At 63.0% G+C, this 55,560-nt stretch carries 52 protein-coding genes, 1 rRNA gene, 3 pseudogenes and 1 riboswitch (2 of these 57 only partly in view); of the genes and pseudogenes, 34 read left to right on the forward strand and 22 right to left on the reverse strand.

What is annotated here, in order from left to right:
* The 5 genes in view from hemA to murI are tightly spaced (each overlapping or abutting the next) and all read left to right on the forward strand, a layout consistent with a single transcriptional unit that may run on beyond the window.
* On the forward strand, positions 1–297 hold the 3' end of the coding sequence (gene hemA, locus R6G97_RS16585; protein WP_043215333.1) for a glutamyl-tRNA reductase. The gene continues 981 nt to the left of window position 1, outside the view; the window shows 297 of its 1,278 coding nt (coding positions 982–1,278); the start codon falls outside the window, past its left edge; its stop codon occupies positions 295–297.
* On the forward strand, positions 294–1,376 hold the full coding sequence (gene prfA, locus R6G97_RS16590) for a peptide chain release factor 1 (RefSeq protein WP_043215331.1): 1,083 nt from the start codon (positions 294–296) through the stop codon (positions 1,374–1,376). The genes hemA and prfA overlap by 4 nt, the downstream gene beginning before the upstream one ends.
* A complete protein-coding gene (gene prmC / locus R6G97_RS16595; protein WP_317847243.1) occupies positions 1,377–2,207 on the forward strand; it encodes a peptide chain release factor N(5)-glutamine methyltransferase in 831 nt (276 codons plus the stop codon). It begins immediately after the preceding gene.
* A complete protein-coding gene (locus R6G97_RS16600) occupies positions 2,201–2,956 on the forward strand; it encodes a molybdopterin-synthase adenylyltransferase MoeB (protein ID WP_043215329.1) in 756 nt (251 codons plus the stop codon). The genes prmC and R6G97_RS16600 overlap by 7 nt, the downstream gene beginning before the upstream one ends.
* Positions 2,949–3,746: a glutamate racemase gene (gene murI / locus R6G97_RS16605; protein WP_317847244.1), complete on the forward strand. Its 798-nt coding sequence runs from the start codon at positions 2,949–2,951 to the stop codon at positions 3,744–3,746. The genes R6G97_RS16600 and murI overlap by 8 nt, the downstream gene beginning before the upstream one ends.
* Positions 3,747–3,821: 75 nt before the next feature.
* On the opposite strand, the gene phrB is transcribed toward murI, so the two are convergent.
* The 4 genes from phrB to R6G97_RS16625 form a co-directional block, all read right to left on the reverse strand.
* Positions 3,822–5,237, reverse strand: coding sequence for a deoxyribodipyrimidine photo-lyase (gene phrB / locus R6G97_RS16610; protein WP_043215324.1), 1,416 nt, complete (start codon positions 5,235–5,237; stop codon positions 3,822–3,824).
* Between the two features lie 10 nt (positions 5,238–5,247).
* The gene (locus R6G97_RS16615; RefSeq protein WP_043215322.1) at positions 5,248–6,111 is read right to left on the reverse strand and encodes a MerR family transcriptional regulator; all 864 of its coding nucleotides are present in this window, start codon (positions 6,109–6,111) and stop codon (positions 5,248–5,250) included.
* Complete coding sequence (locus tag R6G97_RS16620) at positions 6,101–7,069, reverse strand: YbgA family protein (protein WP_317847245.1); 969 nt, start codon at positions 7,067–7,069, stop codon at positions 6,101–6,103. The genes R6G97_RS16615 and R6G97_RS16620 overlap by 11 nt, the downstream gene beginning before the upstream one ends.
* A gap of 109 nt (positions 7,070–7,178) precedes the next feature.
* On the reverse strand, positions 7,179–8,165 hold the full coding sequence (locus tag R6G97_RS16625) for an NAD(P)/FAD-dependent oxidoreductase (protein ID WP_043215317.1): 987 nt from the start codon (positions 8,163–8,165) through the stop codon (positions 7,179–7,181).
* Between the two features lie 188 nt (positions 8,166–8,353).
* Here R6G97_RS16625 and R6G97_RS16630 point away from each other — a divergent pair, with 188 nt between their 5' ends.
* Positions 8,354–9,259 (forward strand): TIGR01777 family oxidoreductase, encoded by a 906-nt coding sequence (locus R6G97_RS16630; RefSeq protein WP_043215315.1) that lies wholly within the window; start codon positions 8,354–8,356, stop codon positions 9,257–9,259.
* Positions 9,260–9,272: 13 nt separating this feature from the next.
* Positions 9,273–10,286 carry a ferrochelatase gene (gene hemH, locus R6G97_RS16635; RefSeq protein WP_182941770.1) on the forward strand — a complete coding sequence of 338 codons (1,014 nt, stop codon included), beginning with the start codon at positions 9,273–9,275 and terminating at the stop codon, positions 10,284–10,286.
* Positions 10,287–10,357: 71 nt separating this feature from the next.
* Here hemH and R6G97_RS16640 read toward each other — a convergent pair whose 3' ends face one another.
* Both R6G97_RS16640 and upp read right to left on the reverse strand, forming a co-directional pair.
* The gene (locus R6G97_RS16640) at positions 10,358–11,632 is read right to left on the reverse strand and encodes a uracil-xanthine permease family protein (RefSeq protein ID WP_317847246.1); all 1,275 of its coding nucleotides are present in this window, start codon (positions 11,630–11,632) and stop codon (positions 10,358–10,360) included.
* Between the two features lie 2 nt (positions 11,633–11,634).
* Positions 11,635–12,273 carry a uracil phosphoribosyltransferase gene (upp, locus tag R6G97_RS16645; RefSeq protein WP_028691132.1) on the reverse strand — a complete coding sequence of 213 codons (639 nt, stop codon included), beginning with the start codon at positions 12,271–12,273 and terminating at the stop codon, positions 11,635–11,637.
* Positions 12,274–12,438: 165 nt separating this feature from the next.
* Between upp and R6G97_RS16650 the strand changes: the two genes are divergently transcribed.
* From R6G97_RS16650 to R6G97_RS16665, 4 genes are all read left to right on the forward strand, one after another.
* Positions 12,439–12,996 (forward strand): hypoxanthine-guanine phosphoribosyltransferase, encoded by a 558-nt coding sequence (locus R6G97_RS16650; RefSeq protein WP_043215311.1) that lies wholly within the window; start codon positions 12,439–12,441, stop codon positions 12,994–12,996.
* 2 nt (positions 12,997–12,998) lie between these two features.
* Positions 12,999–13,472, forward strand: coding sequence for a WbuC family cupin fold metalloprotein (locus R6G97_RS16655; RefSeq protein ID WP_043215309.1), 474 nt, complete (start codon positions 12,999–13,001; stop codon positions 13,470–13,472).
* 207 nt (positions 13,473–13,679) lie between these two features.
* Positions 13,680–14,150 (forward strand): hypothetical protein, encoded by a 471-nt coding sequence (locus tag R6G97_RS16660; RefSeq protein ID WP_043215307.1) that lies wholly within the window; start codon positions 13,680–13,682, stop codon positions 14,148–14,150.
* A 67-nt stretch (positions 14,151–14,217) separates the two neighbouring features.
* Complete coding sequence (locus R6G97_RS16665) at positions 14,218–14,508, forward strand: PA4642 family protein (protein ID WP_043215305.1); 291 nt, start codon at positions 14,218–14,220, stop codon at positions 14,506–14,508.
* A gap of 144 nt (positions 14,509–14,652) precedes the next feature.
* Here R6G97_RS16665 and mqo read toward each other — a convergent pair whose 3' ends face one another.
* Both mqo and R6G97_RS16675 read right to left on the reverse strand, forming a co-directional pair.
* The gene (gene mqo / locus R6G97_RS16670) at positions 14,653–16,164 is read right to left on the reverse strand and encodes a malate dehydrogenase (quinone) (RefSeq protein ID WP_070576955.1); all 1,512 of its coding nucleotides are present in this window, start codon (positions 16,162–16,164) and stop codon (positions 14,653–14,655) included.
* A 595-nt stretch (positions 16,165–16,759) separates the two neighbouring features.
* The gene (locus R6G97_RS16675; RefSeq protein ID WP_043213802.1) at positions 16,760–16,993 is read right to left on the reverse strand and encodes a hypothetical protein; all 234 of its coding nucleotides are present in this window, start codon (positions 16,991–16,993) and stop codon (positions 16,760–16,762) included.
* A 178-nt stretch (positions 16,994–17,171) separates the two neighbouring features.
* Here R6G97_RS16675 and R6G97_RS16680 point away from each other — a divergent pair, with 178 nt between their 5' ends.
* The gene (locus R6G97_RS16680; protein WP_043213803.1) at positions 17,172–17,756 is read left to right on the forward strand and encodes a YajG family lipoprotein; all 585 of its coding nucleotides are present in this window, start codon (positions 17,172–17,174) and stop codon (positions 17,754–17,756) included.
* Between the two features lie 92 nt (positions 17,757–17,848).
* Here R6G97_RS16680 and R6G97_RS16685 read toward each other — a convergent pair whose 3' ends face one another.
* Positions 17,849–18,055 carry a hypothetical protein gene (locus R6G97_RS16685; RefSeq protein ID WP_043213804.1) on the reverse strand — a complete coding sequence of 69 codons (207 nt, stop codon included), beginning with the start codon at positions 18,053–18,055 and terminating at the stop codon, positions 17,849–17,851.
* 159 nt (positions 18,056–18,214) lie between these two features.
* On the opposite strand from R6G97_RS16685, the gene R6G97_RS16690 reads away from it, so the two are divergent.
* Complete coding sequence (locus tag R6G97_RS16690; RefSeq protein ID WP_043213805.1) at positions 18,215–18,475, forward strand: hypothetical protein; 261 nt, start codon at positions 18,215–18,217, stop codon at positions 18,473–18,475.
* A gap of 50 nt (positions 18,476–18,525) precedes the next feature.
* On the opposite strand, the gene R6G97_RS16695 is transcribed toward R6G97_RS16690, so the two are convergent.
* Entirely contained in the window at positions 18,526–19,695 is a 1,170-nt protein-coding gene (locus R6G97_RS16695; protein ID WP_080642133.1) for a 1-acyl-sn-glycerol-3-phosphate acyltransferase, read from the reverse strand.
* A 123-nt stretch (positions 19,696–19,818) separates the two neighbouring features.
* On the opposite strand from R6G97_RS16695, the gene R6G97_RS16700 reads away from it, so the two are divergent.
* Genes R6G97_RS16700 through R6G97_RS16710 form a run of 3 tightly spaced genes read left to right on the forward strand, consistent with a single transcriptional unit; the run spans position 19,819 to position 20,897 of the window.
* Positions 19,819–20,004 (forward strand): CPXCG motif-containing cysteine-rich protein, encoded by a 186-nt coding sequence (locus R6G97_RS16700; RefSeq protein WP_043213807.1) that lies wholly within the window; start codon positions 19,819–19,821, stop codon positions 20,002–20,004.
* Entirely contained in the window at positions 20,004–20,264 is a 261-nt protein-coding gene (locus R6G97_RS16705; protein WP_090345222.1) for a putative signal transducing protein, read from the forward strand. Before R6G97_RS16700 ends, R6G97_RS16705 begins: the two co-directional genes overlap by 1 nt.
* Before the next feature lie 12 nt (positions 20,265–20,276).
* Positions 20,277–20,897, forward strand: coding sequence for an SOS response-associated peptidase (locus R6G97_RS16710; RefSeq protein ID WP_090345224.1), 621 nt, complete (start codon positions 20,277–20,279; stop codon positions 20,895–20,897).
* A 33-nt stretch (positions 20,898–20,930) separates the two neighbouring features.
* Here R6G97_RS16710 and R6G97_RS25005 read toward each other — a convergent pair whose 3' ends face one another.
* A complete protein-coding gene (locus R6G97_RS25005; RefSeq protein ID WP_371906719.1) occupies positions 20,931–21,773 on the reverse strand; it encodes a methyl-accepting chemotaxis protein in 843 nt (280 codons plus the stop codon).
* 12 nt (positions 21,774–21,785) lie between these two features.
* Positions 21,786–23,132 (reverse strand): annotated as a pseudogene (locus R6G97_RS25010) (HAMP domain-containing protein); the annotation flags it as partial.
* Positions 23,133–23,220: 88 nt separating this feature from the next.
* On the opposite strand from R6G97_RS25010, the gene R6G97_RS16720 reads away from it, so the two are divergent.
* Entirely contained in the window at positions 23,221–24,036 is an 816-nt protein-coding gene (locus tag R6G97_RS16720; RefSeq protein ID WP_043213812.1) for a M48 family metallopeptidase, read from the forward strand.
* Between the two features lie 99 nt (positions 24,037–24,135).
* On the opposite strand, the gene R6G97_RS16725 is transcribed toward R6G97_RS16720, so the two are convergent.
* The 3 genes from R6G97_RS16725 to R6G97_RS16735 all read right to left on the reverse strand — a co-directional run bounded on the left by R6G97_RS16725 (position 24,136) and on the right by R6G97_RS16735 (position 26,985).
* Positions 24,136–24,720 (reverse strand): TMEM165/GDT1 family protein, encoded by a 585-nt coding sequence (locus R6G97_RS16725; RefSeq protein WP_317848161.1) that lies wholly within the window; start codon positions 24,718–24,720, stop codon positions 24,136–24,138.
* Between the two features lie 90 nt (positions 24,721–24,810).
* Positions 24,811–24,931: riboswitch (yybP-ykoY riboswitch) on the reverse strand.
* A gap of 39 nt (positions 24,932–24,970) precedes the next feature.
* A complete protein-coding gene (locus R6G97_RS16730; protein ID WP_043213815.1) occupies positions 24,971–25,969 on the reverse strand; it encodes a class I SAM-dependent methyltransferase in 999 nt (332 codons plus the stop codon).
* A 50-nt stretch (positions 25,970–26,019) separates the two neighbouring features.
* Positions 26,020–26,985 carry a 2-hydroxyacid dehydrogenase gene (locus R6G97_RS16735; RefSeq protein ID WP_090345226.1) on the reverse strand — a complete coding sequence of 322 codons (966 nt, stop codon included), beginning with the start codon at positions 26,983–26,985 and terminating at the stop codon, positions 26,020–26,022.
* Positions 26,986–27,211: 226 nt separating this feature from the next.
* Between R6G97_RS16735 and R6G97_RS16740 the strand changes: the two genes are divergently transcribed.
* The 8 genes from R6G97_RS16740 to R6G97_RS16775 all read left to right on the forward strand — a co-directional run bounded on the left by R6G97_RS16740 (position 27,212) and on the right by R6G97_RS16775 (position 39,515).
* Positions 27,212–28,894, forward strand: coding sequence for a fatty acid--CoA ligase (locus R6G97_RS16740; protein WP_317847247.1), 1,683 nt, complete (start codon positions 27,212–27,214; stop codon positions 28,892–28,894).
* A 311-nt stretch (positions 28,895–29,205) separates the two neighbouring features.
* Positions 29,206–31,068 carry a DUF1302 domain-containing protein gene (locus R6G97_RS16745; protein WP_317847248.1) on the forward strand — a complete coding sequence of 621 codons (1,863 nt, stop codon included), beginning with the start codon at positions 29,206–29,208 and terminating at the stop codon, positions 31,066–31,068.
* A gap of 24 nt (positions 31,069–31,092) precedes the next feature.
* The gene (locus tag R6G97_RS16750; RefSeq protein ID WP_043213821.1) at positions 31,093–32,457 is read left to right on the forward strand and encodes a DUF1329 domain-containing protein; all 1,365 of its coding nucleotides are present in this window, start codon (positions 31,093–31,095) and stop codon (positions 32,455–32,457) included.
* Positions 32,458–32,689: 232 nt separating this feature from the next.
* A complete protein-coding gene (locus R6G97_RS16755) occupies positions 32,690–35,404 on the forward strand; it encodes a LuxR C-terminal-related transcriptional regulator (RefSeq protein ID WP_317847249.1) in 2,715 nt (904 codons plus the stop codon).
* A 149-nt stretch (positions 35,405–35,553) separates the two neighbouring features.
* Positions 35,554–37,161, forward strand: coding sequence for a tetratricopeptide repeat-containing response regulator (locus R6G97_RS16760; protein WP_043213825.1), 1,608 nt, complete (start codon positions 35,554–35,556; stop codon positions 37,159–37,161).
* On the forward strand, positions 37,158–37,850 hold the full coding sequence (locus tag R6G97_RS16765; RefSeq protein WP_043213827.1) for a sensor histidine kinase: 693 nt from the start codon (positions 37,158–37,160) through the stop codon (positions 37,848–37,850). Before R6G97_RS16760 ends, R6G97_RS16765 begins: the two co-directional genes overlap by 4 nt.
* Positions 37,851–38,055: 205 nt before the next feature.
* Positions 38,056–38,700 carry an MBL fold metallo-hydrolase gene (locus tag R6G97_RS16770; RefSeq protein WP_043213829.1) on the forward strand — a complete coding sequence of 215 codons (645 nt, stop codon included), beginning with the start codon at positions 38,056–38,058 and terminating at the stop codon, positions 38,698–38,700.
* A gap of 95 nt (positions 38,701–38,795) precedes the next feature.
* Positions 38,796–39,515: an OmpA family protein gene (locus tag R6G97_RS16775; protein WP_043213831.1), complete on the forward strand. Its 720-nt coding sequence runs from the start codon at positions 38,796–38,798 to the stop codon at positions 39,513–39,515.
* A gap of 46 nt (positions 39,516–39,561) precedes the next feature.
* On the opposite strand, the gene pta is transcribed toward R6G97_RS16775, so the two are convergent.
* Entirely contained in the window at positions 39,562–41,652 is a 2,091-nt protein-coding gene (gene pta, locus R6G97_RS16780) for a phosphate acetyltransferase (RefSeq protein ID WP_317847250.1), read from the reverse strand.
* Between the two features lie 31 nt (positions 41,653–41,683).
* On the reverse strand, positions 41,684–41,986 hold the full coding sequence (locus tag R6G97_RS16785; protein ID WP_043213835.1) for a DUF3565 domain-containing protein: 303 nt from the start codon (positions 41,984–41,986) through the stop codon (positions 41,684–41,686).
* Between R6G97_RS16785 and R6G97_RS16790 the strand changes: the two genes are divergently transcribed.
* Positions 41,985–42,470, forward strand: coding sequence for an FKBP-type peptidyl-prolyl cis-trans isomerase (locus tag R6G97_RS16790; protein WP_070576981.1), 486 nt, complete (start codon positions 41,985–41,987; stop codon positions 42,468–42,470). The genes R6G97_RS16785 and R6G97_RS16790 overlap by 2 nt on opposite strands.
* Before the next feature lie 147 nt (positions 42,471–42,617).
* Positions 42,618–43,100: a glutathione peroxidase gene (locus tag R6G97_RS16795; RefSeq protein ID WP_043213841.1), complete on the forward strand. Its 483-nt coding sequence runs from the start codon at positions 42,618–42,620 to the stop codon at positions 43,098–43,100.
* 177 nt (positions 43,101–43,277) lie between these two features.
* Here R6G97_RS16795 and R6G97_RS16800 read toward each other — a convergent pair whose 3' ends face one another.
* Complete coding sequence (locus R6G97_RS16800) at positions 43,278–44,495, reverse strand: glycosyltransferase family 4 protein (protein WP_090345231.1); 1,218 nt, start codon at positions 44,493–44,495, stop codon at positions 43,278–43,280.
* A gap of 179 nt (positions 44,496–44,674) precedes the next feature.
* Here R6G97_RS16800 and R6G97_RS16805 point away from each other — a divergent pair.
* Positions 44,675–45,646: pseudogene (locus R6G97_RS16805) on the forward strand (methyl-accepting chemotaxis protein); the annotation flags it as partial.
* Between the two features lie 19 nt (positions 45,647–45,665).
* On the opposite strand, the pseudogene R6G97_RS16810 reads toward R6G97_RS16805, so the two are convergent.
* A pseudogene (locus R6G97_RS16810) lies at positions 45,666–45,773 on the reverse strand (IS3 family transposase); the annotation flags it as partial.
* On the opposite strand from R6G97_RS16810, the gene rrf reads away from it, so the two are divergent.
* From rrf to R6G97_RS16840, 6 genes are all read left to right on the forward strand, one after another.
* Positions 45,762–45,875 (forward strand): 5S ribosomal RNA (gene rrf / locus R6G97_RS16815). The pseudogene R6G97_RS16810 and the gene rrf sit on opposite strands and share 12 nt — an antisense overlap.
* A 330-nt stretch (positions 45,876–46,205) precedes the next feature.
* The gene (locus R6G97_RS16820; protein WP_090343556.1) at positions 46,206–47,849 is read left to right on the forward strand and encodes an acetolactate synthase large subunit; all 1,644 of its coding nucleotides are present in this window, start codon (positions 46,206–46,208) and stop codon (positions 47,847–47,849) included.
* A 157-nt stretch (positions 47,850–48,006) separates the two neighbouring features.
* Positions 48,007–48,561, forward strand: coding sequence for a UPF0149 family protein (locus tag R6G97_RS16825; RefSeq protein WP_182943279.1), 555 nt, complete (start codon positions 48,007–48,009; stop codon positions 48,559–48,561).
* A gap of 157 nt (positions 48,562–48,718) precedes the next feature.
* A complete protein-coding gene (locus R6G97_RS16830) occupies positions 48,719–49,348 on the forward strand; it encodes a glutathione S-transferase family protein (protein ID WP_043214578.1) in 630 nt (209 codons plus the stop codon).
* A gap of 18 nt (positions 49,349–49,366) precedes the next feature.
* Complete coding sequence (locus tag R6G97_RS16835; protein ID WP_197853300.1) at positions 49,367–51,382, forward strand: pyridoxamine 5'-phosphate oxidase family protein; 2,016 nt, start codon at positions 49,367–49,369, stop codon at positions 51,380–51,382.
* Positions 51,383–51,428: 46 nt separating this feature from the next.
* Positions 51,429–52,328 carry a LysR family transcriptional regulator gene (locus tag R6G97_RS16840; protein ID WP_197853301.1) on the forward strand — a complete coding sequence of 300 codons (900 nt, stop codon included), beginning with the start codon at positions 51,429–51,431 and terminating at the stop codon, positions 52,326–52,328.
* Between the two features lie 84 nt (positions 52,329–52,412).
* On the opposite strand, the gene R6G97_RS16845 is transcribed toward R6G97_RS16840, so the two are convergent.
* The 3 genes from R6G97_RS16845 to R6G97_RS16855 form a co-directional block, all read right to left on the reverse strand.
* Positions 52,413–53,663: a ribonucleotide-diphosphate reductase subunit beta gene (locus R6G97_RS16845; protein ID WP_043214574.1), complete on the reverse strand. Its 1,251-nt coding sequence runs from the start codon at positions 53,661–53,663 to the stop codon at positions 52,413–52,415.
* Positions 53,664–54,177: 514 nt separating this feature from the next.
* Positions 54,178–54,309, reverse strand: coding sequence for a hypothetical protein (locus R6G97_RS16850; protein ID WP_256544354.1), 132 nt, complete (start codon positions 54,307–54,309; stop codon positions 54,178–54,180).
* A gap of 171 nt (positions 54,310–54,480) precedes the next feature.
* A protein-coding gene (locus R6G97_RS16855) for a ribonucleoside-diphosphate reductase subunit alpha (RefSeq protein ID WP_043214572.1) crosses the window boundary here: on the reverse strand, positions 54,481–55,560 show its 3' portion. The gene runs 1,800 nt beyond the window's last position; 1,080 of the gene's 2,880 nt are visible here — the last part of the coding sequence; the start codon falls outside the window, past its right edge; its stop codon occupies positions 54,481–54,483.

Raw genomic sequence — 55,560 nt, forward strand, 5'->3', positions numbered from 1 at the left:
GAGGATTTCATGGCGCGCCTGCGCGAGCTGGCCGCGGTGGATGTGCTCAAGGCCTATCGCCAGCAAAGCGAGCGCCTGCGCGACGAAGAACTGCAAAAGGCCCAGCGCCTGCTGGCCAATGGCGGCAATCCCGAAGAGGTACTGGCCCAGCTGGCCCGGGGGCTGACCAACAAATTGCTGCATGCGCCCAGCGTGCAATTGAAAAAGCTCTCCGCCGAAGGCCGCCTCGATGCGCTGGCCATGGCCCAGGAACTCTTTGCCCTCAACGAGGGCTCGACGGACAAAACCCCGCAATGAAAGCGTCGCTGCTCAATAAACTGGACACGCTCCAGGACCGCTTCGAAGAACTCACCGCTCTGTTGGGCGATGCCGAGGTCATTTCCGACCAGACCCGTTTCCGCGCTTATTCGCGTGAATACGCCGAAGTCGAGCCGGTCATCGACGCCTATAAAGAGTGGCGAAAGGTCCAGGACGATCTGGCCGGCGCTCAGGCGCTGCTCAAGGACAGCGACCCGGACTTGCGCGAAATGGCTGTCGAGGAAGTGCGTGAGGCCAAGGAGCAACTGGTCGGCCTGGAGGCCCGGTTGCAGCGCATGTTGCTGCCCAAGGACCCCAACGACGGGCGCAACGTGTTCCTCGAGATCCGCGCCGGTACCGGTGGCGACGAGGCGGCGATCTTCTCGGGCGACTTGTTCCGCATGTATTCGCGTTACGCCGAAAAGCGCGGCTGGCGTCTGGAGATTCTCTCCGAGAACGAAGGCGAGCACGGCGGCTACAAGGAGATCATCGCCCGGGTCGAAGGCGACAGTGTCTACGGCAAGCTCAAATTCGAATCTGGCGCACATCGCGTGCAACGAGTGCCGGAGACCGAATCGCAAGGGCGTATCCACACCTCCGCCTGCACCGTGGCGGTCTTGCCGGAGCCGGATGAACAGGTCGCCATCGAGATCAACCCGGCCGACCTTCGTATCGATACCTACCGCGCCTCGGGCGCCGGTGGTCAGCACGTCAACAAGACCGACTCGGCGATTCGCATCACCCACCTGCCTACCGGCATCGTGGTCGAATGCCAGGAGGAGCGGTCGCAGCACAAGAACCGTGCCCGGGCCATGTCCTGGCTGTCGGCCAAGCTCAATGACATGCAGACCAGCGCCGCGCAAAACGCCATTGCCACCGAGCGCAAGCTGCTGGTGGGCTCGGGCGATCGCTCCGAGCGTATCCGCACCTACAATTATCCACAGGGCCGGGTGACCGATCATCGCATCAACCTGACCCTGTACTCCCTGGATGACATTCTGGCCGGGGGCGTCGATGCGGTCATCGAACCCCTGCTCGCTGAATACCAGGCCGATCAGTTGGCCGCCCTGGGGGATTGAATGACCATCATCGCCAGCCTGCTGCGCGACGCGCAGTTGCCAGATTCCCCGACCGAGCGCCTGGACGTCGAGCTATTGCTCGCCGCAGCCCTGGGTAAGTCGCGCAGTTATCTGCACACCTGGCCAGAGCGAATCGTCAGCAGCGAGGCCGCCGAGACGTTCGCCGGCTACCTGGCGCGTCGCCGAGCCGGTGAGCCGGTGGCCTACATCCTGGGCCAGCAGGGTTTTTGGAAGCTCGATCTTGAAGTCGCGCCGCACACCCTGATCCCACGTCCGGAAACCGAGCTGCTGGTAGAAGCGGCGTTGGAGCTGCTGCCCGTGCGACCTGCGCGGGTGCTTGACCTGGGCACTGGCACCGGCGCCATTGCCCTGGCCCTGGCCAGCGAGTGCCCGGCCTGGCAGGTAACGGCACTGGACCGCGTGCCCGAAGCCGTGGCCCTGGCCGAGCGCAACCGCGATCGCCTTGGCCTGGCCAATGCCCAGGTACGCCTGAGCCACTGGTATGACGCCGTGGCTGGCGAGCGCTTCGACCTGATCCTGAGCAACCCTCCCTATATCGCTGCCGACGACCCGCATCTGGTCGCAGGCGATGTGCGCTTCGAGCCCAGCAGTGCCCTGGTGGCGGGGCAGGATGGCCTGGATGACCTGCGAGTGATCATCGCCCAGGCGCCGTATCACCTGTCGGCCGGTGGCTGGCTGCTGCTCGAACACGGGTACGACCAGGCCTCGGCCGTGCGTGAGCTGCTCACCCGCCACGGCTTTATCGACGTGGCCAGCCGCCTGGACCTGGCCGGTCACGAACGCATTTCCATGGGACGACTGCCATGCTGAGTGATCAGGAACTGTTGCGCTACAGCCGGCAGATCCTGCTGGCCCAGGTGGATATCGACGGTCAGTTGCGGCTCAAGCGCAGCAAGGCGTTGGTCGTCGGGCTCGGGGGGCTAGGGTCGCCGGTTGCTCTGTACCTGGCCGCGGCCGGTGTCGGCGAGCTGCACTTGGCCGACTTCGACACCGTCGACCTGACCAACCTGCAACGCCAGGTCATCCATGACAGCGACAGCGTGGGCATGAGCAAGGTCGACTCGGCGTGCAAGCGTCTTGAGGCGATCAACCCCGAGGTCAAGCTGGTTGCGCACCGCGAGGCGCTGGACGAAGACTCCCTTGCCGCGGCCGTCGGCGCGGTCGACGTGGTGCTGGACTGCTCGGACAACTTCTCCACCCGCGAAGCGGTCAACGCCGCCTGTGTCGCAGCAGGCAAGCCGCTGGTCAGTGGTGCGGCGATCCGCCTGGAAGGGCAGCTGTCGGTGTTCGACCCCCGTCGTGACTACAGCCCCTGCTACCACTGCCTTTATGGCCATGGCAGCGAGGCTGAGCTGACGTGCAGCGAGGCGGGTGTGCTCGGTCCGTTGGTGGGCTTGGTGGGCAGCCTGCAAGCACTCGAGGCGATGAAACTGCTGGCCGGCTTCGGCGATCCTCTGGTGGGGCGCTTGCTGTTGATCGATGCCTTGGGCACACGCATGCGCGAGCTGCGGGTCAAGCGCGATCCGGCGTGTGCTGTCTGTGGCAGCCGGCATGGCTGAGCGTGCGGCGCCGGTCGGCGTGATGGATTCTGGGGTCGGCGGTCTGTCGGTGCTCGCCGAGATCCAGCGCCTGTTGCCCAACGAATCGCTCCTGTATGTCGCCGACAGCGGCCATGTGCCGTACGGCGAAAAGTCACCGGACTATATCCGCCAGCGCTTGCGCCACATTGCCGGGTTCTTCCACGCGCAAGGTGCCAAGGCGATGGTCCTGGCCTGCAACACTGCGACCGTGGCGGCAGTGGCCGACCTGCGCGAGCTGTACCCGAATTGGCCTCTGGTGGGCATGGAGCCTGCGGTCAAGCCGGCCGCTGCAGCGACGCGCTCTGGCGTGGTCGGGGTGCTGGCCACCACCGGCACTTTGCAGAGCGCCAAGTTCGCTGCCTTGCTCGATCGTTTCGCCAACGATGTCCAGGTCATCACCCAGCCGTGTCCTGGCCTGGTGGAGCGCATCGAGGCGGGGGATCTCGACAGTCCACAGCTGCGCCAGTTGTTGCACGGCTATGTGCGGCCTTTGCTGGACGCAGGTTGCGACACGCTCATCCTTGGCTGCACCCATTACCCCTTCCTGCGTCCGCTGTTGGCCAGCATGGTGCCGGCGGATGTGGCCATCATCGATACCGGTGCCGCTGTGGCGCGGCAACTGCAGCGCTTGCTGGCGGCGCGGGACCTGCTGGCCGAGGGGCCAGCGCGTGACACCGCGTTCTGGACCAGCGCCGAACCACAGTTGCTGAACGACGTGCTGCCGCTGCTCTGGGGGCGTGCCGATCGGGTTCTGTCTTTTCCGCTGTAACCGAAGTGTGCTGCCCAAGGGGGCGCCTGCAGACGCTGGCTTAGCCTGCGATGGGGCGCACCGCGCGCCGCAGGCTCAATCCTTAAGACCTTGAAACGCCGCCAAGACCCGCTCACGACTGCTGCCCAGGTCCACGATCGGCTGCACGTATGACGCAGAAAATAAATCCCCGCCGGCACCCGGTTCATGGATGGTTTTGTCATCGAGCCCCTGCAATTCCGGCAGCCAATGACGGATGAACTGCCCTTGCGGGTCGAAGCGGCGTGACTGGCTGACCGGGTTGAACAGACGGAAATAGGGCACTGCATCGGTCCCTGTGGAGGCACTCCATTGCCATCCACCATTGTTGGCGGCCAGATCGCCGTCGATCAGGTGTCGCATGAAATGCCGTTCGCCCAGGCGCCAGTCGATCAGCAGGTTTTTGCTCAGGAACATCGCCACGACCATGCGCAGACGATTGTGCATCCAGCCGGTGTGCAGCAATTGGCGCATGGCGGCATCGACGATCGGAAAACCGGTACGACCGGTTTTCCAGGCTTCCAAGTCTTCGGGGGCATCCCGCCAGGGCAGCGCTTCGGTGGGGGCGCGGAAGGCCCGGTGTCGAGAGACCTGTGGATAACCCACCAGGATGTGTTTGTAGAACTCCCGCCACAGCAGCTCGTTGATCCAGGTTTGTACACCTACGCTGCCGCTGTCCAATTCGCCCTGGTTCCCGCTCAAGGCAGCGTGCAGGCACTGGCGCGGCGAAATCACGCCGGCAGCCAAGTATGGCGAGAGTTGGCTGGTGCCGGTCCGGGCGGGTAGGTCCCGTAGTTGAAGATAGTCCTCGACCGTCTCGTCGATGAAGCGGGTCAGGCGCCGATGGGCTTCGTTTTCTCCGGCTGGCCAGTGCTCGCGCACACTTCGCGGTGGGGACGGAAAACCGGTGAAGCCCTGGGGGAGGGGATCGCTGGCAATGCGCAGCGGTGCCTGACGTTTCACGGGAGGCGCCAGGCTTGGCAGGCTCAGATGCAGATGCTCAAGGCATGCCCGACGGAACTGGCCGAACACCTGGAAGTAGTGCCCGCTTCGGGTCAGCACCGAGCCTGGGCGAAGCAGCAGCTGATCCAGGTGGCCATGGGTGAGGATGCCCGCCTGCTCGAGCAGATCCTGGGTAGCGGCGTCACGCTGCTGCTCGTTCACGCCGTACTCTTCATTCCAATGCACCGCCTCGATCCGATGTTCTCGGCAGACCTCCAGCACCGCCTGGGGCGCCTGTCGCCAGGTGTCGACGTGGCGGATCAGCAAGGGGATATTCAGGCGCTCCAAGGACTGGCGCAGGGTCTGCAGGTTGCGCAGCCAGAAATCGACCTTGCAGGGAGCATCGTCATGGGCGAGCCACTGGCCGGGGCTGGCCAGCCACAGGGCGAGGGTCGGCCCAAGGGCACAGGCCGCGCTCAGGGCGGTGTTGTCTTCGACGCGCAGGTCGCTGCGCAGCCAGATCAGTTGCAAAAGCGTTTCCTCAAAGTGATTGCAGCAGGCGCAGGGCTGCCAGGGGCGTGTCGAACAACTGCAAGCCCTCGACGTCGGATTCGACCAGGCGCGGGCCGTGCGCGAAGACAGTGCCACCACCGGCCAGCAGTGGGATGTCGATGCCGGTCAACGCTGCCTTGAACGAGCGGATGTCGACACGGGTGCCGAGGTAGAAGATCACCGCCCGTGGCCGCAGGGCTTGCACCGCGCGGTGCAGGCAGGGGCCGGTGAGCGGTTGTTCGAGCACCTCCACGGCGATCGCACTGTTGCCGAGCAACCAGGCGCACAGCCAAAGGTGCGGATCGAACGCGCCATCGCCGCAGGTTGTGATGAGCACGGCGGGGCCTGGCAGCGACAGGCTGTCGTGCTGAACGCGCGCGCCCAGCTTGCTACGCAGCCAGGTGTAGAAGAATGCTTGCTCGAGCCGGGCGTTGAAGTAGCTGCGCCAGCGTTGTTCCAGGCTGTCCAGCAGGGGCAGCAGCAATTGCTCGCACAAAGTGAAGGCCGGATACAGTGCCATCGCCTGATTGAATTGCTGGTCGAGAGCATGATGTGAAAGCGAGGCGATGGCCTCGATCATCGCCTGTTCGCGTAATTGCCAGTCGCCCACTGGGGCAACGCTCGGCGGGCGTTCGAGCAGCTCGCGCACCTGGCCCACCGACGCGCCGCGTTCCAGCCAGCTCAGGATGGCGTGCACCCGCTCGACCTGTTCTGGCGGATAAAGGCGATGGCCTTTGGCGGTGCGCTGGGGTTTGAGCAAGCCATAACGCCGCTCCCAGGCCCGCAGCGTGATCGGGTTGACGCCTGTGCGCCGGGCCAGTTCGCCTATCGGCAGCAGGATTTCAGAGAGCATTGCGCAGGCCCAGGGGCGCGGGGTGTGGTTGCAGGTAAGCCTGTTGCAGCAGGTAAGGGTCGGGGTGGTTGCGCAGGTGATGCTTGAGCAAGGTCAGGGGCACCACCAACGGCACGATGCCTTGCTGGTACTGGCCGATGAGCTGCTGCAGTTCGTTGCGGTCGCCTTGTCCCAGAACATCTCTCAAGTAACCACTCAGGTGCTGCAAGACGTTGCCATGGGTGCCACGGCTGGCGCGACGGCGTAGCGCCTGCATCAGCGCGCTGAAATAACGGGGGCCGATGTCGAGCGGGTCGTCGTCACGGCGCATGCTGCCGAGCATTCGGCCCAGTTCGCGATAGGCCTGAGGATTGTTGGCCATGAGCAGGTATTTGTAGCGCGAGTGAAAGCGCACCAGGGCTCCGCGGTTCAGGCCCTGCGTCAGCAGATGCTGCCAGTCGGCATAGGCATAGACGCGGCTGATGAAGTTTTCCCGCAGTACCGGGTCGTGCAGGCGGCCTTCTTCTTCCACCGGAAGATCCGGGCGGCGCGCGCAAAATGCACTGGCGTATGCACCTTGCCCCGGCAGGCGGGAGAGCTGACCGTCGTGCTGATAGACCTTCACCCGCTCCAGGCCACAGGACGGCGACTTCTGCATGAAGATGTAACCGCACAGGTCATCGAGCGACTCGGCCATCTGCTCGCCATAGGCGCGCAGCGGGCCCGACAGGTCAGTGCCAGGGCTTTGGGGGGCTATCACTTCAGGGCATTCAGGATCGCCGACCAGGCGGATAGCGGCGCGGGGAACGCCTAGACCAATGGCCACCTCAGGGCATACCGGAGCCCATTCGAAGTGATCTGCGAGCAACTCAAGGCACAGGGGAGAGGCCTTGTGACCGGCGTTGAAGCGCACGGATTGGCCGAGCAGACAGGCACTGATACCAATCCGCGGCTTGTCGGTGGGCGAAGCGATGTCCATGGCGGGTCTCCGGAAAACCTGTACGTTGATGTGCGTCTTGTACAGGTTCATTCCAGCACACCGAAAAACTTATGCAAGAGAAATTTTTTGTACAGCTCTGCGGATCGCGTTAATCGAGGTGCTCCAGCAGCCGCCGGGCAGCCTCCTGACCGCTGAGCCAGGCGCCTTCCACGCGGCCGGACAGGCACCAGTCCCCGCAGGCATACAACCCAAGGTCGGCATCGGCCAGGGCCCCCCACTCATGGTTGCCGGCCGGACGGGCATACAACCAGCGGTGCGCCAGGGCGAAGGTCGGTGGCGGCACGATGCAGCCAATCAACTCAGCGAATTCGCCCCACAGCTGCTCGATCACGTCCTCTTTGGGCAGGTCGATATGCTGCTTGCTCCAGTTCGAAGTGGCGTGCAGTACCCAGGTGTCGAGTTGTTCGTCGCGCCCAGGCTTGCTGCGGTTGCGGGCCAGCCAGTCGAGCGGGTTGTCCTGTACGAAGCAGCCCTGCATGGGCGTATCGAGGGCGGTCTGGAAAGCCAGGGCGACGGCCCAGGTAGGCTCCATCTGCACGCCAGCGGCCACGGCGGCGAGCTTGGGCGTCGCGGCCAGCAGCGGTGTCGCCTGGGGCGCGGGCACCGCGATCACCACACGGCTGAAGGGGCCGTGGCTGCACCCTTCGGTGTCCTGCAGGTGCCAGTATTGTTTGCCACGGAAGACTTCGGCGATGCGGCAGCCGAAGTTCACCGTCACGTCCTTGAGCAGGCCGCGGGTGATGGCGCTCATGCGCGGCACACCGACCCAGCGCGTCTGTTCGTCGGGTGAGGGGGTCAGTTCGCCGTCTCGGTAGTTGTACAGCTGAGGCTTCCACTGCTGCACCCAGCCGGCCTCGACCCATTGATGGACCTGCTCGACGAAACGCCGGTCACGGGCGGTGAAGTACTGCGCACCCAAGTCCAGTGCGCCCGCTTCGCTGCGTTTGCTGGCCATGCGGCCGCCGCTGCCGTGGCCCTTGTCGAACAAGTGGACCGTCTGCCCGGCTTTCTGCAGAGCCTGGGCGGCGGAAAGGCCGGCGATACCGGCACCGATGATGGCAATAGGTACTGTCATGATGGCCTCTTCGAACCTTGCTGTAAGCAGACTACGCTGTTAGGCAAACCTGTACAATGCACAAAATTTGTATAAGGTTATACCGCTCGATAGGGCAGGTTGGCCTATGTTTAATCCGAGAGCATCCGGTCTAAAAAGTGCCTTGTTCTTAAAAATAGACCACGGCCGCAACTTGCGAGGACACAGCCATGCATATATTGCTGACCGGCGGTACTGGCTTGATCGGCCGGCACCTGTGCCAGTACTGGCTCGGCCAGGGCCATCGCCTGACCGTATGGAGCCGTCGCCCCGAGCAGGTCGCTAAAATCTGCGGCACCGGCGTGCGCGGCATCGCCCGACTGGAAGACCTGGCAGCGGACGAGGAGGTCGACGCGGTGATCAACCTGGCCGGTGCACCGATCGCCGACCGTCCTTGGACTGCCTCGCGACGGACCCTGCTGTGGGCCAGCCGCATCACCCTCACCGAGCAGCTGCTGGCATGGCTGGAGAGCCGTGAGCAGCGCCCCGAGGTGCTGATATCGGGGTCCGCGGTGGGCTGGTACGGCGACGGTGGCGAGCGGGAACTGACCGAGGCCTCGCCTCCGGTGAAGGAAGATTTCGCCAGCCAGCTGTGCATCGCCTGGGAGGAAACCGCCCAGCGTGCGCAACGGCTGGGCATTCGCGTGGTGCTGGTGCGAACCGGGCTGGTGCTGGCCAGCGACGGCGGCTTTTTGTCGCGCCTGCGCCTGCCGTTCAAGCTGGGGCTGGGCGGGCGTTTGGGAGATGGTCGGCAATGGATGCCCTGGGTCCATATAGAAGACCAGGTCGGCTTGATTGATTTTCTCTTGCAGCACAAGGACACCACCGGTCCCTATAATGCCTGCGCGCCAGAGCCGGTGCGCAACCGCGAATTCGCCAAGCGTCTGGGGCGTGCCCTGCATCGGCCTGCCTTCATGCCGACACCGGCGCTACTGCTCAGGGCGGGCCTGGGCGAGCTTTCGACGCTGCTGCTTGGCGGACAACGGGCGCGCCCGGTCCGCTTGCTGGCGGCAGGATTCACATTCCGTTTCAACGATCTGCAATCGGCCCTGGACGACCTGTCCAGCCGCCTCTGACATAGGATGCTGCATGACCGATCACGCCTTGCTACTGGTCAACCTGGGTTCGCCGGCCTCCACCTCGGTTGCCGACGTGCGCCGTTACCTCAACCAGTTCCTCATGGACCCCTACGTGATCGACCTGCCGTGGCCTGTGCGTCGTCTGCTGGTGTCGCTGATCCTGATCAAGCGACCGGAGCAGTCGGCCCACGCCTACGCCTCGATCTGGTGGGACGAGGGCTCGCCCCTCGTGGTCCTGACCCGGCGCCTGCAAGCGGCCATGGTCGAGCAATGGCCCCATGGCCCGGTGGAGATTGCCATGCGCTATGGCCAGCCGGCCTTGCCCGAGGTGCTGGAGCGTCTGGCAGCCCAGGGTGTGCGCAAGGTTACCCTGGCGCCGCTTTATCCACAGTTCGCCGACAGTACCGTGACCACGGTGGTGGAGCTGGCCAAGCAGACCATCGCAAATCGTCAGCTGCCATTGCAGATGCGCGTGCTGCAGCCGTTCTATGATCACCCCGACTACATCGATGCCTTGGTGGCCAGCGCCAAGCCGTATCTTGAGCAGGGCTACGATCACCTGCTGCTGAGCTTCCACGGCTTGCCCGAGCGACATCTGAAGAAGCTCGACCCGACCGGCAAGCATGACTTCCAGGCCGCCGATTGCTGCAAGGATGCCGATGCCCAGACCCGTGCGATCTGCTACCGCGGTCAATGCCTGGCCACGGCCAAGGCGTTCGCGCAAAAGATGGGGATCGCCGATGGCAAGTGGTCAGTGTCGTTCCAGTCACGCCTGGGGCGTGCCAAGTGGATCGAGCCCTATACCGAGACGCGTCTGGATGAGCTGGGCAAGGCTGGGGTGAAGAAGCTGCTGGTGATGTGCCCGGCGTTCGTCGCCGATTGCATCGAGACGCTGGAGGAGATTGGTCAGCGCGGCAGTGAGCAATTCATCGAGGCGGGAGGTCAGGAGTTGGTGCTGGTGCCATGTCTGAACGACCACCCGCAGTGGGTGAAGGTACTGGCAGGGATGTGCGAAAAGGCCTGACTTTCTGAACACCTGTTCGGCCTCTTCACGAGTAAACCCGCGAAGAGGCCTGGTCAGGCTGAAGTCGGGTGTCAGTGCAACTGATCGTCCAGTTTCTTGTGCTTCCAGCTGTCGTTGCCCGGCAGGATCAGGTTCAGGGCGATGGCCACGATGGCGCACAGGGCGATGCCCTTCAGACCCCAGTCATCGGGGCCGTCGCCGCTGCCGATCAATACGCCGCCGATGCCGAACACCAGGGTCACCGAGACGATCACCAGGTTGCGGGCTTCGGCCAGGTCGATCTTGTGACGGATCATGGTGTTCATGCCCACTGCGGCGATCGAACCGAACAGCAGGCACAGAATCCCGCCCATCACCGGTACCGGAATGCTTTGCAACAGCGCGCCGAACTTGCCGATGAACGCTAAGGTGATGGCGAAAATCGCCGCCCAGGTCATGATCTTCGGGTTGTAGTTCTTGGTCAGCATCACTGCGCCGGTCACTTCGGCATAGGTGGTGTTGGGCGGGCCGCCGAACAGGCCGGCTGCGGTGGTGGCCAGGCCATCGCCGAGCAGGGTACGGTGCAGGCCCGGCTTTTTCAGGTAATCGCGCCCGGTCACGCTGCCCACGGCAATGACGCCGCCGATGTGCTCGATCGCCGGAGCCAGAGCCACCGGAACGATGAACAGGATCGCCTGCCAGTTGAATGCCGGCGCGGTGAATTTCGGCAGTTCAAGCCAGGGCGCCGAGGCGATCTTGGCGGTATCGACCACCCCAAAGGCGAACGACAGGCCAAAGCCCACCAGCACGCCGGCGATGATCGGTACCAGACGGAAGATCCCCTTGCCGAACACGGCCACGATCAGCGTGGTCAGCAATGCCGGCATGGAGATCAACATGGCGGTCTTGTACGGCATCAGCACACTGCCATCACCGGCCTTGCCCATGGCCATGTTGGCCGCGATCGGCGCCATGGCCAGGCCGATGGAGATGATCACCGGGCCGATCACCACAGGCGGTAGCATACGGTCGATGAAACCGGTGCCCTTGATCTTCACCATCAGGCCCATGAAGGTGTACACGAAGCCCGCTGCCATCACGCCGCCCATGGTCTCGGCCAGGCCGAACTGGCCCTTTGCGAGAATGATGGGGGTGATGAAGGCAAAGCTGGAGGCCAGGAATACTGGGACTTGGCGGCCTGTAACCAGCTGGAACAGCAAGGTGCCGATGCCCGCGGTGAACAGCGCCACGTTGGGGTCGAGGCCGGTGATCAGCGGCATCAGTACCAGCGCGCCGAATGCCACGAAGAGCATCTGCGCGCCCGAGACGATCTGGCGCCAGAGCGGGTCGTTGAAGCCGTCCTGCATGGTCAGGCGTCCTTCTGCTTGGTGCCGAAGATCTTGTCGCCGGCATCACCCAGGCCTGGGACGATGTAGCCGTGTTCGTTCAGGCGCTGGTCGATCGATGCGGTGTAGATCTGCACGTCTGGGTGGGCTTTCTCCACCACGGCGATGCCTTCGGGTGCGGCGACCAGGACCATGGCGCGGATCTCTTTGCAGCCTGCCTTCTTGAGCAGGTCGATGGTGGCGACCATCGAGCCGCCGGTGGCCAGCATCGGGTCGATGATCAGGGCCAGGCGCTGGTTGATGTCCGGCGCGAGCTTTTCCAGGTAGGTATGTGCTTCGAGGGTTTCTTCGTTGCGGGCAACGCCCACGGCGCTCACCTTGGCGCCCGGCACCAGGCTGAGCACACCATCGAGCATGCCGATGCCTGCGCGCAGGATCGGAACCACGGTGATCTTCTTGCCGGCGATTTTCTCGACCTGCACCTTGCCGCACCAGCCGTCGATCTCGTAGGTCTCCAGCGGCAGGTCCTGGGTGGCTTCATAGGTCAGGAGCGCGCCGACTTCCTGGGCGAGTTCGCGAAAATTCTTGGTGCTGATATCGGCGCGGCGCATCAGGCCGAGCTTGTGGCGGATCAGCGGGTGGCGGATCTCACGAGTAGGCATAGGGGAGGGCTCCGGGAGGCGGGCAAAAAAACGGCGGTAGATTAATCTATTCAGTCCTGCATGTCGTCTGCTCATTCTGGACGTTAGTCCATAAATGCTTGATCTGGGGCGGGCGGATGCGTACCTTTGCCCGCTTTTCCAATTCCGAGCCCCCTGGAGAGCGCCATGTCCGCCGATCTCGAGCATATCCGTCAAGTCATGCGCGAGGCTGACTGCCTGTACACCGAAGCCGAGGTCGAAGCGGCCATCGCCAAGGTCGGCAAGCAGATCTGCCAAGACCTGCATGACAAGAACCCGGTGGTCTTCTGTGTCATGAACGGTGGCCTGATCTTCGCCGGCAAGCTGCTGACTCACCTGCAGTTCCCGCTTGAGGCCTCCTACCTGCACGCCACGCGTTACCGCAACCAAACCAGCGGCGGCGAACTGTTCTGGAAGGCCAAGCCTGAGATTTCCTTCATCGACCGCGACGTGCTGATCGTCGACGACATCCTCGATGAGGGTCACACCCTCAGCGCCATCATCGATTTCTGCAAACATGCCGGTGCCCGCTCCGTGCACACCGCGGTGCTGATCGACAAGGACCACGACCGTAAAGCCAGCCCGGACCTCAAGGCCAACTATGCCGGCTTGCCGTGCGTCGACCGCTACATCTTCGGCTATGGCATGGACTACAAAGGCTACTGGCGCAACGCCAACGGCATCTTCGCAGTCAAGGGCCTGTGACCATGCGCCAACCTGCATTCATCGACCACGCGTTGTTTGCCGAGTTGGCGCAAAAAGCTGCCGACAGCCCCCGTGGGCGGCAACACCATAATTTCCATGAGATGGAAGAACCCTGCCACCGCATGGCCGTCGGCCTGCAGCCCACCACCTACATCCCGCCCCACCGCCACCTGAGCGACGACAAGGCCGAGGCGCTGATCGTGCTCAAGGGGCGCCTGGGCCTGTTGATCTTCGACGAGAAGGGCGTGGTGATCGACAAGCGGGTGATGCAGGCCGGAGGCGATTGCCTGGGTGTCGACCTGGCGCCGGGTACCTACCATGGGCTGGTGGTGCTAGAAGCCGACAGCATGCTGTTCGAATGCAAGGCCGGGCCCTACCGGCCGGTGGGCGAGGGCGAGCATGCTCATTGGGCGCCGCGTGAGGGCGAGCCAGGCGTGGCCGAATACCATGCGTGGATGCGTGCGCAGTTCGAGTAGCGTTCGCGGGTAAGCCTGGTCCGCAGTGCCTTTGGGGGCGAGTTTACCCACTAAGACGACACCGCAGAGCAAGGCAGTTTCACCACGAACCTGAGTGGCAGCGGTTTTCTGCGAAGGGACGCAGACGCAATCAAAAAGCGCCACGCCCACTCAGGATCCTGAACCCACCTCCATGCTAGAGTGCTTCTCCCTGCCAAGGAGCCTCACATGCGTGCGATTCTTCCTTTCCTGCTGGCGGTGAGCCTGCCGCTGTCCGCGGCGCCGCTGCATGGCCAGTTCCTGCCCCCCGATGAGCTGTCCCTGCGCCAAGAGGCTCCGACAGCCCAGCAACTGCTGCAGGTGACCGACTATTCGGTGGTGACCGGCATCCAGCGCCAGTCCGACCAGCAACCCATCCCGATCACCTCATCGTTGCTGTTGCGCCTGAAGGGCAAGCCCTTGAGCAAGGGCGCCACCCTCAGCCAGGTCTTGATCAATTTCGATGGCGAAGGCGGCAAGAGCCTGAAGAAGCCGGTCTACGACGAAAAGACCCGAACCCTCACCTTGAGCTATCCGCTGGCCAACTATCGAGTGATCATGGACCTGCTGCGCAACGAGACGTTGTACGTGCAGTTCCTCACTTACCCCAACGGTCATCTCTGGGCGGATCTGCACACCGGCACCGTACGTACGCGTTGAGACCCGCGGGCCGTGAGGGGTAAACTGCGGGCCTTTGAATGCCCATATGGCCCAGTTGGAGTCGGCAATGCGTAAAGACAAGAAGCAGGTGATTGGTGACGAGATCAGCGACGACTACGTCAAGACGTTCCTCCAGTTCGAGCCGGCCGATGGCGTGACCTCGCCATCGCTGCACAAACTGGTCAAGGCCTATCGTGGCCTGCGCGTAGACGATTTCGAGCGTTTCGTCGGCTTCTTCGTCGAGGCGGGTCTGGACCTGGACGGCAAAGATGAGCACGGCAAGACCTTTGTCGAGCTGATCGCCGACCAGCGCAATGCGCCTGAATACATCGAGATCATCAATAACGCCCGTGGCTGATCGGTAAGCCTGTGCCGACCTTTCGCGGGTAGGCCCGCTCCCACAGGGTTCATCGCAATGCTTGTGGGCGCGGTTTCCCGCGAAGAGCACCGCAAATCCAGGCACAAAAAAACGCCCCGAGGGGCGTTTTTTTGTGGGTCGGTATCAAGCGTAGTGCTGGGCCGGGCTGCTGGTGTCTTCCACCATTTCCAGCGCTTCGTCGTTCTGTGCGCTGATCTTGTGGTAGAGCGCGGCATCGGTGGCCAGGACCTTCTCGCGAGCCGGGAAGATCTCCTTGAGCTTGGCAGCCCAGGCACCCTTGGCCTGCTCGGGGAAGCAGCGCTCGATCAGTTCAAGCATGATCGAGACGGTCACCGAAGCGCCTGGCGAGGCGCCGAGCAGGGCTGCCAGGCTGCCGTCCTGTGCCGAGACCAGCTCGGTACCGAATTGCAGAATGCCGCCTTTCTTCGGATCCTTCTTGATGATCTGCACGCGCTGGCCTGCAACTTCCAGACGCCAGTCCTCGGCTTTGGCTTCAGGGTAGAAGCGGCGCAGGGCCTCCAGGCGTTGTTCCATCGACTGCATCACTTCGCTGACCAGGTATTTGGTCAGGTCCATGTTGTCACGGGCGACGGCCAGCATCGGGCCGATGTTGCCCATGCGTACCGACAGCGGCAGGTCGAGCAGAGAGCCGTGCTTGAGGAACTTGGTGGTGAAGCCTGCATACGGGCCGAACAGCAGCGACTTCTTGCCATCGACCACACGGGTGTCCAGGTGTGGAACCGACATGGGCGGAGCGCCGACCGCGGCCTGGCTGTAGACCTTGGCCTGGTGCTGCTTGACGATCTCGGGGTTGTCGCAGCGCAGCCACTGGCCGCTGACCGGGAAACCGCCGAAGCCCTTGCTTTCGGGGATGCCGGACATCTGCAGCAACGGCAGGGCCGCGCCGCCAGCGCCGAGGAAGACGAAGCGGGCATCGACTTCACGGCTGCCGCCGCTGTTGACGTCCTTGATGCTGACGGTCCAGCCGCTGCCGTTGCGGCGCAGGCCGACGACCTTCTTGCTGTACTTGACCTGCGCATCGGCGCAGTTGCCCAGTTGCTTGAGCAGCTTGTTGGTCAGGGCGCCGAAGTTCACGTCGGTACCCTTGATCACGCGTGTGGCGGCGATGCGCTGGTCGGCCGGGCGGCCCGGCATCATCAGCGGCATCCACTGCTCCATCACGGCCTTGTCTTCGGTGTACTCCATCTCGCTGAAGGCATGGTGCTGTTTGAGCAGCTCGAAGCGCTTCTTGAGGAAGGAAACGCCCTTGTCACCTTCGACATAGCTCAGGTGCGGGACCGGATTGATGAAGGCACGTGGCGAGCCGAAGCTGCCCTTGCGCACGAGATAGGCCCAGAACTGGCGGGACACCTCGAACTGGGTATTGATGTGCACGGCCTTCTTGATGTCGATGCTGCCATCGGCGGCCTGAGGCGTGTAGTTCAGCTCGCACAGGCCTGCGTGGCCCGTCCCTGCGTTGTTCCAGGGGTTGGAACTTTCCGCGGCACCGGAGTCCATCGCCTCGACGACCTCCAGCTTGATCGACGGGTCGAGTTCCTTGAGCAGTACGGCCAGGGTGGCACTCATGATGCCCGCGCCTACCAGTACCACATCAACCGATTCGTTCTGCGCCATTAACGCGTCTCCACAATCTACAGCACCTAATTGACAGCATAGGATCCCTGGGTTGGCCAGGATCGCCATGTCCGACTCTTCGCAGTTCTTGCCACTTCCGCGGACCCTGCCAATTCAGTCTTGGTGTTCGGCTATTGAACGCCCTTGCCACGGGTGCGGCAATTCGACTTATGGTCAAGGTATCCGCCGTGCGGTATGGACCGGCTTCAGTACTTCATCGAGGATGAGCACTTTTGCCGTCTGTTCGAGGCTGTTCGGGACGCATCTGTCGCTTTTGCACATGCCAGACTGTTCATTTGCTCGCCACACTCTTGTGAAGTTTGAAAAACCCGTTTTTTCACGCTCTTTTGGAACGTGAACCTCAAAAGGGACTGCGCGATGGCAATCCACAGGTTCCTGCAATGCGAAGGCCGGGACAGCAGGCGCGGCGGATGCAAGACCTGAGTGGAAGGCTCTCTGTGGGCAAAGCGTCGAAAGTGCCGTGGTCAACGGCGATGCGGGGCCCGATCAGGAGACGTCCTTATAATCGGGGGGAGATTATAACGATGTCGCGGGCAGAAAGGTGCGCTTAATGGGCTTTTTATTGCTGCGTTTGTCAGGCTGGCAGGGTGCGTTGCTGCCAGCGGCGGCTTGCGTGGGCGCAAACCCGAGCACTGTCCGGTAGCGGCTGACCAAGCCAGCCCAGCTGGGCTTCGCTGACCTGCACCCAGCCGCTGCTGCTGGGCCGTCGTGTGCAGTGCAGGAATCCAAGGCAATTGCCCTCGGCATCGAGGCGGACATAGGTGTTCTGGCGGGGGCGGGAGAAAAGCAGATTCCACAGCGAGGTCATGGCGGCGATCCTGTTCGGTCTGTCTGGCAACAGGATGAACGCCCGGCATGAAACCCATGTGACAATCGCAATTAAGGAGGCGGATCGGTTGCTCGGCTGCTTTTTCTAACAGCTTGCAGCGTGAAGCTTGTCGCTAGGTATACTGTGGGCCTTTGCCGTATTTTCTGGAGAAACGCGCATGTTGCAACGTCTGTTGTTCGGTTTGATCGCGGTGGCCAGCCTGAGCCTGGTCGGTTGTGCCCACAGCCCGCAACAACTCAGCCCGCAACCCAAGCTCACCGCCCAGCTCAATCCGGTCGGCCGTGGCCAGCCGGTCGTGGTCAAGGTGGTCGATGGCCGTGCCTCGCAATCGCTGGGGACCCGGGGTGGCATGTACCCTGAAACCAGCACCATCAGCGTCAGTGGCAACGATATCGTGCCCAAGCTGCAGGCCCAGGCCGAGGCCGCGGTACGCCTGTTGGGCTTCACCCCGACGCCCAACGCCTACAATGCCCCCCAGTTGACCGTGACCCTGGCCGAGCTCAAGTACCAGTCGCCCAAGGACAAGATGTATGTGACCGAAGCCACCATCGGCGCCACCTTCCGTGCCGATGTGTCCAACGCCAACCGTCGCTACAGCGGCCGTTACGGTGCTTCCCTGGATCAGCGCTTCGGCATGGCGCCGAATCAGGAGACCAACACCAAGCTGGTCGGTGACGTGCTCAGCGATGCCCTGACCCGTCTGTTCAAGGACCCGACCATCGGCCAGGTCCTAGGCGAATAAGCGCAGCGCCCTCGATAAAAAGCCCGCTGCCGGGTGCTTCCGGTAGCGGGCTTTTTGTTGCCTGTGAAGAGGCTAAGGAGCAGGCCAGCTTGTCATGCGGCCTCTATACGAAAGTCGAGCAGGCTACGGCCGGTATAAATATCGACTTCGGGCAGGTCTTGGTGGGCATGACCACCCAAGGCGCAATAGACCAGCCACTGGCGATCCTGGACGTTAATGGCCAAGCCGTCGATCAGCGCCTGTTGTTCATCGCTCTGGGCGACAAGGTAGAGGCGGTCCTGGTTTTCGGCGTGCAACATGACAAGCTCCATCGTAGGAAAAGGCCGACAGGGTGGCCTGTCCTGATGACGAGCGTGTGACAGTGAAATTCAATGACAGTTGGTCGCAAAATCCGAGCAGCAGGATTGGGCTTGGGTAGAATGCCGGGCTTTGCCGTCGTTCTTTTCCGAGGTTACGCGATGTCCTTGCAAGTGCTCTGGGGATTCCTGGCTGCCCATCCGGCCAAGTTGATCAATCTGCTGGCCCTGCTGATTACCTGTCCCGGCGGGCTGCTGCTGCAAAGCGCACGGCGGCGCGAAGTGGTGGCGCGGGCAAGTGGTGCGAGCGACGAGGCGGTGGTCGATGCCTTCGACCAGCGGGTGCCGCGCTACTACTACATCCTCGGATTCTCTTGCCTGGCCATGGCGCTGCTGCTGTCCTGGTTCAGCACCTGGATCTGAACACCGGATGCCCCTGTTGGGACGGGTAACCCGCCCCAACAGGGGATATTTCAGGCGACGGGGCTTTGAGCCTTGACCTGGTACTGGTTGCGCACCGGGGTGGCGTACTGCTGCACCAGGTAGGGCTGGTGTTCCACCGGGCAAGCGTCCAGGCGGCGCTGCCATTCTTCCTTGGCCTTGGCCAATTCCTGCGCGGGGAACAGTTTCTCCGCACTCGGCACCTGCAGGGCCGGGTCTGCTTCACTCCACATGCCATAGGCCAGGTAATGCACCGGGAACAGGCGGTAGCCGCCGAGAATCTGCCGGTCGATTTCCTGCGCCAGTTGCTTGGTGTCTTCGAAGTACTCGGTCACCGGGGCCGCGAAGCTGATATGCACCCGACCTTTGTAGCCGGTGATGCCCTGGGCGATGCTGTTGTCGTCCTCGCCCGGTGCCTTCTTGTAGGTGCCGGTGGTGGCGCGGATGTACAGCTCGCGGGCCTTGGCCAGGTCGCACGGATCGTACTCGTAGCTGATCGACACCGGTGTCAGGTTCAGGCTCTGGATCACGGCGCCGAAGGCTTCGTCCTTGCGGCTCATGTGGAACATCTTGAGGATCGCCGAATCGGTACGGTCATCGCCGTCCTTGGCCCGTCCTTCGGCCTGGGCGATCCAGATCGACACGCAGTCGTTGCGGATCGAGTGATTGATATAGGCCGACAACAGCTGGTAGGCGGCGAGTTTTTCCCGGCGACCGCTCAGCGAGCGATGGACGATGAAGCTCTTGTTCAGGCGCATCATGTCGCTGACGAAGGGCTTTTGCAGCAGGTTGTCGCCAATGGCGATGCGCGGCGTCGGCAGGCCGGCGTGATACACCGCGTAATTGACGAAGGCCGGGTCCATGACGATGTCGCGGTGGTTGGCCAGGAACAGGTAGGCCGTCCCTGACTTGAGCTGCTCGACCCCGGAGTAGGTGACCCCATCGGTGGCGCGCTCGATGGTCTGGTCGACGTAGTGCTCGACCTTGTCCTGCAGGGTCGAGACGCAGGTAACGCCGGCGAACTCGTTGCGCAGGCGGCGAGCGATCAGTGGCTTGAGCAGCCAGCCGAAGGCGCCGGCCGCCCGCGGGAAGCGGAAGTGGGTGAGGATATCCAGAAATGCCGGGTCGCTGAGCAGGCGTGCCAGGACGGCAGGGACCTCAGCGTCGTCGTACGGTCGGATGGCATCGAATTCGCCCATCATGCTCTCTTGTTGGAAACGGCTAGGGTAATAAGGTAGGGGTGGGGTCCGAAAAAACGGCTCGGACACACGCAGGCCCTGTAAACAGACCGGCAATTATACGCATAAGTCACCGCGGAGGCCGCGATGCTGGAAACCGACTTCTATCGTTGTCCCTATTGTGGTGAAACCGTGGAAACCACGGTGGATATCTCCGGCGGCGACCAGGTGTACACCGAGGACTGCCAGGTGTGTTGCCAGCCAGTGGTGTTCATCTTGCAGGTGCATGGTGACGAATGGATGCTCGATGTCAGACGCGAGGATGATGCCTGATGATGCGGATCTACGAGCCGGAGAGCCTGATGGAGGCGCAGTTGCTGGTGGGCATGCTGGCCAGCGAGGGTGTCCAGGTACATCTGGCCGGGCGTGATCTGGTCGGCGCTGCCGGCGAGTTGCCGATGCAAGGGTTGCTCGGTCTGGTAGTACCGGACGAGCAGGCTGGGTACGCACGGCAGTTGATCGATGCGTACAATGCGGCCCTGCCACTTGCCGGCGACGAACCGGAGAGTTTCCCCGGAACCCTGATCTGCTGAGTTTTTATCGCCATGTGTGGACGCTACGCCCTGTTTCGCTGGTCCCCGGCCTTTGCCGCCTTGCCCGGGTACCCCGCCGACCAGCAGGCGCAATGGAACATTGCCCCAGGCGCTTCGGTGCTGATCCAACGTCAGCTCGACGGCCAGATCCAGTTGGCCAGGGCCCGCTGGGGACTGACCCCGGCCTGGCTGACCGACTTATCCCGCACACCTGCCCAGGCGCGTGCCGAAACCTTGGCGGAGCAGCCGATGTTCCGCGAGGCCTTCCGCCAGAGGCGCTGTCTGATGCCGGCCAATGGTTTCTACGAGTGGCGTGGCACGGTGCGCAAGCGGCCGTACTGGCTGACACCGGGGGAGGGGGCCTCGCTGTTCTTCGCGGCGGTGTGGGAGGCGTATCCGGTGCAGGACGAGGTCTGGCTGAGTTGCGCGGTAGTGACCCAGGCGGCGATGAACCAACGTCGACCGCTGATTCTCGATGAAGCGGGGCAGGCGGCCTGGTTGGACCCGGAAACGCCGCTGGCGCGGCTGCACGAGCTGTTGGCCAGCCCACCAGCAGCGTTGCGCGAGCGGGCGCTGGCGCATTTCGTCAATGATCCGAAGCTCGATGCGCCGGAGTGCCTGACCCCGGCGTGAACCTCACGGGGCTGCAAGGCAGCCCCTTGTTCCTCAAACGCGGAACTGGTTGATCAAGCGCCGCTGCTGTTCGGCCAGCTTGGTCAGTTCGGCGCTGGCCTGGCTCGACTCGTCGGCACCGCCGGCCACTTCACCGGCCACCTGGCCAATATTGATGACGTTGCGGTTGATGTCTTCGGCCACGGCGCTCTGCTGCTCGGCCGCGCTGGCGATCTGGGTGTTCATGTCGTTGATCACCGACACGGCCTGAGTGATGCTCTCCAGCGCTTCGGCGGCACGGGTGGCCTGTTGCACGCTGTCGTCGGTCTTGCCCTGGCTGTCTTCCATGACCTTGACCACTTCGCGGGTGCCTTGCTGCAGCTGTTGGATCATCTGCTGGATTTCTTCGGTGGCCTGCTGGGTCTTCTGCGCCAGGTTGCGGACCTCGTCGGCGACCACGGCAAAGCCCCGGCCTTGCTCGCCCGCGCGGGCCGCTTCGATGGCGGCGTTGAGCGCCAGCAGGTTGGTCTGCTCGGCGATGGCGCGGATTGCCACGAGGATCGCGTTGATGTTCTCGCTGTCGCGGGCCAGGGTCTGGACCACCTCCACCGCACGGCCGATCTCAGTGGCCAGCACGCTGATCGAATGGGAGGTGTCGCGCACGATCTGCAAGCCCTGGTTGGCCGCCTGGTCGGCGTTGTTCGCGGCCTGGGCGGCGTGGGTCGCATTGCGCGCCACGTCCTGGGCAGTGGCAGTCATTTCCTGCACGGCAGTGGCCACCTGATCGATCTCGGCCATCTGCTTGTGCACGCCTTGGTTGGTGCGAATGGCGATATCGGCAGTGTGCTCCGAGGAGTCGCTGACTTTCTGCACCGAGCCCACCACCTGGGTGATCATCGCCTGCAACTTGGCCAGGAAGGTGTTGAAGCCCTTGGCGATCGCGCCCAGTTCGTCGGCACGGTCGCTGTGCAGGCGGCGGGTAAGGTCGCCTTCGCCCTGGGCGATGTCGTCGAGCATGGCCACCATCTGACGCAGGGGGCGGGCGATACCGTGGGCCAGCAGCCAGATCACCAACAAGCCGATGGCGGCGATACCCAGACCCATCAGGGTCATGCCGGTGATGTCGGTGCGCCGTTGTGCGGCGAGGTCTTTCTGCAGTTGGTTGACGTCGGCCATCACTGTGCTCAGCGGCAGTTCGAGCAGCAGCGTCCAGCGGGCGTCGGTGCTGGCGACGCGGAAGGGCAAGTAGAGTTCGATGCGGTCCTTGGTTTCGTCGAGCTCATAGTGGAGGTTTTCGCCAGTCAGGGACGTAAGCGTGCCCGACTCCTCGGCATCCAGCACATCACTGGCTTTTTCGCCGAACTTCGACGGGTCACGGGTATAGGCCACCAGGCGGCCGTTGCTCGAGACCAGGGCCAGTTCGCCGGCGCCGTCGTATAGCTGACGGTCGGCGTTGTTGAGCAAGTCCTGGATGAAGTCTACCGACAGGTCGGCACCGGCCATGCCCTGGAACTGGCCATCGATCATGATCGGTGCGACGAACGAGGCGAGCATGACGGTCTTGTCGCCCACCTTGTAAGGCGCCGGATCGATCACACAGGGCTTCTTCGACTCTTTCGGGCACAGGTAGTACTCACTGGCGCGTACGCCTGTGGCCAGCACGGTGTGGTCGTTCACATCGATCAGCTTGTCCTGGCCGAGGCTGCCGTCACCATTACGGAACCACCACGGCAGGAAACGTCCCGTGGCGCTATCGACGCCAACCATGTTGCTGCCGACATAGCGGGCATCGTCATGGTCCAGGGCATTGGGCTCCCAACCCAGGTAGGCGCCGAGCACGGTCGGGTTGACCTCGACGGTGCGCTTGAGTTGGTTGACCAGGGATTGGCGGTCGACGCGCATCAGCGGTTGGCCGTCGGTGCCTTGCATGCCGATCATGGCATTGCTGGTGGCCAGGCTGCGGGCAATCAGCAGCGGCGCTTCCAGCCCGCGCTGGATCTCGCTGACTTGCGTACGGGCCAGGGCCCCCAGGCGTTGCTCGATCACGTTTTCAAACTGTTGACGGGTGCGTTCCTGCACCAGCGACTGAGTGCGTTCGCCGGAGTACACGGCGTACAGCACCAGGGCCGCAACAATGCTCAAAACGATGGCGCCCGCCAGGGCAGCCACGGAAAACTGAATCGACTTGAACTTCATGGGGCACCGCGTTCGAGAATGATTGTTTCCCGGGTTATCGGCGGGGCCTGGCGAAAGCATGAGGGGGGATGAGAAATCTTACCTGCGGCTCTGGCGAGGCCAGGCGACTCGGCCTAGGATACGCGGCATGTAAAAACGGAGTGCTTTCATGCGTAGTTCATTCGTTGCCAGCCTGATCGGCGCCAGTATCCTGCTGTCTGGTTGCCAGGCAGTGAATACCACCAGCGGTGGTGCCGTGGGCGTCGATCGCCAGCAGTACATGTTCAGCATGCTCTCGACCGACCAGGTCAACCAGATGTATGCCCAGTCGTATCAACAGACGCTCAGCGAGGCCTCGAGCAAGGGTGAGCTGGACAAGAGCAGCGCCAAGGCCAAGCGTATCCAGGCCATCGCCAGCCGCCTGATCGCCCAGGCGCCCAAGTTCCGGCCGGACGCCGCGCAGTGGAACTGGGAGGTCAACCTGATCGACAGCGACGAGCTCAACGCCAACTGTGGCCCGGGCGGAAAGATCATTTTTTATACCGGCCTGATGGACAAGCTGCAGCTCACTGACGCTGAGATTGCTGCTGTACTGGGTCATGAAATCGCCCATGCCCTGCGCGAGCATGGCCGCGAAGCCATGTCCAAGGCCTATGGGGTGGAAATGGCGCGCCAAGGCGCCGGTGCTCTGTTCGGCCTGGGTCAGGGCGGCATGGCCCTGGCGGACACCGTGGTGAACTACGCCATGACCCTGCCCAACAGCCGCGCCAACGAGAACGAGGCCGACCTGATCGGCCTGGAGTTGGCGGCGCGTGCCGGTTACGACCCGAATGCCGCGATCACCTTGTGGAACAAGATGAGCAAGGCCTCCGAAGGCGCGCCGCCTGAGTTCATGAGCACCCACCCGGCCTCAAGCAGCCGTATTGCCTCGCTGCAGGCGGCGATTCCGAAGGTGATGCCGCTCTACCAGGCTGCCAAGAAGTAAGCTGCAAGCTTCAGGCTTCAAGCTGTTAGGACGGCGTGACTCGCTTCTCTTGCAGCTTGCAGCTTGCAGCTTGCAGCTTGCAGCTTGCAGCTTCAGTCTTTAGCCCACCCAGCCGCTGGCTTTCATGGCCGAGTACACGGCGACGATGGCCAGTACGAAGAATGCAGCCGCTGCCAGGCGTCGAATCAGTGTCAGTGGCAGCTTCTCGGCGGCGAAGTTGCCCGCCAGCACAACCGGCACGTTGGCGATCAGCATGCCCAGGGTGGTCCCGAGGATGACCATGATCAGGTGAGGATACTGGGCCGCCAGCATGACCGTGGCGACCTGGGTCTTGTCGCCGATTTCAGCCAGGAAAAATGCGATCAGCGTGGTGACGAAGGGGCCGAAGCGGCGTGCGGCGCTGTTTTCGTCATCGTCCATCTTGTCTGGAACCAATGTCCACAGGGCTGTTGCAGCGAAGCTCCCGGCGAGGATCCAGTGCAATACCGTCTCGCTGAAGAAACTGCTGACCCAGGCGCCCACGGCACCGGCGGCGGCATGGTTGGCGAGGGTGGCTGCGATGATGCCGGCGATGATCGGCCAAGGCTTGCGAAAACGCGCGGCGAGAATGAGGGCGAGCAATTGCGTCTTGTCGCCGATTTCAGCGAGGGCGACGATTGCGGTGGGGACGAGCAGGGATTCCAGCATCAGGTTTCCTACGGGGGCGGGTCGACACGGCTATGACACGTACGACCTCCCCGCCCCGGGTAAGGTGTGCGTGTCATAGGTCTTGTCAAACCCTGGATCTGTCTGCGCAGACCGCGGGTCGCACGCGCCATGGCCTGTGGGCCAAGTGTGTTGACGCGTGCCGGGCGAGCAGGGCGCTCGCGGGAGACTACTCCCCTAGGACGGTGCGGATTCTGCCTAGGTGAATGCGTTTCGGCAAGCCCTGTTTTCAGCCGCGTGTGGCCTGGTAGATACGAAAGCCGTCCGCCTCGGCGCAGACCCGGCAATTGCCCAGGGCGCCTTCGATCAGCGGTTGATAGCGCAGGAAGCTATTGGCGACCAGACGCATTTCCCCACCTTTTTGCAGATGAAGACCTGACTTTTTCAGCAGGTTCTCCGATGCCTGGTAGTTGGTATGCACACCGGTATGAAAGGGCGGGTTGCTCAGGATCACGTTCAGCCCGGTAGGCGCGGCATCGATGCCGTCGCCACTGATCACGTCGCCTTCCAGACCATTGGCCGCCAAGGTCAGCCGACTGCTCGCCACGGCGAAGGCATCCACATCGAGCAGGGTGACGCGGCTCTGTGGATAACGGCGTTTGATGGTCGCGCCCAGTACGCCGGCACCGCAGCCGAAGTCCAGCACGTGACCGGCCGGCAGGTTGTCCAGGTGTTGGAGCAGCAGGGCAGTGCCGCGATCCAGACGGCCATGGCTGAACACGCCGGGCAGGCTCACGACCTGCAGCGGGCCGTCTTCCAGGGGCAGCTCGAAACGTTCGGCCAGGCTCTCCAGGGGTTTGGCCTGCGGAGCATGGTCCACCGTCACTTGCCACAGCTGGCAGTGACGCGCGCTGTCGAGCTTGCGCGGCTTGCCGAAAGCTTGCAGCTGCTTGGCAGCGCCCTCGATGCCCCCGCGCTTCTCGCCTACCAGATACAACTCACGGCCTGCCAGGCGGGACGCCAGGGCATTGAGCAGATAGGCAGCAAGCTCCCGCGACTTGGGCAGAAACAGTACGGCGGCCTCGAAGGCCACTTCGGGCACGTGCACGCCATAGTGGCTGCGGTCGCTGAAACGGCTGTCGAGCAGGGCCTGGTCCCCGGCGTGCCAGGACCAGCCGCTAGCCTGCGGCAGTTGGCCGAGCAGGTCGTCGGCGGGCAGCCCGGCGAGCAACAGCGGGCCTTGGAACAGTTCGGCCTGGCGAAGCAACACTTCACTGCGCGGGTCCATGGACGACGTCTCCTGAAAAAGCGCGCAGTGTACCAGAGCCCCTTGCCGATTCAGCTGACCACTCGCCGTGGCTGGCCGGCGAAGAAGGCCTGGGCGTTCTCGCTCAACTGGCCGACGATGCGCTGGCGCGACTCCACCGCGCCCCAGGCGCTGTGCGGGGTGACGATCAGACGCGGGATGTCCGGGGCCAGCAAGGGGTTGCCATCGACCGGGGGTTCGACGCTCAGCACGTCAGTGGCTGCGCCGCCGAGGTGGCCGCTGCGCAGGGCGTCGGCCAGCGCCTGTTCATCGATGAGGCCGCCTCGAGCGGTATTGACCACCAGGGCGCCGGGTTTGAGCTGCGCCAGTTCGCGCGCGCCGATCATGTGGCGGGTGTGCTCGTTGAGCGGGCAGTGCAGGGTCAGCGCATCGACCTGAGGCAGCAGTTCGTCCAGTGGCAAACGTTCAGCGCGGGCTGGGCGACCGGGGATCTGCCCGCTGAGCACGCGCATGCCGAACGCCTCGGCCAGCCGCGCCACCGCGCCGCCGAGCTCGCCGTGACCTAGCAGGCCGAGGGTCTTGCCTTCCAGTTCGACGATCGGGAAGTCCAGCAGGCAAAACTGGCTGGCCGTGGCCCAGCGGCCCTCGCTGACCGCCTGGTGGTAGTCGCACAGGCGCGTGGCCAAGGCCAGCAACAAGGCCAGAGTGTGCTGGGCGACCGATGGGGTGCCATAACCCTGGCAGTTGCACACGGTGATGCCCTGGGCACGGGCGGCGGCCAAGTCGACATTGTTGGTGCCGGTGGCGGCAACCAGAATCAGCTTGAGCTGTGGATTGGCCGCCATGGCCGCGGCGTCGATCATTACTTTGTTGCTGATCACCGCTGTGGCACCTTGCAGGCGCTCGGCGACCTGTTCCGGCTGGGTAGAGGCGAACAGCTGCAGGCTGTCGAAGGGGCGTTGCAAGGGCGCGAGATCGAGGTCGCCCAGGTCAAGGGACTGGTGATCGAGGAAGACGGCGCGACGCGGGCTAGGCATGAGGGGCTCCGGGCTGGGGTTCGGGCGGTGACAGATCAGGTCAGCCGTTGCGCGACAGCGCAGCCGATCAAGCTGAAGGCGGGTTGGCAAAGTGTCAAGCGTGTGGGGCGAGGCCACTCATACCTTTATCCCTTCGAATCATTCCTTCGGCTGATTTGACCAAAGTGTCACCGTTCTAGAGTAGACATCAGACTTCTCCGGCCAGCATTGCAGATAAGGGATCCCTATGTTGCAGACGCGTATCATCAAGCCCGCCGAGGGCGCCTATACCTTCCCGCTGTTGATCAAGCGTCTGCTGATGTCGGGCAGCCGCTACGAAAAGACCCGAGAGATCGTCTACCGCGACCAGTTGCGCCTGACCTATCCGCAACTGGTCGAGCGCATCGCGCGTCTGGCCAACGTGTTGACCGAGGCTGGGGTCAAGGCCGGTGATACCGTGGCGGTGATGGATTGGGACAGCCATCGATACCTGGAGTGCATGTTCGCCATCCCGATGATTGGCGCGGTGGTGCACACGATCAACGTGCGCCTGTCGCCGGAGCAGATTCTCTACACCATGAACCACGCCGAGGATCGCGTGGTGCTGGTCAACAGCGACTTCGCCGGTCTTTACCAAGCCATCGCCGGCCAGTTGACCACGGTGGACAAAACCATCCTGCTGACCGATGGGCCAGACAAACAGGCCGATCTGCCCAGTCTGGTCGGCGAGTACGAGCAACTGCTCGCCGCGGCCAGTCCACACTATGACTTTCCCGATTTCGACGAAAACTCGGTGGCCACCACCTTCTACACCACTGGCACCACCGGCAACCCCAAGGGGGTGTATTTCACGCATCGCCAGTTGGTGCTGCACACCCTGGCCGAAGCGTCGGTCACCGGTAGTATCGACAGCGTGCGCCTGCTGGGCAGCAACGATGTGTACATGCCTATCACCCCGATGTTCCACGTGCATGCCTGGGGCATTCCCTATGCGGCCACCATGCTCGGCATGAAGCAGGTCTATCCGGGGCGCTACGAGCCGGAAATGCTGGTGAAGCTGTGGCGCGAGGAAAAGGTCACCTTCTCCCATTGCGTGCCGACCATCCTGCAAATGCTGCTCAATTGCCCGTCTGCCCAAGGCGAGGATTTTGGCGGCTGGAAGATCATCATCGGCGGCAGCGCGCTCAACAAGGCGCTCTATGAGGCGGCCCTGGCGCGGGGCATCCAGCTGACCGCAGCCTACGGAATGTCGGAAACCTGCCCGCTGATTTCCTGCGCCCACCTCAACGACGAATTGCAGGCCGGCAGCGAGGACGAGCGTATTTCCTACCGCATCAAGGCGGGTGTGCCGGTACCGTTGGTGGAGGCCGCGATCGTCGATGGTAACGGCAACTTCCTCCCAGCCGATGGCGAGACCCAGGGCGAACTGGTCTTGCGCGCACCCTGGCTGACCCAGGGGTACTTCAAGGAATCCGAAAAGAGCGAGGAGCTGTGGGCGGGCGGCTGGCTGCATACCGGCGATGTCGCCACCCTCGACGGCATGGCCTACATCGACATCCGTGACCGCATCAAGGACGTGATCAAGACCGGTGGCGAGTGGATCTCCTCCCTCGACCTCGAGGACCTGATCAGTCGCCACCCGGCGGTGCGCGAAGTGGCGGTGGTCGGTGTGGCCGACCCGCAATGGGGCGAGCGGCCATTCGCCTTGCTGGTGGTCCGCGAAGGGCAGGCCATCGATGCCCGGGCGCTCAAGGATCACCTCAAGCCGTTCGTCGAGCAGGGGCACATCAACAAGTGGGCGATCCCTAGCCAGATCGCGATTGTTACTGAAGTTCCCAAGACCAGTGTCGGCAAGCTCGACAAGAAGCGTATCCGCCAGGACATCGTCCAGTGGCAGGCCAGTAACAGCGCGTTTCTGTCGACCTTGTAACCTCCCTGCGGGTCGCGCTCGTCTGCGCGCGACCCGCAGGCCAGAGCGGCTGGCGCTTGTAAAGCGCTGAAATTGCGCCATGCTTGCGCGCGTCCTGAAAGCCATCGTCGGCCCAGGAAACACAAATCACACTTTAGAGGGATCAAGCACCCGGACCTGCTGGCTATAGTCGGGGCCAGGTGATTTTCAGGAATGGGGCAAGGCACTGCGCGCAAGTCGCAGCGCCGCGGGCGCAAGCCTGCACACCGGTCGCACGGGCCGTTTCTGAAAGGACTCACTGCCATAACAATAAAGTACATGGAGTAGCGTCGATGACATCTGCAAACCTGTTCTGGCGCCGGGCGAAGCTGCCCTTGGCCGTCAGCCTCGCTTCCACGCTCGCAAGTCCCGCATTCGGTGTCAGCTTCAACATCGGGGAAATCGAAGGCCAGTTCGATTCGTCGCTCTCCATCGGGGCCAGCTGGTCAACGGCCAATCCGAACCAGAACCTGATCGGGGTCAACAACGGTGGAAAGGGCTTGTCCCAGACCTCCGATAATGGCCACCTGAACTTCAAGAAGGGCGAGACCTTTTCGAAGATTTTCAAGGGCATCCATGACCTGGAATTGAAGTACGGCGACACCGGCGTGTTCGTCCGGGGCAAGTATTGGTATGACTTCGAACTCAAGGACGAGCACCGCCAGTTCAAGGACATCAGCGACTCCAATCGCAAGGAAGGCGCCAAGTCCTCGGGCGCCGAGCTGCTCGACGCCTTTGTCTACCACAACTACTCCATCGGCGATCTGCCAGGCTCCGTACGCCTGGGCAAGCAGGTGGTCAGCTGGGGTGAGAGCACCTTCATCGGTGGCGGCATCAACGCGATCAACCCGATCGACGTGTCTGCCTTCCGCCGCCCTGGCGCCGAGATCAAGGAAGGCCTGATCCCGGTCAACATGTTCTATATCTCCCAAAGCCTGACCGACAACCTGTCGGCCGAGGCCTTCTACCAGATCGAATGGGACCAGACGGTCGTCGACAACTGCGGCACCTTCTTCTCCCAGGCCGACATCATCGCCGATGGCTGTAGCGACAACCTGCGCGTGCTCAACAGCAGCCGCTCCCTGCCGGCTCCGGTACTGGGCCTTCTGGCCAGCCAAGGGGTGGATATCAACCAGGAGGGCGTGAAGGTCGCCCGTGGGCCGGACCGCGATGCACGCGACAGTGGCCAGTTCGGCGTGGCCATGCGCTACATGTTCGAGCCGCTGGATACCGAGTTCGGCGCGTATTTCATGAACTACCACAGCCGTGCGCCGATCTTCAGCGCAACTGGCGCACCTGCGTCGGTCTATGCCGCAGCGGGCAACTTCGGTCGACTGGCGCCGATCATCGTCGCGGGTAACTCGAAATACTTCGTCGAATACCCTGAGGATATCCGACTGTATGGCCTGAGCTTCTCCACCACGCTGCCCACCGGCACTGCTTGGAGTGGCGAGCTGAGCTACCGCCCCAACGCTCCGGTGCAGTTGAACACCACCGACATCCTCTTCTCGGCCGTGCGTCCGCTGGGCGGCCCTTACGCCGATGCCTCGGTGCTCACCGGCGTGCCGGGCGAAGACCTGCACGGGTACACCCGAAAGGAAATCACCCAGTTCCAGACCACCTTGACCCACTTCTTCGATCAGGTCATGGGTGCCAGCCGCCTCACCGTGGTGGGAGAAGTGGGCGTCACCCACGTAGGCGGGCTCGAGAGCTCGAGCAAAGCGCGGTACGGTCGCGACCCGGTCTTTGGCCCAGGCAATCTGCCCAACGGTACCTGCGAAGCGCTCAACGGCAGCACCATCGGGGGCTCTGGCCTGAACAGCTCCACCGCCAACATCAGCCGCAACTGCGAGAACGATGGCTTTACCACCACGACCTCCTGGGGTTACCGCGCCCGCGCCATCTGGGACTACAACGATGTCTTCGCCGGGGTGAACCTGCGGCCGAACGTGGCCTGGTCCCATGACGTCTCGGGTTATTCGCCAGGCCCTGGCGCCAACTTCGAGGAAGGCCGCAAGGCCATCAGCCTGGGCCTGGACGCCGAATACCAGAACACCTACACGGCGAGCCTTTCGTACACCAATTTCTTCGATGGCAAGTACAGCACCGTGGACGATCGCGACTTCGTGGCGCTGAGCTTTGGCGTGAACTTCTAAGCACACTGATCCAGGACGACAACAATGAACAAGACCAGAAGTCTGCTCAAAGCCGGTGTACTGGGGCTGTCCCTGCTGGCCACCAGCGTAATGGCCGCGGTGTCCGCCGACGAGGCTGCCAAGCTGGGCGCGAGCCTGACCCCAATGGGGGCAGAGAAGGCCGGCAATGCCGATGGCTCCATCGGCCCGTGGGAACCGCTGTCCAAGACTGCAGGCAGCGCTGACGCCAAGGGCTTTTTGTCCGACCCCTATGCCAGCGACAAGCCGCTCTACACCATCACCGCGCAAAACGTCGACCAGTACAAGGACAAGCTGTCACCAGGCCAGGTGGCGATGTTCAAGCGCTACCCGGACACGTACAAGATCCCGGTGTACAAGACCCACCGCGGCGCGACCGTGCCCGATGAAGTGTTCGCCGCCATCAAGGAAAACGCCACCAAAACCACGCTGGTCGAAGGCGGCAACGGCCTGAACAACTTCCGCACCGCCATTCCGTTCCCGATCCCCAAAAGCGGTCTGGAGGTGATCTGGAACCACATCACTCGCTACCGTGGCGGTAGCGTGACCCGCCTGGTCACCCAGGCCACGCCCCAGCAGAACGGCTCCTACAGCCTGGTGTACTTCCAGGACCAGTTCGTCTTCCGTGACCGCATGAAGGACTACGACCCGAACAACCCAGGCAACATCCTGTTCTACTTCAAGCAGAAGGTCACCGCCCCGGCGCGTCTGGCGGGCACCGTGCTGCTGGTTCACGAGACCCTCGACCAGGTCAAGGAGCCGCGCAAGGCCTGGATCTACAACGCTGGCCAGCGTCGTGTGCGCCAGGCTCCACAGGTGTCCTACGATGGGCCGGGCACCGCCGCGGACGGGCTGCGCACCTCCGACAACCTGGACATGTACAACGGTGCACCGGACCGCTACGACTGGAAGCTCGAAGGCAAGAAGGAGCTGTACATCGCCTCCAACAGCTACAAGCTCGACTCGCCCACCCTCAAGTATGCCGACATCCTCAAGCCGGGGCACATCAACCAGGACCTGGCCCGCTACGAGCTGCGCCGTGTGTGGCATGTGGTCGCGACCTTGAAGCCTGGCCAGCGGCACATCTACGCCAAGCGTGACTTCTACATCGACGAGGACACCTGGCAGGCCGCGGTGATCGACCAGTACGACGGCCGTGGCCAGCTGTGGCGTGTGTCGGAGGCTCATGCCCAGGACTACTACAACGTGCAAGTGCCGTGGTACACCTTGGAGACCATCTACGACCTGCAATCGGGCCGTTACCTGGCGCTGGGCATGAAGAACGAGGAAAAACGCGCCTACGACTTCGGTTTCAGTGCCAGCAAGAGCGACTTCCAACCGGCGGCGCTGCGCCAGGACGGCGTGCGTTGAGGTCTGATTTCGCCTGAAGCCACTGGGGCTGCCAAAGCAGCCCCAGAGGTTTACACACCCTGCCTGCCATTCACGCATCCAATGCCTGCTCATTCCCGCCATCGGCCTTGTTTCTTTTTGTTGTAGTCTTTTTCTTGCCAACCGCAGCCATCATCTTCAAATGAGCGGCGTTACCGGCTAGTCTCGCAACAATCCATACCCGCCGTAGTCCTCCACCCAGAACGAGCCGGCCATGACAGACCTGTCCCGTATGCATGGATTTGCCAGTCAGGCCTTCGGCCTGTTGGACGGGCGTTTCTTCCGGCCGCCCCTGCCTGATGGCCATGTGCCCAGGTCGCGGCTGTGCCAGCGCCTGCAGTTGGGCCTCGACGGGCGTCTGTTGCTGGTCAACGCACCGGCGGGCTTCGGCAAAAGCTCCCTGGCTATCGAGTTCTGTCAGGCCTTACCTGTTCACTGGCGCAGCCTATGGCTTGGCCTCAGCCAGCGCGATGCCGACCCCGGCCGCTTCCTTGAACGCCTGCTCGAAGGCCTCCAGCAGTTCTGTCCGGCCCTGGGGGGCCAGGCCATGGGGCTGCTGAAAATGCGTCAGCGCCACCAACCGTTCGCCTTCGAACAGTGGCTCGATGGCCTGCTCGACGAGCTCGCGCTCTACCTGCAGGCGGACTCTCCTTTGTTGTTGGTGTTGGACGACTATCACCTGGCCCAGGGGCCCGTGCTGGACCGTTGCCTGCAGTTCTTCCTCAACCATTTGCCCACCGGCCTGGTCTTGCTGGTCACCAGCCGCCAGCGACCTGACTGGCACCTGGCGCGGTTGCGGCTGTCGCGCCAATTGGTCGAGCTCAATGAGCAGGACCTGCGCCTGACGCCCGACGAAGCCTTGGCAGTGATCGGCCGCCAACCCACAGGGCTGCGCGGGCAGGCGCTGGACAACTTGATCCAGCGCAGCGACGGTTGGGTTGCCGGGCTGCGTTTCTGGCAACTGGCGGCCAGCGAATCCGGCGAGGACAACGCCTTGCCCCAGGCCTTGCACGGCGGCGAAGGGCTGATTCGCGACTACTTGCTCGAAGAGGTCATCGAGATCCTGCCGGCCCATGTGCAGGCGTTTCTCTATGACACCGCCTGCCAGGAGCGCTTCTGCGCTGAGCTGTGCGATGCATTGCGCGAACGCGAGGACAGCGCCGGCATCCTGAAATACCTGCAGGCCCACCAGGTGTTTCTGGTGCCGTTGGACGAACATGGCCGCTGGTTCCGTTATCACCATCTGTTCTCCGATCTGTTGCGCAGCCGTCACTCCAGCCAGCCGTTAGGCGCCCTGCACCTGCGGGCGTGCCGCTGGTTCCAGGCCCAAGGCTTGCTCGACGAGGCCGTGGAACAGGCCTTGCGCGCGGGGCATCTGGACGTAGCCGCCGACCTGGTGCAGAGCCTGTCTGAAGAGCAACTGCTGGCCGAGCAGAACGTCGGCATGCTGCTGCGCTGGAAGATGGACCTGCCCGATAGCCTGCTGATCAGCACCCCGCGTCTGATCGTGCTGTATAGCTGGGCCTTGGGCCTGGCGTGCCAGCTTGATGCGGCCGAAGAGCTGGCGGCGCACTTGAGCCGTTTCCTGCCGGCCCCTTCGGCCACTGCGCAGAAATCCATGCTCGCCCAGTGGCTGGCATTGAGCGGGGTGATCGCCCGGGGGCGTGGGGACCGTCAGCGCACCCTGGCCTACTGTGGCGAGGCACTGCGCAGCCTGCCTTACAAACGCTATGGCCAGCGTCTGGTGTGCCTATCGACGCTATCCAACCTGGCGATCGCCGATGGCGATTTCTGGCGGGCCCGAGGCTGGAACCGAGAAGCCTTGGAGTTGGCGCAGCGCGTCGGCAATCCGTTGTTCGAGGCCCTGGCCCATTACGATCGGGCGCGCGTGCTGCACGCCCGCGGTGAGGTGCTGCGTGCCCTGGATGAAGTGCATCAAGGCCTGCAGCGTCTGCAAGGGTTGTCGGCGCAACGCCTGTATGCCGTACGCGCCCGGCTGACCTTGTATGAGGGGTATCTGCTGGTCTCGCGCCTGCAGCCCGCCCAAGGCCGCGCGCGGCTTCGTGCCGGGCTCAGCGAGGCGCGGGCTTGCCGCGATATCAGCGTGCTGATCGGCCATTGTGTGATCGCCTCGCTCGACGGTCGGGAGGGCCGGTTCGCCGAGGCCTTCGCCGAACTGGCCGAGGCCGAGCGGTTGATGCACATCTGGGATGTGCCGCCGATCTTCTACCTGGCCATGATCACTTTGGTGAAATGCGAGCTGTGGCTGGCCCAGGGGCGTACCGACCTGGCCGGCTCCTGGCTGTTGCGCCTGGGCCAGACCTACGGCGGCGAACGACCGGCGGCGGCGCCGGAATTCCACCCGTTGCTGGCGCTGCACATCGAGTTGCAGCAGTCGCTGCTCGAGCCCGTGCTGGCGCGGCCTCAGGAGGCGGCGGAGCGTCTGCGTGCACTGGTGGAGCGTGGTCAGGCCAGTGGCGGCATGATGCTGGTCGTCAACGCCCTGTGCCAATGGATGTCGCTGTTACTGGCCGAGGGGCAGGAGCAGGAGGCGGCGGCCTTGTTGCCTCAAGCCCTCGAGGCCGCCCGGGGCGGCGTGTTGCAACCGTTCCAGCGACTGCTCGAGCAGCAGCCCCACTGGCTGCGTGAGCAACTGGCCACACGCCCGGCCTGTCAAGTCCAGGCCGAATTGCTCGCCCGCCTGCCGCGCCCCGCAGCGGTCGCGGAAAACATCGAGGCGCTCAGCGGACGCGAGTTGGCGGTGCTCGAATTGATCGCCCAAGGCTGCTCGAACCAACAGATCAGCGAGCGGCTGTTCATCTCCCTGCATACCGTCAAGACCCACGCCAGTCACATCAACGCCAAGCTTGGCGTTGAGCGTCGCACACAGGCCGTGGCCAAGGCCAAGAGCCTGGGGCTGCTTGCCTGATCGTGGATCGGGTCGGATAATGGCTCATGGCCATTATTTCTGGGCGGCCATCGCGGGCTCATCTTTCCTGACTCGCTGCCGATAGCCTGTTCGGCGGTACGCATCGCCACGGACCATTCTCCAACTCTTGCCAATACAGGGTCGTGTTGATGCTGCAGTACGGGCAAAAAAGCTTCCTGATCGTCGACGACTTCACCGACTTTCGCACCTCGACCCGCTCCATGCTCCGTGAGCTGGGGGTGCGCGATGTGGATACCGCCGACAGCGGCGAGCAAGCCTTGCGCATGTGCGCGCAGAAGCGCTACGACTTCGTCCTCCAGGATTTCCACCTGGGCGACGGCAAGAAAAACGGTCAGCAGGTGCTCGAAGACCTGCTGCTGGACAAGCTGATCAGCCATGAATGCGTGTTCATCATGGTCACCGCCGAGAGCAGCCAGTCCATCGTCCTGAGCGCACTCGAACATGAGCCCGATGCCTATCTGACCAAACCGTTCAACCGGGTGGGCCTGGCCCAGCGCTTGGAAAAACTCGTTCAGCGCAAGACCCTGCTCAAGCCGATTCTTCAGGCCCTGGACCGTGCACGCCCTGCCGAAGTGCTGGCGGCCTGCGCCGAGCTGTGCAAGAAGGACCCACGCTTCGCCCCGCTGTGCCTGCGCTATCGCGCTGATGCGCTGCGCGACCTGAACCGCTTCGAAGAGCTGGAAAAATTCCTCACCAGCATCCTTGCCAGTCGCCCCCAGCCGTGGGTCTATGCGTCCCTTGGCAGCCTGCTGCACAAGCGTGGCCAGCATGCCCAGGCCCAGGGTGTCTATGAGCAGGCGCTCAAGGCGTTCCCGATCATGCCGGGGTTGTACGATGGCATGGCTGAAGTGCTGGTCGCCCAGGGCGAGACCAAGCGGGCCCAGCACATGCTCGAAGAAGCCGTGCGCCTGTCGCCCCTGGCGGTACGCCGGCAGGCGGCGCTGGGTAAGCTGGCGCTGGACAACGAAGACTTCGAGAGCGCCTCCAAGGCCTATCGTCACGCCGTCAACCAAGGCCAGAGTTCTCGTTATAAAAGCCCGGAGAGTAACTTGGGCCTGGTCCAGGCGCTGATGAGCAAGAACGCCGGCAATGGCCTGGATGCCCGCACTCGCGTCGAGATCAACACGGTGCTCAGCGAAGTGGCCAAGGAAAACGTCGAGGACCAGGGCCTGCAGGTGCGTGCCCGACTGATGAAAGCCGCCAGTCTGCAACAGGCCGGTGACGAGGAAACGGCGGGCAAACTCACCGAGCAGGCCATGCAGCGCCTGGAGAAGATGGACCAGTTCTTCTCGGTCGAAGCGGCCCTGACCGTGGCCAAGCAGTTGCAGCAACTCGGCCAGGCTTCGGCCGGCACCAGCATCCTCAAGGGCTGTGTGGAAACCTACGGCGACGACCCCAAGGTCATGCAGAGCGTGGCCAAGCTCACCGACGACCCCAGCGTGCTCGGTGCTGTCACCGAGGCGGTGGACCTCAACCGCCAAGGCGTGCGCAGCTACCAGGGCGGCCAGCTCAACGAGGCGCTGGAGATGTTCCGCCGGGCGCTGGCGTTGCAGCCCAAGAACATCAGCATTGCACTGAATACCGCCCAGGCGCTGCTGCGTATCGGTGGCGAAAACCCGGCGCCTGCACTGATGCAGGAGTGCCGCAACTGCCTGCAGAGCGTCGCCGGCATTCCGGCCAGTGACAACCGCTACGATCGCTACCGCAAACTGCATATCCGGGTATTCGGCGCATGAATCGAGACGAGCAGGGGCTGGATTTCTCCACGGTGATCGCGTCTACCGTGCATGACATGAAAAACTCGCTGTCGGCGCTGATCCAGGCCCACGACCAATGGCTGGCGCGGCTGCCCGAAGTGCTGCACGGCGGCAGCGAGCAAGGCGTGATGGAGCATGAGTTTCGCCACCTCAACGGCATGCTGGTGCAGTTGCTGGGCCTGTACAAGCTGGATATCAACCAGTTGCCGATCTGCCCGGACTACCACGAACTGGACGACTTCATCGAAGCCCAGCTCGCCGCCCAGCAGGAGGTGCTGGAGCATCGCGACATTCTCGCCACCTGGCGCCTGGAGACCGAAAGCCCGCTGGGTTTCTTTGACCGCGAGCTGGTCGCTTCGGTGGTGGGCAACGTCCTCACCAACGCCATTCGCCATGCCGGTCACGCCTTGCAGATCAGCATCGAAGACGTGGGAGAGCAACTGGTGATCAGCGTCAACGACGATGGCCCCGGTTATCCACAGCGCATGCTCGAACGCCAGCAGGACTACGTCCAAGGCATCGACTCGAGCACCGGCAGCACAGGCCTTGGTCTGTATTTCGCCGCCCGCATCGCCGCCCTGCACGAGCGCAATGGCGTGCGCGGGCGGATCGAGATCAGCAACGGCGGGGTGCTGGGGGGCGGGTTGTTCCGGTTGTATTTGCCTTGATGCTGTATCGAACACGTTTTGTATAAGCCTCGTTTGCGGGTAAACCCACCCCCGCAAGGGGCAACGCGGGCCAGATAGCGGGTTTACCCGCGAAGAAGGCGCCACGAAGCGAGACAGTTGCTCTTCAGTTCTCTGTTATTGGTATGGGGAGCCAGGGGTTTTTCTTGTATGGTTTCTGCCTGAACGCAAGCAGGACCAAACGCACATGAATCCCCAATCTCCCAGCCTCATTCGGGAAACCTTCCCCGTCGGCCCGTTGCAGTGCAACTGCACTCTGATCGGCGATCCGATCAGCAAGAAGGCAATCGTGGTCGACCCGGGGGGCGATCCGGAAAAGATTCTCGCCCGCCTGCAGGCCCATGGCCTGACTTTGGTGAGCATCATCCACACCCATGCCCACTTCGATCACTTCCTCGCCTCGGGCAAACTCAAGGAACTGACTGGCGCGACCTTGCATCTGCACAAGGACGACCAGCCTTTGTGGGACAACCTTCAGATGCAATGCCAGATGTTCGGCGTGCCCTACACGCCGGTGCCGCCACCGGACCGCTGGTTGGGAGACGACGAGGAACTGGCCTGTGGCTGCGGTGTGGCTTTGCATACGCCGGGACACACACCGGGCTCGATGAGCTTCTGGTTCGCCGATGCCAAGCTGCTGATCGCAGGTGATACGTTGTTCCGCCGGGGAATCGGTCGCACCGATTTGTGGGGTGGGGATCAGCGGGCGATCGTCCGTTCCATCAAGGAGCGGCTCTATCGCCTGGACGAGGAAGCGGTGGTGGTGACCGGCCATGGCCCGGATACTCGTCTTGGCGACGAAATGCGCGAAAATCCTTTCGTGCGGGCGTGAGGTTTCACGGAATTATTCCGCCTCGCTTCGGTCCAAGGCTGGCATAGGGCCATCCACGACCTTTTGCACTTTCGAATTTCTGTAGGAGCTTGTCCATGTTCACCATGCGTCGTCTGATTATCGTCGCTACCGCTGCTGCCCTGATGACCGGCTGTGCCGGCCAGAACCCCTATGACAGCCAGGGCCAGGCGCAGGGCTCCACCGGGATGAGCAAGACCGCCAAGTATGGTGGCCTGGGCGCGCTGGCCGGTGCCATCGCCGGCGCTGCCATCGATCACAACAACCGTGGCAAGGGCGCGCTGATCGGCGCCGCCGCAGTGGGCGCCGCCGCTGCTGGCTATGGTTACTATGCCGACAAACAGGAAGCCGAGCTGCGCGCCAAGATGGCCAATACCGGTGTCGAAGTGCAGCGCCAAGGCGACCAGATCAAGCTGATCATGCCGGGCAACATCACCTTCGCCACCGATTCGGCGAACATCTCCCCAAGCTTCTACTCGCCGCTGAACAACCTGGCCAACTCGTTCAAGCAGTTCAACCAGAACACCATCGAGGTGGTCGGCTTCACCGACAGCACCGGCAGCCGCCAGCACAACATGGACCTGTCCCAGCGTCGCGCCCAGGCCGTCAGCAGCTATCTGACTTCCCAGGGCGTCGACCCGTCCCGCGTCAGCGTGCGCGGCATGGGCCCGGACCAGCCGATCGCCAGCAACGCCGACGCCAATGGCCGTGCGCAGAACCGTCGTGTAGAGGTCAACCTCAAGCCGATTCCGGGTCAGCAGTACGATCAGCAGGGCACTGTCCAGCAGTACCCGTAAGCGTCAGACCCACATGACAGGGGCCGCATAGCGGCCCCTGTTCATTTCAGCGCACGGTACTGGCCTGAATCGCGGTCAAGGCGATGGTGTGGACGATATCGTCTACCTGAGCCCCGCGTGGCAGGTCGTTCACCGGCTTGCGCAACCCTTGAAGCATCGGGCCGAGGCTGACGCAGTCGGCGCTGCGTTGCACGGCCTTGTGCGTGGTGTTGCCGGTGTTCAGGTCCGGGAAGACGAACACTGTCGCCTGCCCGGCCACAGGGCTTGCCGGAGCCAGCTGACGAGCGATTTCGGGGTTGGCGGCGGCGTCGTACTGCAACGGGCCGTCTATCACCAGATCGTGCTCGGCCTGCTGCGCCAGGCGGGTGGCCTCACGTACCTTCTCCACTTCCTCGTCGCTGGCGGCCGAATCGCTGGAGTAGCTGAGCATCGCCACGCGTGGGGCAATGCCGAAGGCCTGGGCCGATTCGGCACTCTGCCTGGCAATCTCGGCCAGTTCCGCAGCGCTGGGGTGCGGGTTCATCACGCAGTCGCCGTAGACCAGCACCTGCTCGGGGAAGAGCATGAAGAACACCGACGACACCAGGCTGCTGCCGGGTGCGGTCTTGATCAATTGCAGGGCAGGGCGGATGGTATTGGCAGTCGAATGGACCAGCCCTGACACCAGCCCGTCGACCTCGTCGAGCGCCAGCATCATGGTGCCGATCACCACTGGATCTTCCAGTTGCTGTTCGGCCATGGGAGCGTTGAGATTCCGGCTCTTGCGCAGCTCGACCATGGGCTGGACGTAGCGGCCGCGGATCAACTCCGGATCGAGCACCTCGAGATCCGGTGGCAGGGTGATGCCCTGGGCGCGGGCGACCGCCTGGACGTCCTCGGGCTTGGCCAGCAGCACGCAACGGGCGATGCCCCGCGCCTGGCAGATGGCGGCGGCCTGCACCAGCAGCGGCTCGGCGCCTTCGGGCAGGACGATGCGCTTGTTGGCCTGCTGGGCGCGCTGGATCAACTGGTAGCGGAACACCGCCGGTGACAGGCGCAACTCGCGTGGTGTGCCACAACGCTGATGCAGCCAGGCGGCATCCAGGTGGCTGGCGACGAAGTCGGTGATGAACTCGGCGCGTTCGCGATCATCGACTGGGATTTCGCGGTTGAGTGAGTTGAGGCGATTGGCGGTGTCGTAGGAACCGGTGCTCACCGACAGGATCGGCAGGCCGGCCTGCAGGGCGCCGCGGCACAGTTCCAGGATGCGAGGGTCCGGCTTGCTGTCGCTGGTCAGCAGCAGGCCCGCCAGCGGGACCCCATTGATCGCCGCCAGGCTCACCGCGAGGATGATGTCGTCGCGGTCACCCGGCGTCACCACCAACGTGCCCGGCTTGAGCAGCGGCACGGTGTTGGCCACGGTGCGGGCGCAGATGATGATGGTGTTCATGCGCCGCTGCTCGTAGTCGCCGGCATTGAGCACTTGGGCGCCTAGCAGCTCGGCCACATCGCGGGTCCGTGGGGCATTGAGCTCGGCCTGGTAGGGGATGCAGCCGAGCAGGCGGAAGTCATCGCCGCGCAGCAGGGGCGAGTGTTCGCGCAGGCGGGTGGCGAAGTCGGCCATGCTCTCTTCGGTGCGAACCTTGTTCAGGACCACGCCGAGCACCTTCGGATCGCGCGGACCACCGAACAGCTGGGCCTGCAGTTCGACACGGCCGGACAGCTCGCTGAGTACTTCGTTTTCCGGTGCCGACACCAGGATCACCTCGGCGTCCAGGCTCTTGGCCAGGTGCAGGTTGACCCGGGCCGCGTAGCTGGCATGGCGGGTGGGCACCATGCCCTCGACCACCACCACGTCGTTGCCGATGCACGCCTGCTGGTACAGGCGGATGATTTCCTCGAGCAACTCGTCCAACTGGCCATCGCCGAGCATGCGCTCGACCTGGGCCAGGCTCAGGGGTGTGGGCGGGCGGATGCCGTGGGTGCGGGCGACCAGTTCGCTGGAGCGCTCCGGGCCTGTGTCGCCAGGGTGGTGCTGGGCGATCGGCTTGAAGAAGCCGACCTTCAGGCCGCCGCGCTCGAGGGTGCGGACCAGGCCGAGGCTGATGGATGTCAGGCCGACACCAAAATCTGTCGGCGCGATGAAAAATGTCTGCATGCGTGCTTCTCGAAATAAGCGGTGCAAGGGATCAACGGCCAAGGGTATCGCTATCGGTACCCTGGGCGCACCAGCCGCAGGCAAATACCTGGCCGATGCGCCGTTCGCGCTCTTGGGCATCGAGCACCCAGGGCCTGGCCTGCCAGGGCGGTTGGTGGCGCAGGTGCTGGGTATGGCCACAGGAAAGCTCAACCACCCAGTGGCCGTCTTCGTCCTGGTGAAACCCAGTCACCCGACTGACGGGGCGCTCAATGTCCGAGGGGCGTTCGCAATCGGGCGATGCCTTGGTTACACTTATTCGCTCTACATTCTTTTGCAAAAGGTCTTGCCCCATGCTGATTGCCGCCAACAAGGCTGTCTCCATCGACTATACCCTGACCAACGACGCCGGGGAGGTCATCGACAGTTCCGCCGGCGGTGCTCCGCTGGTGTACCTGCACGGTGCCTCCAACATCATTCCAGGCCTGGAAAAAGCCCTGGAAGGCAAGCAGGCCGGCGACGAACTGAACGTCAGCGTCGAGCCTGAAGAGGCCTACGGCGAGTACCTGGCCGAGCTGGTCAGCACCCTCAACCGCAGCCTGTTCGAAGGCGTCGATCAACTGGAAGTGGGCATGCAGTTCCACGCTTCGGCACCGGACGGCCAGATGCAGATCGTCACCATCCGCGACATCGACGGCGACGACATCACTGTCGACGGCAACCACCCGCTGGCCGGCCAGCGCCTGAACTTCAAGGTCAAGGTGGTCAATGTGCGTGACGCCAGCGACGAAGAAATCGCTCACCGCCACATCCACGGTGAAGGTGGCCATCACCACTGATTTTCTGCGCTAAGCTCAGAGAGTCGCCAGGCGCTCGGGCAAGCCGACTTGCCTTCCTTGGGGAAGGTGTGGACGGTTTGGCCGCGCGCCTTTTTAGTGGGCGCCTTTCGCCCCTGCGACAACCGGGAACCTGAGAGGGGAGTCATCATGAGTGCATTTCACGACCTGACGTTGAAGGCGCTGAACGGCGAGGATCTGCCCCTTGCACCGTTCAAGGGCCAGGTGGTGTTGGTGGTCAATGTCGCCTCCAAGTGTGGTTTGACACCGCAATACAAAGCCCTGGAGAACCTGTACCAGGATTACAAGGACAAAGGCTTCAACGTCCTCGGTTTGCCTTGCAACCAGTTCGCCGGGCAAGAGCCGGGCAGCGAGGAGGAAATCCAGGCGTTCTGCAGCCTCAACTACGGCGTGAGCTTCCCGTTGGGGGCCAAGCTCGAAGTCAACGGGCCGCAGCGTCATTCGCTGTACCGCCTGCTGGCGGGTGAGGGGGCTGAATTCCCCGGGGATATCACCTGGAACTTCGAAAAATTCCTGGTCGGCAAGGATGGCCGGGTCCTGGCTCGTTTCGCACCGCGTACCACACCGGATGACCCGACGGTGGTCCAGGCGATCGAGAAGGCGCTGGCCTGAGTCCTATTTGATTCGGGGCTTCAGTCCTGCGAGTCGCCAAACAACGGCGGCCCTACTGCGCAGTCCATTCGCGGGTAAACCCGCTCCCCCAGGGGCTCTGCCAGCCTGAAGGCCGGCGCAGGCCTGTGAGAGCGGGTTTACTCGCGAATGGACCACCGTTTTGAGTCCGACGAGCGCTCAGCTGCGCGGTGTGGTCGAGCCTCGCTTGATCGCCAGATCTGTCTTTACAGCCTGAGTGTTCATCATTCCTGCCTGGCGACAAGCACTAGCCAGGTACCCTTCGAACTGCTCGACGATCGCCGGCCAGCCCTGGCGACTGGCGTGCTGGCGGGCATTCAGACGTACCGTGCGCAAGGTTTCCTGCTCTTCCATCAGCCAGCAGGCCGCGTCGATGAACGCCGCCTGGTCGCCCGGCATTGCCAACGCGCCGCTGTGCCCGTGGCGGATGTGCTGGGCGGCCGCTGCTTCGTCATAGGCAACCACCGCCAAGCCCGAGGCGAGGGCCTCGAGAACAACGTTGCCGAAGGTTTCGGTCAGACTCGGAAACAGGAACAAGTCACCGCTGGCATAGTGCTCGGCCAATACCTCGCCCCGTTGGGCGCCACAGAACACGGCATCGGGCAACTGCTGTTCGAGCGTTTCGCGCTGGGGGCCGTCGCCGACGATGACCAGGCGCATGCGGCGCTGTGGATAAGCCTTGCGCAAGGCCTCCATGCACGGTGCAAGCAGCCCTAGGTTCTTCTCTGCGGCCAGCCGCCCCACGTGCAGCACGGCAATGTCGTCCGCGCCCAGGCCCCAGCGCTCGCGCAACGCCTGGCTGCGCCGGGCCGGATTGAACAGGCAGGCGTCGACGCCGCGGGCCATGAGCGCCAGGCGCTCGAAACCACGGCGCTCCAGCTCCAGGCGCTGGCTCGCGCTCGGCACCAGGGTGATGGCGGTGCGCCGGTGAAACCAGCGCAGGTAATGAGTGAGCAGGCGCGTCAGCAGGCCCAGGCCGTACTGCCGCGAATATTGTTGGAAATTGGTATGAAAGCCGCTGACCACGGCAACCCCCAACTGCCGCGCCGCACGCAGTGCGCTGAGGCCCAGCGGCCCTTCGGTGGCGATGTAGAGCACGTCCGGGCGGTGCTTGCGCCAGCGGCGCAGCAGTGTGCGCTTGGTGATCTCGCCCCATTGCAGGCCTGGGTAACCCGGCAGTGGCCAGCCCCGGCAGAGCAGCAGATCATCCCCTTCACGCTGCGAGGTGTCGCTGGCCTGTCTTGGGCGCACCAGCTCGACCTGATGACCACGTTGGCGCAGCCCTTCGATGAGGCGTCCGAGGGTATTGGCCACGCCGTTGATCTCGGGTGGAAACGTCTCGCTGACAAGGGTGATACGTAGGGGCGGTCTATTCATGGCAAAAAGTTTCCACCCGCCGCGTTGCGGTTCTGTGACGTCATTGTGACGGCCGGGTGACGCCATTTTTTTGAAGAGAAAAATGCTTGGAAATTTCCCCTTTGGGGTGCTCAAGAATCCCCCAGGAGCAGCCGATGCAGATGTATTCGACACTCGAGGTGCGCTCCGGGAGAGCGGTCATGTTCAACAGCAAACTCAAGAAAGAAATCCAACAGCTGCGCGAGGACCTGATGTCCGTCGAGCAAGTCAAAAGCAGCCTGGACAGCGAGATGTTGGTGCTTCAGCTCGACCCCCACGGGCGCATCGAGTCGGTCAACAGCAACTTCGAAAAGGAGATGCTGTACAGCGCCGGGCAGTTGATCGGGCGCAACATCGAAGAAATCGTGCCGCCTCATGTGAAGGAGCTGGACTTCTATCACCGCATGAAAGGCGCCATCACCCGTGGCGAACACCTCAACGGCGCGTTCCGCCTGCTACGCGGCAACGGCGAGGAAGCCTGGCTGCGCTCGATCCTGCAGCCGGTCAAGAGCAGCGATGGGCGGATCAAGCATTTCAGCATGCATTCGAGCGACTTGACCCGCACCATCGAGGCCTCCCGCGAGCACGAGAGCCTGATCAAGGCCCTGATGCGCTCCACCGCCCTGATCGAGTTCAACCTGCAAGGCGAAGTGCTCACCGCCAACGACCGCTTCCTCAACGCGATGGGTTACACCCTGGAGCAAGTGCGTGGCAAACCACACCGCATGTTCTGCGAACCGGAAGAGGCCAATTCGCCGGCTTACCAGGCGTTCTGGGACAAGCTGCGCCGGGGCGAATTCGTTGCCGACCGTTTCAAGCGTGTCGATGCCCATGGCCGGACCGTGTGGCTGGAAGCTTCCTATAACCCGATCATCGATGCCCATGACGTGCTCTACAAAGTGGTCAAATTCGCCACCGTGATCACCGACCAAGTCAACCAGGAAATCGCCGTCGCCCAGGCTGCGGACATCGCCTACAACACCTCGCTGGGTACCGACGCCAGTGCCCGCAAGGCCACTGAGGTGGTCACCCAGACCGTCGATGTCATGCGCGGTCTGGAAAGCTCCATGCAGGATGCCGCCCAGGGCATCCAGGCGCTGGACACCCAGTCCCGGGTGATCGGCTCGATCATCATGAATCGCCCCTGGTTTTCTAGACACTCTCCAAGCTCAGGAAATAGCGTTTCTCATACTCTACTGGAGACAGCTGCATAGCACTGCTGTGTCGGCGTTTAGGGTTATAGAACATCTCGATGTAATCGGCATTGGAACCACCTGATCCCATCCCGAACTCAGTAGTGAAACGATGCATCGCCGATGGTAGTGTGGGGCTTCCCCATGTGAGAGTAGGTCATCGTCAAGATTCATTTCGCAAAACCCCTATCTGCGCGAGCAGGTAGGGGTTTTGTCTTTGCGCTGCTGCACATGTACCACCTGTGGGTTCGCATAAGGCCCGCTCCTACAGGTGCTAACTCTGTCCTCACAGCAAATATCTTTTGCTCGTCGGCTACCTCACGTCGCTTCATTGTAAGTGCGACAATATTGCTGCCACATTAAGTGACTTCCCCGTACCTACCCTGCGTCAAGGCTTAGGTTCGGGGCAATCCTGGCACCCGGACCGAGCGATGCCAGCGCACCGTGCTGCGCATTCCTGGACTTCACCACCGTCCTATCACTTGAGGTAGCAAGCAAGATGGCCAAGGCCGCCGATGTCGTTGTGCAATGCCTGGAAAACGAAGGCGTCGAGTATGTGTTCGGCATTCCCGGCGAGGAGAACCTCGACCTGCTGGAATCCCTGCGCAAATCGAAGATCAAGCTGGTTCTGACCCGCCATGAGCAGTCCGCGGGCTTCATGGCCGCCACCTACGGCCGCCTGACCGGCAAGACCGGCGTCAGCCTGTCGACTCTCGGCCCAGGTGCCACCAACCTGGTGACCGCCAGCGCCTACGCCTACCTGGGCGGTATGCCGATGATGATGATCACCGGCCAAAAGCCGATCAAGAAGTCCAAGCAGGGCCGCTTCCAGATCATCGATGTGTGCGGCATGATGGACCCCATCACCAAGTACACCCACCAGTTCGCCTCGGCCGACAACATCCCGGCCCGCATGCGCGAAGCCTTCCGCCTGGCTGAAGAAGAAAAACCCGGCGCTGTGCACCTGGAACTGCCGGAAGACATCGCCGCCGAGCAGACCGATGCCATGCCGATCCAGCCCAGCCTGCACCGCCGCCCGTTGGCCGAGCACGTGGCCATCGAAGCGGCCATCGAGAAGCTGCGCAACGCCCGCAGCCCGATCCTGGTGATCGGTGCCGGCGCCAACCGCAAGATGACCGCCAAGGTCCTCAAGCAACTGATCGACAAGACCGGCATTCCATTCGTCACCACCCAGCTGGGTAAAGGTGTGGTGGATGAGCGCCATCCGAGCTTCCTGGGCAACGCCGCGCTGTCGTCCGGTGACTTCGTGCATCGCGCCATCGAAGCGGCCGACCTGATCATCAACATCGGCCACGACGTCATCGAGAAGCCGCCATTCTTCATGGTGCGTGGCGGTACCGAAGTCATCCACGTCAACTTCCGCTCCGCAGAAGTCGACGCCGTGTACTTCCCGCAGATCGAAGTGATCGGCGACATCGCCAATGCCGTCTGGCAGATCGGCGAAGGCTTGGGCGACACCTCGCACTGGGACTTCACCCGCCTGCTGGCGATTCGCGAAGCCAATGAAGCGCAGATCGCCGAAGGCAAGGACGATGACCGCTTCCCGGTCTACCCGCAGCGTCTGGTCGCCGACATCCGCCGCGTCCTGCCGTCCGAAGGCATCGTGGCCCTGGACAACGGCATCTACAAGATCTGGTTCGCCCGCAACTACAAGGCCCACAAGCCCAACACCGTGCTGCTGGACAACGCCCTGGCAACCATGGGCGCCGGTCTGCCGTCGGCCATGGCGGCGCATCTGGTGTACCCAGACCGCCCGGTCATCTCGGTGTGCGGTGATGGCGGCTTCATGATGAACAGCCAGGAGCTGGAGACTGCAGTACGTCTGGGCATGCACATCACCGTAGTGATCCTGCGTGACGACGGCTACGGCATGATCCGCTGGAAGCAGGCCAACATGGGCTTCACCGACTTCGGCCTGGACTACGGCAACCCGGACTTCGTCAAATACGCCGAAGCCTACGGTGCCAACGGTCACCGCGTCGAAAGCGCCGAAGGCCTGCTGCCGCTGCTCGAGCACTGCATCAAGACCCCGGGCGTACACGTGATCGACTGCCCGGTGGACTACAGCGAAAACGACCGCATCCTGAACCAGGAACTGCGTGAACGCGCACTGGCGGTCTAACGACTGACGGTCTGCCGCGGGCAAGCCCCGCTCCCATGGCATTACAGCTTTTGGGAGCGGGATTGACCCGCGATTACTGTCGTTCTGCCCACAATTCCCGCTATACCTTTCCCCATGTGCTAGGGTGCACCCAGACTTCTGCCCTAGGACACTCATGATGCTCCCCGCCCTCAGCGAAAAAGAACTCGACCGTCTCGAAGATCTGTTGATCACCTACGGCAACGACTATTCGGTACTCAACCTGGCTGAACTCAACGGCTTTTTCACCGCCCTGGCCAGCTCACCGAATGCCGTCATGCCTGAGCAGTGGCTGCCTTCGGTCGCTGGTGGAAAAGTCCCCAAGTTCAAGAAACCCGCCCATGAGGAGGCCTACACCGCACTGATGCTGCGTTACGCCAACCAGGTGGCTGAATCCTTGGCCGATGATCTTGAGCACTTCGAGCCGCTGTTCGAAGAGAGCGAAGGCGAAGAGGGGCCGTCGATCATTCTCGAGGAGTGGTGCTTCGGCTACATGCGCGGTACCCAGGTGGCCGAGTGGAGCGAGTTGCCGCCGGAGCAGGACCGCCTGCTCAAGGCCATTTCCCTGCATGGGTTGGAGGATAATTTCGAGCTGCTCGACGCGATGAGTTTCGACGAGCTCCAGGCATGCGTGCCACAGGTGGTCGAGGCGGCGCGGGGGTTGTACCTATATCAAAAGCGACAGCGGCACTGAGCATGGATCTATCCGACGCCTGCGATAGCGCGGTTCCCACGATTATTCCACCTGCCGAAATACTGGATTGCTCACAGCACTGATTCTGCTGCTCACCGATCCGGTGCAGCATGTCCTCCAGCAGCGCCACTCCCGGCGCTGATCCGGAGCCCAGAACATGCCAAGCCCGATCAAACTCTACAACTTTCCAAAGTCCGGCCATGCTCACCGCATCGAGCTGATGCTGTCGCTGCTCGAACTGCCCACCGAACTGGTCTTCGTCGACTTGGCCAAGGGCGAGCACAAGCAGCCCGATTTCCTGGCCATCAACCCATTCGGCCAGGTGCCGGTGATCGACGACAACGGTACTGTCATCGCTGACTCCAATGCCATTCTGGTGTATCTCGCCAAGGCCTATGGTGGTTCGCGTTGGCTGCCTGAGGATCCGGTCGGTGCCGCTCGCGTGCAACGTTGGTTGTCGGTAGCGGCCGGTCCTCTGGCCTTCGGCCCAGCGGCTGCGCGCCTGGTGACCGTGTTCGGTGCTTCGTTCAACACCGATGAAGTCATCGGCCGCGCCCACACCCTACTCAAGGTGATCGATGCCGAGCTGGCCAAGGGCCCGTTCCTGGTCGGCGACCAGGCGACCATCGCCGATATCGCCAACTACTCGTACATCGCCCATGCACCGGAAGGTAACGTGTCGCTCGAGCCGTACCCCAACGTGCGTGCCTGGCTGGCCCGTATCGAGGCGCTGCCAGGCTTCGTGCCGATGCCGCGCACCGTTATCGGTTTGCAGACCACTCTCTGAGTCCAGAGGAATGCCGCCATGCGATCACCCTGGCATGCAGGTGAGAAACGGCTGCAGGAGCAAGCCGGTGTTGCAGAGCGCATGGAGGCATTTGGGCAAAAGGTCATCCGCGACTACATGCCCGACCAGCATCGCGCGTTCTACCATCAGTTGCCATTCATGGTGGTCGGTGCCGTGGATGCCGAGGGCAAACCTTGGGCGACGCTGCTCGAAGGCCCCGAGGGCTTCGTCAGCTCGCCTGATCCGCGGCAGTTGCTGATCGGCACCGAGCTTGCCGCCGACGATCCGGCAGCGCCGGGGTTGGTGGCTGGCGGTGCCGTCGGTCTGTTGGGGATCGAGTTGCACACCCGCCGGCGCAATCGCCTCAATGGCATGATTCGCAGGGCCAGTGCCGGCCAGTTGGAGGTGGAGGTCGAGCAGTCGTTCGGCAACTGCCCGCAGTACATTCAATTGCGCGAATACACCCGTGTCGACGTACCTTCGCAAGGGCGTCAGGATTCAACGGCGATCGATGCCAGGGCTCGCGCCATGATCGAGAGCACGGATACATTCTTCGTGGCCAGCTACGTCGAACATGAAAGCGGCCAACGCTCGGTGGATGTCTCCCACCGCGGTGGTCGGGCCGGATTCGTGCGGGTCGAAGGCAACCGCCTGACCGTCCCCGATTATGCCGGCAATCTGCATTTCAACACCCTCGGCAACTTGTTGGTGAACCCTGTCGCAGGCCTGCTGTTCGTTGACTTCGCCACTGGCGACATGCTTCAGGTGGTCGGGCAGGCCCAGGTCATTCTCGACAGCCCACTGATCAGTGCTTTCGAAGGTGCCGAGCGAATCTGGACCCTGGATGTCGAACAGGTGGTGTTGCGTCCAGCTGCCGTGTCGCTGCGCTGGGCATTCCATGAGTACGCCCCCACCAGCCTGACGACCGGCACCTGGGCCGAAGCCGAGCTGCGCCTGCAACAGCGTGAACGGCAACGTCAATGGTTGAGCTGGCGAGTATCGCGCATCGAGCAGGAGAGCCGTGATATCCGCTCGTTCTACCTGCAACCTGGGGACGGCGCCGCCGTAACCTTTGCGCCCGGCCAGCATATTCCCGTGCGTTTGCGGACCGAAGGGCAGACGCCACTTATCCGCACCTATAGTTTGTCCAGCGCGCCGTCCGACGGTTACTTGCGTATCAGTGTCAAGGCGCAGGGGCCGGCTTCATGGCATCTGCACCGAGCGTTGAAGGTCGGTGATCTTTTAGATGTACGCCTGCCTATGGGCAGCTTCACGCTGGACCAAGACAGCGAACGCCCCCTCGTGCTGATTGGCGCGGGCGTCGGCATCACTCCGCTGATCGCCATGCTTCGTGAGCAACTGGCCAGCGGGCAGGGCCGGCGCATTTATCTGTTCCATGGCGGACGTACCTTGGCTGACCTGCCGTTCCAGCAGGAGCTAGGCGCACTCCAAAAGCAATCCGCTGGCCTGCTGAATATCCATCGTGCCCTGAGTCAGCCGGAAGCGCATGCGGTGCAGGGCCGTGACTACACCTTCGCCAGCCGCCTGGGCATCGACCAGATCAAGACCACACTGGCACTGGACGACTACGACTTCTACCTCTGTGGTCCGGCCAGCTTCACCCAGGATCTGTACGAAGGCCTGCGCAGCGTGCATGTGCCCGATTCGCGCATTCATGCCGAAGCCTTTGGCCCTTCGACCTTGCGTCGTCACACCGACGACAATCAGCCCACGCTGCAACAGCCTCCGCCCGCCAAAGAACCTGTGCCGGTGTACTTCGCCAGCTCTGCCAAGGAGGCCCGCTGGGCACCGGACAGTGGCACGCTGCTAGAACTGGCGGAGCGCCGTGGCCTGTCGCCGGAGTTCAGTTGCCGAGGCGGCTCCTGCGGCACCTGCAAGACCCGACTGGTCAGTGGGCAGGTCCACTACCCGAACCCGCCCGCCGAACTGCCTGAACCTGGTAGCGTACTGATCTGCTGCGCCATTCCGGCTCAGGCTGAAGAAGGTGTGCAGCCCTTGGTGCTGGAGCTCTAGCGTCAGCGCTGGAATAATCGCCCTATGACAACGCATGGGGCGCGGCATGGACCAGATTCACCTAATGAAAGTGTTCGTGGCCGTGGGCGAGCAGGAAAGCTTCGCCGCCGCTGCCCGCCGCCTGGCGATTTCGCCTGCTGCCGTGACCCGGGCGGTCACCGCGCTGGAGGAGCAACTTGGCGTCAAGCTGCTCTTGCGCACCACCCGCAGCGTGCGTCTGACCGAGGCCGGTGGCCGTTACCTGGAAGATACGCGGCACATTCTGGCCAGCATCGTCGAAGCCAATGAAGCCGCTGCCGGCATCAACGCCGCGCCCAAGGGCGACCTGGCGGTTACCGCGCCGATCCTGTTCGGCAAGAAGTTCGTCATGCCCTGCATCGTCCGTTACCTGCAGCAGTACCCCGAGGTGGACGTGTCGGCGTATTTTCTCGACCGTGTGGTGAATCTGGTGGAGGAGGGCCTGGACGTGGCTGTACGCATCGGGCAGTTGCCGGATTCTGGGCTCAAGGCACTGCGCGTGGGCCACATGCGCCGCTTACTGTGCGCCTCGCCGGAGTATCTGGAGCGCCACGGCACGCCGCGCCATCCTTCGGAATTGCACAGGCATCAGATCATCGCTGCCGGGGCGCTGTCGCCGCGCACGGACTGGCGCTTCGGCGCGATCGACGAGCCGACGCTGGTACGCATGAAGCCGCGCCTGACCGTGACCAGCAACGACGCTGCAATCGCCGCCGCCAGCGCTGGCCTCGGCATCGCCCGGCTGCTGTCCTATCAGGTGGCTGATGAACTGGCGGACGGGCGCCTGCAGGTGATCTTGGCCGAGTACGAGGAGGCGTCCTGGCCGATCCACATCCTGCACCGCGAAAGCAAATACGGCTCGACCAAGGTGCGCACCTTCATCGACATGCTGGCCGAGCATCTGCGCAGCCAGTCGCATCTGGCCTGACTGTTGGCACGCGAGCGGTCCCAGAGGTATCAACTCAAAATAAAAAGGCTGCCCGGAGGCAGCCTTTTCTAAGTGGCTGGACAATCAGTCCCAGCTCAGCGCACCACCGGTCTGGTACTCGATAACGCGAGTCTCGAAGAAGTTCTTCTCCTTCTTCAAGTCCATGATCTCGCTCATCCACGGGAACGGGTTGGTGGTCCCTGGATATTCTTCTTTCAGACCGATCTGGGTCAGGCGACGGTTGGCGATGAACTTGAGGTAGTCCTCCATCATCGCGGCGTTCATGCCCAGTACGCCGCGTGGCATGGTGTCACGGGCATATTCGATCTCCAGCTGGGTCCCTTGGAGGATCATCTGGGTCGCTTCTTCCTTCATCGCGGCATCCCACAGGTGCGGGTTTTCGATCTTGATCTGGTTGATCACGTCGATGCCGAAGTTCAGGTGCATGGATTCGTCACGCAGGATGTACTGGAACTGCTCGGCGACGCCGGTCATCTTGTTGCGGCGGCCCATGGAGAGGATCTGGGTGAAACCGCAGTAGAAGAAGATGCCTTCCAGGACGCAGTAGTAGGCGATCAGGTTGCGCAGCAGTTCTTTGTCGGTCTCGACGGTGCCGGTGTTGAACTCGGGGTCGGAGATGGCGCGGGTGTACTTCAAGCCCCAGGCTGCCTTTTTAGCGACCGATGGGATCTCGTGGTACATGTTGAAGATCTCGCCTTCATCCATGCCCAGCGACTCGATGCAGTACTGGTAGGCGTGGGTGTGGATCGCCTCTTCGAATGCTTGGCGCAGGATGTACTGGCGGCACTCGGGGTTGGTGATCAGGCGGTACACGGCCAGGGCCAGGTTGTTGGCCACCAGGGAGTCGGCGGTGGAGAAGAAGCCGAGGTTGCGCATGACGATGCGGCGCTCGTCTTCGGTCAGGCCGTCCATGCTCTTCCACAGGGCGATGTCGGCGGTCATGTTGACCTCTTGCGGCATCCAGTGGTTGGCGCAGCCGTCGAGGTATTTCTGCCAGGCCCAGTCGTACTTGAACGGAACCAGCTGGTTGAGGTCGGCGCGGCAGTTGATCATGCGCTTTTCGTCAACGCGCACGCGGGCGGAGGAGCCTTCGAGTTCGGCCAGGCCTTCGGCGATGTCGAGTTCGTTCAGGGCGGCCTTGGCGCGCTTGACGGCGTCGGAGTCGTCGGCGGTCGCTGCGCGGGCTTCCTGGGCGGCGGCGTCACCGGCGCTGTCGAGTTTGTCGAGGGTGGCGGCGGCGTTGGCCTGTGCGGGGGTGGCGCCTTTGGCGGCGACTTCACCGTCTTCCTTGTCGAATTCGTCCCAGCTCAGCATGGTCCTGGCTCCTGCTAGAGGGTTGCGCGGGGCAACCGATTGGATTTTAAAAGGTGACGCCTGCAAGGCCCCAAGGGCGATACGGCAGGCAGTGAGCGCGCGCGCTCGTCACGTTTGAAGGTGTCGGATCAGCGCCTGTCCATGCCTCGCAGGAGGGGCCAGGACGCCTGAATACAGTGTGGCAACGATAAAACGTGCGGGCTGGCCAAGCGGTTGGGTACGGCCTGTGTCACGCAGTCGATCATTGGCTAAACCCTTTTTCGAGGGGGGGCGAAGTATAACGGAATTCGCTACCGATCGGAGCGACGCTAGGCCGGTCTGCTGTAATTTTTCGACCGGTATCAGGCGCGTCCGTTCACGAATCACGCGTCGTTTCCACGGGGAAGGAGTTTAGCGGAAAAATCGCAGATGTGGTGTTTGATTTTTTGATCTAACACAAAATATTGTGTTTTCGAGGTGGGGTTGTCAGCGTCGAAAAACCGCACCCGGAGGGCCTTGGCCTTCCGGGCGGGTCTTAGCGGCAGCGGTTGCGCAGCGTCTGGACGATGTGCGTCCTGGGGTTGTTGCGCGCCTCTTCGACCGTGGTGAAACGGCCGGTTTCGGCATTGCGGCCAATCTTGCGAGTTGCAGGTTTCTTCCGAGCCATCGTGATGTCTTCCGTGTGGGTCAGTGAAGCCCGTGTCCTGGCGTCCAGGGCACGGAGCAGTACTGTTTTATCCCTTCGCGAAAGCGACGTGCAGAGGGCAGAGTCTCTCGATGACGCGGATACAAAAATGCCGCAAGCGGCGCCTTAAGGCGCCTCCCACGGCATGGGGTGTTACTGGCAGGCTTCGCAGTCTGGCTCGTCGATCGCGCAGGCCTTAGGTACCGGGGCTGGGCCCGCTGCCTGGACCGGGGCGCTGTCGCCGCCGCTGGAAACAGCGTTGAGCTTGCCGGTGTTGATGGTCGACTTCTCGGTGCTGGTGGCGGCCAGGGCACGGAGGTAGTAGGTGGTCTTCAGACCACGGTACCAGGCCATGCGGTAGGTCACGTCCAGCTTCTTGCCCGAGGCGCCGGCGATGTACAGGTTCAGCGACTGGGCCTGGTCGATCCACTTCTGGCGACGGGAGGCGGCATCGACGATCCACTTGGTCTCGACTTCGAACGCGGTGGCGTACAGGTCCTTGAGCTCTTGCGGAATACGCTCGATCTGCTGCACAGAACCGTCGTAGTACTTCAGGTCATTGATCATGACCGAGTCCCACAGGCCGCGAGCCTTGAGGTCACGGACCAGGTACGGGTTGATCACGGTGAACTCGCCCGACAGGTTCGATTTGACGTACAGGTTCTGGTAGGTCGGCTCGATCGACTGCGAAACGCCGGTGATGTTGGCGATGGTCGCGGTCGGCGCGATGGCCATGATGTTCGAGTTGCGGATGCCTTTCTTGACGCGCTCGCGGACAGGGGCCCAGTCCAGGGACTCTTCCAGGTTGACGTCGATGTACTTGGCGCCACGGGCTTCGATCAGGATCTGCTGGCTGTCCAGCGGCAGGATGCCCTTGGACCACAGGGAGCCTTCGAAGGTCTGGTATGCGCCGCGCTCGTCGGCCAGGTCACAGGATGCCTGGATGGCGTAGTAGCTGACCGCTTCCATCGACTTGTCGGCGAACTCGACCGCAGCGTCCGAGCCGTAGGGGATGTGCTGCAGGTACAGTGCGTCCTGGAAGCCCATGATGCCCAGGCCGACCGGACGGTGCTTGAAGTTCGAGTTCTGCGCCTGGGGCACCGAGTAGTAGTTGATGTCGATCACGTTGTCGAGCATGCGCACGGCAGTCTTGACGGTACGCGCCAGTTTCGCGGTGTCCAGCTTGCCGTCGACGATGTGGTTCGGCAGGTTGATCGAACCCAGGTTGCACAC

Origin of the sequence: Pseudomonas sp. HTZ2 (genome assembly GCF_033173945.1) — a bacterium.
Lineage (GTDB): Bacteria > Pseudomonadota > Gammaproteobacteria > Pseudomonadales > Pseudomonadaceae > Aquipseudomonas > Aquipseudomonas guariconensis.

Excerpts from the sequence above, each read along its gene's own strand:
- R6G97_RS16835 (WP_197853300.1), top strand. The coding sequence starts at position 49,367 with ATGCGATCACCCTGGCATGCAGGTGAGAAACGGCTGCAGGAGCAAGCC.
- R6G97_RS16755 (WP_317847249.1), top strand. The coding sequence starts at position 32,690 with ATGACAGACCTGTCCCGTATGCATGGATTTGCCAGTCAGGCCTTCGGC.
- R6G97_RS16795 (WP_043213841.1), top strand. The coding sequence starts at position 42,618 with ATGAGTGCATTTCACGACCTGACGTTGAAGGCGCTGAACGGCGAGGAT.
- pta (WP_317847250.1), bottom strand. The coding sequence starts at position 41,652 with ATGCAGACATTTTTCATCGCGCCGACAGATTTTGGTGTCGGCCTGACA.
- R6G97_RS16825 (WP_182943279.1), top strand. The coding sequence starts at position 48,007 with ATGCTCCCCGCCCTCAGCGAAAAAGAACTCGACCGTCTCGAAGATCTG.
- R6G97_RS16750 (WP_043213821.1), top strand. The coding sequence starts at position 31,093 with ATGAACAAGACCAGAAGTCTGCTCAAAGCCGGTGTACTGGGGCTGTCC.
- hemH (WP_182941770.1), top strand. The coding sequence starts at position 9,273 with ATGACCGATCACGCCTTGCTACTGGTCAACCTGGGTTCGCCGGCCTCC.
- prfA (WP_043215331.1), top strand. The coding sequence starts at position 294 with ATGAAAGCGTCGCTGCTCAATAAACTGGACACGCTCCAGGACCGCTTC.
- R6G97_RS16695 (WP_080642133.1), bottom strand. The coding sequence starts at position 19,695 with ATGATGGGCGAATTCGATGCCATCCGACCGTACGACGACGCTGAGGTC.
- murI (WP_317847244.1), top strand. The coding sequence starts at position 2,949 with ATGGCTGAGCGTGCGGCGCCGGTCGGCGTGATGGATTCTGGGGTCGGC.
- R6G97_RS16700 (WP_043213807.1), top strand. The coding sequence starts at position 19,819 with ATGCTGGAAACCGACTTCTATCGTTGTCCCTATTGTGGTGAAACCGTG.
- R6G97_RS16850 (WP_256544354.1), bottom strand. The coding sequence starts at position 54,309 with ATGGCTCGGAAGAAACCTGCAACTCGCAAGATTGGCCGCAATGCCGAA.
- mqo (WP_070576955.1), bottom strand. The coding sequence starts at position 16,164 with ATGGCGCAGAACGAATCGGTTGATGTGGTACTGGTAGGCGCGGGCATC.
- R6G97_RS16680 (WP_043213803.1), top strand. The coding sequence starts at position 17,172 with ATGTTGCAACGTCTGTTGTTCGGTTTGATCGCGGTGGCCAGCCTGAGC.
- R6G97_RS25005 (WP_371906719.1), bottom strand. The coding sequence starts at position 21,773 with ATGATCACCCAGGTGGTGGGCTCGGTGCAGAAAGTCAGCGACTCCTCG.
- R6G97_RS16615 (WP_043215322.1), bottom strand. The coding sequence starts at position 6,111 with ATGCTCTCTGAAATCCTGCTGCCGATAGGCGAACTGGCCCGGCGCACA.
- R6G97_RS16735 (WP_090345226.1), bottom strand. The coding sequence starts at position 26,985 with ATGCCTAGCCCGCGTCGCGCCGTCTTCCTCGATCACCAGTCCCTTGAC.
- R6G97_RS16830 (WP_043214578.1), top strand. The coding sequence starts at position 48,719 with ATGCCAAGCCCGATCAAACTCTACAACTTTCCAAAGTCCGGCCATGCT.
- R6G97_RS16820 (WP_090343556.1), top strand. The coding sequence starts at position 46,206 with ATGGCCAAGGCCGCCGATGTCGTTGTGCAATGCCTGGAAAACGAAGGC.
- R6G97_RS16840 (WP_197853301.1), top strand. The coding sequence starts at position 51,429 with ATGGACCAGATTCACCTAATGAAAGTGTTCGTGGCCGTGGGCGAGCAG.
- upp (WP_028691132.1), bottom strand. The coding sequence starts at position 12,273 with ATGCCTACTCGTGAGATCCGCCACCCGCTGATCCGCCACAAGCTCGGC.
- R6G97_RS16625 (WP_043215317.1), bottom strand. The coding sequence starts at position 8,165 with ATGACAGTACCTATTGCCATCATCGGTGCCGGTATCGCCGGCCTTTCC.
- R6G97_RS16775 (WP_043213831.1), top strand. The coding sequence starts at position 38,796 with ATGTTCACCATGCGTCGTCTGATTATCGTCGCTACCGCTGCTGCCCTG.
- R6G97_RS16710 (WP_090345224.1), top strand. The coding sequence starts at position 20,277 with ATGTGTGGACGCTACGCCCTGTTTCGCTGGTCCCCGGCCTTTGCCGCC.
- R6G97_RS16640 (WP_317847246.1), bottom strand. The coding sequence starts at position 11,632 with ATGCAGGACGGCTTCAACGACCCGCTCTGGCGCCAGATCGTCTCGGGC.
- R6G97_RS16675 (WP_043213802.1), bottom strand. The coding sequence starts at position 16,993 with ATGACCTCGCTGTGGAATCTGCTTTTCTCCCGCCCCCGCCAGAACACC.
- R6G97_RS16765 (WP_043213827.1), top strand. The coding sequence starts at position 37,158 with ATGAATCGAGACGAGCAGGGGCTGGATTTCTCCACGGTGATCGCGTCT.
- R6G97_RS16685 (WP_043213804.1), bottom strand. The coding sequence starts at position 18,055 with ATGTTGCACGCCGAAAACCAGGACCGCCTCTACCTTGTCGCCCAGAGC.
- R6G97_RS16690 (WP_043213805.1), top strand. The coding sequence starts at position 18,215 with ATGTCCTTGCAAGTGCTCTGGGGATTCCTGGCTGCCCATCCGGCCAAG.
- R6G97_RS16845 (WP_043214574.1), bottom strand. The coding sequence starts at position 53,663 with ATGCTGAGCTGGGACGAATTCGACAAGGAAGACGGTGAAGTCGCCGCC.
- R6G97_RS16650 (WP_043215311.1), top strand. The coding sequence starts at position 12,439 with ATGTCCGCCGATCTCGAGCATATCCGTCAAGTCATGCGCGAGGCTGAC.
- R6G97_RS16665 (WP_043215305.1), top strand. The coding sequence starts at position 14,218 with ATGCGTAAAGACAAGAAGCAGGTGATTGGTGACGAGATCAGCGACGAC.
- R6G97_RS16660 (WP_043215307.1), top strand. The coding sequence starts at position 13,680 with ATGCGTGCGATTCTTCCTTTCCTGCTGGCGGTGAGCCTGCCGCTGTCC.
- prmC (WP_317847243.1), top strand. The coding sequence starts at position 1,377 with ATGACCATCATCGCCAGCCTGCTGCGCGACGCGCAGTTGCCAGATTCC.
- R6G97_RS16655 (WP_043215309.1), top strand. The coding sequence starts at position 12,999 with ATGCGCCAACCTGCATTCATCGACCACGCGTTGTTTGCCGAGTTGGCG.
- R6G97_RS16730 (WP_043213815.1), bottom strand. The coding sequence starts at position 25,969 with ATGGACCCGCGCAGTGAAGTGTTGCTTCGCCAGGCCGAACTGTTCCAA.
- R6G97_RS16785 (WP_043213835.1), bottom strand. The coding sequence starts at position 41,986 with ATGGGGCAAGACCTTTTGCAAAAGAATGTAGAGCGAATAAGTGTAACC.
- R6G97_RS16630 (WP_043215315.1), top strand. The coding sequence starts at position 8,354 with ATGCATATATTGCTGACCGGCGGTACTGGCTTGATCGGCCGGCACCTG.
- R6G97_RS16600 (WP_043215329.1), top strand. The coding sequence starts at position 2,201 with ATGCTGAGTGATCAGGAACTGTTGCGCTACAGCCGGCAGATCCTGCTG.
- R6G97_RS16800 (WP_090345231.1), bottom strand. The coding sequence starts at position 44,495 with ATGAATAGACCGCCCCTACGTATCACCCTTGTCAGCGAGACGTTTCCA.
- R6G97_RS16705 (WP_090345222.1), top strand. The coding sequence starts at position 20,004 with ATGATGCGGATCTACGAGCCGGAGAGCCTGATGGAGGCGCAGTTGCTG.
- R6G97_RS16720 (WP_043213812.1), top strand. The coding sequence starts at position 23,221 with ATGCGTAGTTCATTCGTTGCCAGCCTGATCGGCGCCAGTATCCTGCTG.
- R6G97_RS16740 (WP_317847247.1), top strand. The coding sequence starts at position 27,212 with ATGTTGCAGACGCGTATCATCAAGCCCGCCGAGGGCGCCTATACCTTC.
- R6G97_RS16745 (WP_317847248.1), top strand. The coding sequence starts at position 29,206 with ATGACATCTGCAAACCTGTTCTGGCGCCGGGCGAAGCTGCCCTTGGCC.
- R6G97_RS16620 (WP_317847245.1), bottom strand. The coding sequence starts at position 7,069 with ATGGACATCGCTTCGCCCACCGACAAGCCGCGGATTGGTATCAGTGCC.
- R6G97_RS16760 (WP_043213825.1), top strand. The coding sequence starts at position 35,554 with ATGCTGCAGTACGGGCAAAAAAGCTTCCTGATCGTCGACGACTTCACC.
- R6G97_RS16770 (WP_043213829.1), top strand. The coding sequence starts at position 38,056 with ATGAATCCCCAATCTCCCAGCCTCATTCGGGAAACCTTCCCCGTCGGC.
- R6G97_RS16790 (WP_070576981.1), top strand. The coding sequence starts at position 41,985 with ATGCTGATTGCCGCCAACAAGGCTGTCTCCATCGACTATACCCTGACC.